The sequence below is a fragment of the Vibrio sp. Y42_MX_L11 genome, assembly GCF_024181785.1.
Classification (GTDB): Bacteria; Pseudomonadota; Gammaproteobacteria; order Enterobacterales; family Vibrionaceae; genus Vibrio; species Vibrio diabolicus.
In genome coordinates, this window is sequence record NZ_JAMZAP010000026.1 from 1 (window position 1) to 57,671 (window position 57,671).

The 57,671-nt window shown below is 44.6% G+C and carries 56 protein-coding genes (1 of these 56 running past the window's edge); 22 read left to right on the forward strand and 34 right to left on the reverse strand.

The annotated features are described in order from the left end of the window. Positions 1–442 precede the first annotated feature (442 nt). The 4 genes from NL643_RS20290 (at position 443) to NL643_RS20305 (ending at position 5,052) form a co-directional block, all read left to right on the forward strand. Positions 443–1,753, forward strand: coding sequence for a TolC family outer membrane protein (locus NL643_RS20290; protein WP_005395046.1), 1,311 nt, complete (start codon positions 443–445; stop codon positions 1,751–1,753). A gap of 2 nt (positions 1,754–1,755) precedes the next feature. Then, positions 1,756–2,370 (forward strand): OmpA family protein, encoded by a 615-nt coding sequence (locus tag NL643_RS20295; protein WP_065646447.1) that lies wholly within the window; start codon positions 1,756–1,758, stop codon positions 2,368–2,370. Positions 2,371–2,537: 167 nt separating this feature from the next. Continuing rightward, positions 2,538–2,891, forward strand: a complete 354-nt coding sequence (locus NL643_RS20300; protein ID WP_005395049.1) for a DUF2750 domain-containing protein — start codon at positions 2,538–2,540, stop codon at positions 2,889–2,891. A gap of 187 nt (positions 2,892–3,078) precedes the next feature. After that, positions 3,079–5,052, forward strand: a complete 1,974-nt coding sequence (locus NL643_RS20305) for a diguanylate cyclase (RefSeq protein ID WP_253645062.1) — start codon at positions 3,079–3,081, stop codon at positions 5,050–5,052. 12 nt (positions 5,053–5,064) lie between these two features. Here NL643_RS20305 and queC read toward each other — a convergent pair whose 3' ends face one another. Together queC and queE are read right to left on the reverse strand one after the other, a co-directional pair. Further along, the gene (queC, locus tag NL643_RS20310) at positions 5,065–5,760 is read right to left on the reverse strand and encodes a 7-cyano-7-deazaguanine synthase QueC (protein ID WP_253645063.1); all 696 of its coding nucleotides are present in this window, start codon (positions 5,758–5,760) and stop codon (positions 5,065–5,067) included. Between the two features lie 14 nt (positions 5,761–5,774). Next, positions 5,775–6,425: a 7-carboxy-7-deazaguanine synthase QueE gene (queE, locus tag NL643_RS20315; RefSeq protein WP_253645064.1), complete on the reverse strand. Its 651-nt coding sequence runs from the start codon at positions 6,423–6,425 to the stop codon at positions 5,775–5,777. Between the two features lie 216 nt (positions 6,426–6,641). On the opposite strand from queE, the gene NL643_RS20320 reads away from it, so the two are divergent. Further along, complete coding sequence (locus NL643_RS20320) at positions 6,642–7,451, forward strand: Cof-type HAD-IIB family hydrolase (RefSeq protein WP_046874945.1); 810 nt, start codon at positions 6,642–6,644, stop codon at positions 7,449–7,451. 160 nt (positions 7,452–7,611) lie between these two features. Here NL643_RS20320 and NL643_RS20325 read toward each other — a convergent pair whose 3' ends face one another. The 10 genes from NL643_RS20325 to NL643_RS20370 all read right to left on the reverse strand — a co-directional run bounded on the left by NL643_RS20325 (position 7,612) and on the right by NL643_RS20370 (position 21,087). After that, complete coding sequence (locus NL643_RS20325) at positions 7,612–9,057, reverse strand: bifunctional NUDIX hydrolase/phosphatase PAP2 family protein (RefSeq protein ID WP_048626431.1); 1,446 nt, start codon at positions 9,055–9,057, stop codon at positions 7,612–7,614. Positions 9,058–9,445: 388 nt separating this feature from the next. After that, positions 9,446–10,777, reverse strand: coding sequence for a trypsin-like serine protease (locus NL643_RS20330; protein ID WP_150918766.1), 1,332 nt, complete (start codon positions 10,775–10,777; stop codon positions 9,446–9,448). Between the two features lie 194 nt (positions 10,778–10,971). After that, the gene (locus tag NL643_RS20335; protein ID WP_253645065.1) at positions 10,972–11,448 is read right to left on the reverse strand and encodes a GNAT family N-acetyltransferase; all 477 of its coding nucleotides are present in this window, start codon (positions 11,446–11,448) and stop codon (positions 10,972–10,974) included. A 190-nt stretch (positions 11,449–11,638) separates the two neighbouring features. Continuing rightward, positions 11,639–13,516 carry a propionyl-CoA synthetase gene (locus tag NL643_RS20340; RefSeq protein WP_253645066.1) on the reverse strand — a complete coding sequence of 626 codons (1,878 nt, stop codon included), beginning with the start codon at positions 13,514–13,516 and terminating at the stop codon, positions 11,639–11,641. 57 nt (positions 13,517–13,573) lie between these two features. Next, positions 13,574–14,770, reverse strand: a complete 1,197-nt coding sequence (gene prpF, locus NL643_RS20345; RefSeq protein WP_253645067.1) for a 2-methylaconitate cis-trans isomerase PrpF — start codon at positions 14,768–14,770, stop codon at positions 13,574–13,576. Positions 14,771–14,779: 9 nt separating this feature from the next. Next, positions 14,780–17,371 carry a Fe/S-dependent 2-methylisocitrate dehydratase AcnD gene (acnD, locus tag NL643_RS20350; RefSeq protein WP_253645068.1) on the reverse strand — a complete coding sequence of 864 codons (2,592 nt, stop codon included), beginning with the start codon at positions 17,369–17,371 and terminating at the stop codon, positions 14,780–14,782. Between the two features lie 155 nt (positions 17,372–17,526). Next, positions 17,527–18,669: a 2-methylcitrate synthase gene (prpC, locus tag NL643_RS20355; protein WP_253645069.1), complete on the reverse strand. Its 1,143-nt coding sequence runs from the start codon at positions 18,667–18,669 to the stop codon at positions 17,527–17,529. 131 nt (positions 18,670–18,800) lie between these two features. Further along, entirely contained in the window at positions 18,801–19,697 is an 897-nt protein-coding gene (prpB, locus tag NL643_RS20360) for a methylisocitrate lyase (RefSeq protein WP_005395068.1), read from the reverse strand. A 12-nt stretch (positions 19,698–19,709) separates the two neighbouring features. Then, a complete protein-coding gene (locus NL643_RS20365) occupies positions 19,710–20,423 on the reverse strand; it encodes a GntR family transcriptional regulator (RefSeq protein WP_005395069.1) in 714 nt (237 codons plus the stop codon). A 265-nt stretch (positions 20,424–20,688) separates the two neighbouring features. Then, the gene (locus NL643_RS20370) at positions 20,689–21,087 is read right to left on the reverse strand and encodes a GFA family protein (protein WP_046874937.1); all 399 of its coding nucleotides are present in this window, start codon (positions 21,085–21,087) and stop codon (positions 20,689–20,691) included. A gap of 259 nt (positions 21,088–21,346) precedes the next feature. Between NL643_RS20370 and NL643_RS20375 the strand changes: the two genes are divergently transcribed. From NL643_RS20375 to NL643_RS20395, 5 genes are all read left to right on the forward strand, one after another. Then, the gene (locus tag NL643_RS20375; protein ID WP_253645070.1) at positions 21,347–22,318 is read left to right on the forward strand and encodes a tripartite tricarboxylate transporter substrate binding protein; all 972 of its coding nucleotides are present in this window, start codon (positions 21,347–21,349) and stop codon (positions 22,316–22,318) included. Between the two features lie 239 nt (positions 22,319–22,557). Further along, positions 22,558–23,052: a tripartite tricarboxylate transporter TctB family protein gene (locus tag NL643_RS20380; protein ID WP_048626438.1), complete on the forward strand. Its 495-nt coding sequence runs from the start codon at positions 22,558–22,560 to the stop codon at positions 23,050–23,052. 19 nt (positions 23,053–23,071) lie between these two features. Then, complete coding sequence (locus NL643_RS20385) at positions 23,072–24,598, forward strand: tripartite tricarboxylate transporter permease (protein ID WP_048626439.1); 1,527 nt, start codon at positions 23,072–23,074, stop codon at positions 24,596–24,598. A gap of 277 nt (positions 24,599–24,875) precedes the next feature. Further along, positions 24,876–25,391, forward strand: a complete 516-nt coding sequence (locus tag NL643_RS20390; RefSeq protein WP_104971761.1) for an adenylate kinase — start codon at positions 24,876–24,878, stop codon at positions 25,389–25,391. Positions 25,392–25,472: 81 nt separating this feature from the next. After that, positions 25,473–26,243 (forward strand): sulfite exporter TauE/SafE family protein, encoded by a 771-nt coding sequence (locus tag NL643_RS20395; protein WP_161444731.1) that lies wholly within the window; start codon positions 25,473–25,475, stop codon positions 26,241–26,243. Positions 26,244–26,547: 304 nt separating this feature from the next. On the opposite strand, the gene NL643_RS20400 is transcribed toward NL643_RS20395, so the two are convergent. The 13 genes from NL643_RS20400 to sctW form a co-directional block, all read right to left on the reverse strand. Continuing rightward, positions 26,548–27,519 carry a TAXI family TRAP transporter solute-binding subunit gene (locus tag NL643_RS20400; RefSeq protein ID WP_006741544.1) on the reverse strand — a complete coding sequence of 324 codons (972 nt, stop codon included), beginning with the start codon at positions 27,517–27,519 and terminating at the stop codon, positions 26,548–26,550. A 1,059-nt stretch (positions 27,520–28,578) separates the two neighbouring features. Next, a complete protein-coding gene (vopD, locus tag NL643_RS20405; protein ID WP_253645071.1) occupies positions 28,579–29,583 on the reverse strand; it encodes a type III secretion system translocon subunit VopD in 1,005 nt (334 codons plus the stop codon). A gap of 10 nt (positions 29,584–29,593) precedes the next feature. Beyond that, entirely contained in the window at positions 29,594–30,793 is a 1,200-nt protein-coding gene (gene vopB, locus NL643_RS20410) for a type III secretion system translocon subunit VopB (RefSeq protein ID WP_253645072.1), read from the reverse strand. A 7-nt stretch (positions 30,794–30,800) separates the two neighbouring features. Then, on the reverse strand, positions 30,801–31,286 hold the full coding sequence (gene vcrH, locus NL643_RS20415) for a SycD/LcrH family type III secretion system chaperone VcrH (RefSeq protein WP_253645073.1): 486 nt from the start codon (positions 31,284–31,286) through the stop codon (positions 30,801–30,803). 12 nt (positions 31,287–31,298) lie between these two features. Further along, on the reverse strand, positions 31,299–33,347 hold the full coding sequence (locus tag NL643_RS20420; protein WP_301339142.1) for a virulence-associated V antigen: 2,049 nt from the start codon (positions 33,345–33,347) through the stop codon (positions 31,299–31,301). Positions 33,348–33,366: 19 nt separating this feature from the next. Beyond that, positions 33,367–33,651 (reverse strand): LcrG family type III secretion system chaperone, encoded by a 285-nt coding sequence (locus tag NL643_RS20425; RefSeq protein WP_161445431.1) that lies wholly within the window; start codon positions 33,649–33,651, stop codon positions 33,367–33,369. A 60-nt stretch (positions 33,652–33,711) separates the two neighbouring features. Further along, positions 33,712–34,125, reverse strand: coding sequence for an LcrR family type III secretion system chaperone (locus NL643_RS20430; RefSeq protein WP_182034501.1), 414 nt, complete (start codon positions 34,123–34,125; stop codon positions 33,712–33,714). Beyond that, a complete protein-coding gene (gene vcrD / locus NL643_RS20435) occupies positions 34,125–36,251 on the reverse strand; it encodes a SctV family type III secretion system export apparatus subunit VcrD (protein ID WP_139060553.1) in 2,127 nt (708 codons plus the stop codon). Before vcrD ends, NL643_RS20430 begins: the two co-directional genes overlap by 1 nt. After that, complete coding sequence (gene vscY / locus NL643_RS20440) at positions 36,235–36,576, reverse strand: type III secretion system chaperone VscY (RefSeq protein WP_005395110.1); 342 nt, start codon at positions 36,574–36,576, stop codon at positions 36,235–36,237. Before vscY ends, vcrD begins: the two co-directional genes overlap by 17 nt. Before the next feature lie 5 nt (positions 36,577–36,581). Beyond that, entirely contained in the window at positions 36,582–36,959 is a 378-nt protein-coding gene (gene vscX, locus NL643_RS20445; RefSeq protein ID WP_253645075.1) for a type III secretion system protein VscX, read from the reverse strand. After that, entirely contained in the window at positions 36,956–37,330 is a 375-nt protein-coding gene (gene sycN / locus NL643_RS20450) for a type III secretion chaperone SycN (RefSeq protein ID WP_253645076.1), read from the reverse strand. The genes vscX and sycN overlap by 4 nt, the downstream gene beginning before the upstream one ends. Further along, entirely contained in the window at positions 37,317–37,601 is a 285-nt protein-coding gene (locus NL643_RS20455) for a TyeA family type III secretion system gatekeeper subunit (RefSeq protein ID WP_012841775.1), read from the reverse strand. The genes sycN and NL643_RS20455 overlap by 14 nt, the downstream gene beginning before the upstream one ends. After that, positions 37,582–38,475: a type III secretion system gatekeeper subunit SctW gene (gene sctW, locus NL643_RS20460; RefSeq protein ID WP_005395115.1), complete on the reverse strand. Its 894-nt coding sequence runs from the start codon at positions 38,473–38,475 to the stop codon at positions 37,582–37,584. Before sctW ends, NL643_RS20455 begins: the two co-directional genes overlap by 20 nt. A gap of 185 nt (positions 38,476–38,660) precedes the next feature. Between sctW and vscN the strand changes: the two genes are divergently transcribed. From vscN to NL643_RS20505, 9 genes are all read left to right on the forward strand, one after another. Beyond that, entirely contained in the window at positions 38,661–39,983 is a 1,323-nt protein-coding gene (vscN, locus tag NL643_RS20465; RefSeq protein ID WP_253645077.1) for a SctN family type III secretion system ATPase VscN, read from the forward strand. Continuing rightward, positions 39,980–40,441, forward strand: a complete 462-nt coding sequence (locus NL643_RS20470) for a type III secretion protein (RefSeq protein ID WP_048626446.1) — start codon at positions 39,980–39,982, stop codon at positions 40,439–40,441. The genes vscN and NL643_RS20470 overlap by 4 nt, the downstream gene beginning before the upstream one ends. 9 nt (positions 40,442–40,450) lie before the next feature. Then, entirely contained in the window at positions 40,451–41,596 is a 1,146-nt protein-coding gene (locus tag NL643_RS20475; RefSeq protein ID WP_253645078.1) for a type III secretion system needle length determinant, read from the forward strand. Beyond that, a complete protein-coding gene (gene sctQ / locus NL643_RS20480; RefSeq protein WP_253645079.1) occupies positions 41,593–42,561 on the forward strand; it encodes a type III secretion system cytoplasmic ring protein SctQ in 969 nt (322 codons plus the stop codon). Before NL643_RS20475 ends, sctQ begins: the two co-directional genes overlap by 4 nt. Continuing rightward, positions 42,558–43,208: a SctR family type III secretion system export apparatus subunit VscR gene (vscR, locus tag NL643_RS20485; RefSeq protein ID WP_005377232.1), complete on the forward strand. Its 651-nt coding sequence runs from the start codon at positions 42,558–42,560 to the stop codon at positions 43,206–43,208. The genes sctQ and vscR overlap by 4 nt, the downstream gene beginning before the upstream one ends. A 13-nt stretch (positions 43,209–43,221) precedes the next feature. Further along, positions 43,222–43,488 (forward strand): SctS family type III secretion system export apparatus subunit VscS, encoded by a 267-nt coding sequence (gene vscS / locus NL643_RS20490; RefSeq protein WP_005377227.1) that lies wholly within the window; start codon positions 43,222–43,224, stop codon positions 43,486–43,488. After that, positions 43,485–44,270 carry a type III secretion system export apparatus subunit SctT gene (gene sctT, locus NL643_RS20495; RefSeq protein WP_031780447.1) on the forward strand — a complete coding sequence of 262 codons (786 nt, stop codon included), beginning with the start codon at positions 43,485–43,487 and terminating at the stop codon, positions 44,268–44,270. The genes vscS and sctT overlap by 4 nt, the downstream gene beginning before the upstream one ends. Positions 44,271–44,285: 15 nt before the next feature. Further along, complete coding sequence (vscU, locus tag NL643_RS20500) at positions 44,286–45,341, forward strand: SctU family type III secretion system export apparatus subunit VscU (RefSeq protein WP_047009817.1); 1,056 nt, start codon at positions 44,286–44,288, stop codon at positions 45,339–45,341. Between the two features lie 284 nt (positions 45,342–45,625). Then, positions 45,626–46,228: a TetR/AcrR family transcriptional regulator gene (locus tag NL643_RS20505; protein ID WP_253645080.1), complete on the forward strand. Its 603-nt coding sequence runs from the start codon at positions 45,626–45,628 to the stop codon at positions 46,226–46,228. 63 nt (positions 46,229–46,291) lie between these two features. Here NL643_RS20505 and NL643_RS20510 read toward each other — a convergent pair whose 3' ends face one another. Continuing rightward, entirely contained in the window at positions 46,292–47,812 is a 1,521-nt protein-coding gene (locus NL643_RS20510) for an MFS transporter (protein ID WP_253645081.1), read from the reverse strand. Between the two features lie 5 nt (positions 47,813–47,817). Then, positions 47,818–48,831 carry an HlyD family secretion protein gene (locus NL643_RS20515; protein ID WP_253645082.1) on the reverse strand — a complete coding sequence of 338 codons (1,014 nt, stop codon included), beginning with the start codon at positions 48,829–48,831 and terminating at the stop codon, positions 47,818–47,820. Between the two features lie 447 nt (positions 48,832–49,278). Between NL643_RS20515 and NL643_RS20520 the strand changes: the two genes are divergently transcribed. From NL643_RS20520 to NL643_RS20530, 3 genes are all read left to right on the forward strand, one after another. Then, a complete protein-coding gene (locus NL643_RS20520; RefSeq protein WP_005395130.1) occupies positions 49,279–49,731 on the forward strand; it encodes a MarR family winged helix-turn-helix transcriptional regulator in 453 nt (150 codons plus the stop codon). Between the two features lie 63 nt (positions 49,732–49,794). Further along, positions 49,795–50,538, forward strand: coding sequence for an SDR family NAD(P)-dependent oxidoreductase (locus NL643_RS20525; protein WP_047009819.1), 744 nt, complete (start codon positions 49,795–49,797; stop codon positions 50,536–50,538). 596 nt (positions 50,539–51,134) lie between these two features. Then, positions 51,135–51,338 (forward strand): hypothetical protein, encoded by a 204-nt coding sequence (locus NL643_RS20530; RefSeq protein WP_005395134.1) that lies wholly within the window; start codon positions 51,135–51,137, stop codon positions 51,336–51,338. 75 nt (positions 51,339–51,413) lie between these two features. Here the strand turns inward: NL643_RS20530 and NL643_RS20535 are convergent, their stop codons facing one another. The 7 genes from NL643_RS20535 to NL643_RS20565 form a co-directional block, all read right to left on the reverse strand. Continuing rightward, on the reverse strand, positions 51,414–52,892 hold the full coding sequence (locus tag NL643_RS20535) for a cation transporter (protein WP_104971775.1): 1,479 nt from the start codon (positions 52,890–52,892) through the stop codon (positions 51,414–51,416). A 9-nt stretch (positions 52,893–52,901) separates the two neighbouring features. Then, complete coding sequence (locus tag NL643_RS20540) at positions 52,902–53,360, reverse strand: CesT family type III secretion system chaperone (RefSeq protein WP_048626457.1); 459 nt, start codon at positions 53,358–53,360, stop codon at positions 52,902–52,904. A gap of 230 nt (positions 53,361–53,590) precedes the next feature. Beyond that, a complete protein-coding gene (gene vopR, locus NL643_RS20545) occupies positions 53,591–54,568 on the reverse strand; it encodes a type III secretion system effector VopR (RefSeq protein ID WP_253645083.1) in 978 nt (325 codons plus the stop codon). 10 nt (positions 54,569–54,578) lie between these two features. Then, the gene (locus tag NL643_RS20550; RefSeq protein ID WP_253645084.1) at positions 54,579–55,025 is read right to left on the reverse strand and encodes a type III secretion system chaperone; all 447 of its coding nucleotides are present in this window, start codon (positions 55,023–55,025) and stop codon (positions 54,579–54,581) included. 264 nt (positions 55,026–55,289) lie between these two features. Beyond that, positions 55,290–56,453, reverse strand: coding sequence for a VopS family T3SS effector adenosine monophosphate-protein transferase (locus tag NL643_RS20555; protein WP_006741525.1), 1,164 nt, complete (start codon positions 56,451–56,453; stop codon positions 55,290–55,292). Positions 56,454–56,456: 3 nt separating this feature from the next. Next, a complete protein-coding gene (locus tag NL643_RS20560; RefSeq protein ID WP_230198177.1) occupies positions 56,457–56,942 on the reverse strand; it encodes a CesT family type III secretion system chaperone in 486 nt (161 codons plus the stop codon). Positions 56,943–57,074: 132 nt separating this feature from the next. Next, a protein-coding gene (locus NL643_RS20565; RefSeq protein ID WP_006741524.1) for an HrpE/YscL family type III secretion apparatus protein crosses the window boundary here: on the reverse strand, positions 57,075–57,671 show its 3' portion. 42 nt of this gene lie beyond the right edge of the window; only the last 597 of its 639 coding nucleotides appear in the window; the start codon falls outside the window, past its right edge; the stop codon is at positions 57,075–57,077.

Here is a 57,671-nt window from a genome sequence, read left to right on the forward strand (position 1 = left end):
GTTAAATAACAGTAATAGATCAAAACTGGGGATCGCGGTCAAGAGGTCTGTCGCACTAACATTTGTAAACGATCACTGGATCACATTGTTTTAATTCTGAAATTGGCTGCGGAATGACGGCAATAACAGCAATTTGATGCTCAATTAAGTAATTATGTGTCATACATCAATAGGAATCTATGCACATATTTATCTTGTTTTAATAAAAGCCACTCAACTCTTGTTAAACATCAATTTCACTTTAAAATCGGGATCCTTATTCAAAATTTAGACCCACCAAATGAATTGATTTATCAAGAATGAAACAAATGAACAATGAATCAACAGGTTACTTCATCGTGTATTAATGTTATTGTGCGCTAAATTATTGACGCCCTTATAGGTATCCCACTTATAAGCCCTCTCACCTCGAGAAATTTTATTATTATCTAGGAGAATCACAGTGAAGTGGACTCGTGCCAACGCCTTTTGCATTGGTGTGTTCGCAGCTAGTCATGCTTTTGGGCAAACACTAGAGCAAGCGGTTGAAAACACATTAAAAACCAATCCTGACATCAAAAGTGCGTTCAATGAATTCGTTAGCAAGCAGTATGTGAATGAAGCATCTGGCGGTGCTTACCTCCCATCCGTAGATTTAGACGCCGGTATCGGTTATGAAGGCATTAACCCAGCAGAAGCAGGGCGAGATTCAACGGATCTGACAAGAAAAGAAGCGACCGTGACACTAACCCAGTTGATATGGGACGGTTCTGCGACACTTAACGATATGGATCGAACAGCAGCTGACGCAGAATCAGTTCGTTATCAACTGCTCGCTGATGCTCAAGACACGGCACTCGAAGTGGCAAAGGTTTACTTAGATTCAGTAAAAGCTTATGAAATTCTTACACTTTCAGAAAACAACTTGAAGGTTCATAAGAAGATCTACGAAGACATTAAAAAGCGAGTTAACTCAGGACTTGGGTCTACCGCTGACCTAACTCAAGTAGAAGCTCGTTTAGCAAAAGCTCACGGTAACTTGGTGGCGGCTCAGAACAACTTATATGACAGCCACACCACGTTTACACGCCTTGTCGGACAGTCCCCACAAGGATTGATTTTTCCGCGAGCGGACCAGAACTTTATTCCCTACACCATAGATGAAGCAATTGACTTGGCATTTGAATCGCATCCAGTAATCAAAATTTCGATGGCAGATGTAGACTCAGCTAAGTTCCAATATAAGCAATCTAAGGGAACTTACTATCCAACGATATCTGTAGAAGCGGCTCAAACGTGGCGTGATGATGCAAGCGGTATCGAAGGAAGCAGTGATGAAACGACAGCGATGCTGCGTATGCGTTACAACCTCTTTAATGGTGGTAGTGATGTCGCCAATGCTGAAAACTTTGCCTATCAACTAAACAAAGCCAAAGATTTACGAGAACGCGCATACCGCAGCGTTGAAGAAGGGCTTCGTCTATCATGGAGCGCGCTAGATTTAACGCTTCAGCAAAAAGAGTTTCTGGCGGATCACGTAGATTCGGCATCTGAAACTGTTATCGCCTACGAGAAACAGTATCGCATCGGTAAACGAACCCTTCTGGATTTGTTAAATACTGAAAACGAGTTATTTGAAGCGAGAAAAAACTACTTGGATGCTCGATATTCAGAGCAATACGCGAAATACCGTGTAATGAATGCGACCGGCCAATTGTTAAATGCCTTGCGAGTCGATGTGCCTACGGAATGGAATGAAAAGGTGGAGTACTAATCATGAAACCAATGAAAATTCTATTTGTATTAAGTCTTCTCGCCGTTACTCAACAGGTTGTTGCTGAAGACGAGTATGACTATCGACCTGTACCAAGTGCAGAACAAATTGCTGACCTTCAAGATGAAGATAACGATGGCGTCATCAACGCTCGAGATATGTGCCCTGGCACACCTGAAGGCTCAGAAGTCGACAATGACGGTTGCGGCGAATACATTAAAGCATCAGATAACATGCAAGTGAGAATACTTTTTGCCAATGATTCTGATGAAATCAATCCCGTGTTCAGAAGACAAGTACGTGAACTGTCCGATTTTTTAAAAGAATACCCTACTACATCGATCGAACTGCACGGCTACGCGAGTAAAGTTGGTGGCTCTCAACACAACCAAGATCTATCAGAGAGACGAGCACGCAATGTCCGTGAGGCGCTATTGAGCTACAACATCGAACCGAGCAGAGTTCGTATTGTTGGCTTTGGAGATACTCACCTAGCGCAACAAGGTACCGATGAAGTCAGCCACGCTTTAAACCGCCGAGTAACTGCTTCTGTCGTTGGTTATAAAGGCGAGATTAAAAAAGAGTGGACAATATTCACTACCCTCCCTGAAAGGTAAAAATGTCTGTATTAATGATTGTTCAAACAAGCATTAATAAACCTAGAACGACATAAGAAAAGGAGCTTCGGCTCCTTTATTTTTACTCATTGCAATAACCGTATTATGCTTTAGGAATCGGCACTTTAGTGTTACCCTAGCGGCGTCATAACAACGAGAGTTTTGAAATGAGCAAACTTACATCAGATATCCAAGCAAACCTTGACCTTTTTGTTGCAGAAACAAAAGAAAACCAACTGGTTTGGGGTTTACGCAATGAAGAAGGTTGGCTATCTTGCGATTCAACTGAATTCGAAAACAGTGAAGTCATGCCTTTCTGGTCTTCAAAAGAAGATGCAGAAGCGCACAATGTTGAAGAATGGGCTGACTTCACTGTACTAGAAATCCCACTAGATATCTTTGTTGAAGATTGGCTTTTAACTCTTGCAGAAGATGGTGTTCTTGTTGGTACTAACTGGAACGATCAGCTAGAAGGCAAAGAAATGGAGCCTCAAGATCTAGCTAAGCTTTACATTGCATAACGACTTCTAGACCTCAACTTTATGTTGGGGTCTTTCTTTTGATGCTCTTTTTTTGATATATCGACCAAGTGCATAGTTTTCCTATTCTTTTTCTTCGTACACCCAACTCAATCACAACGCTGATCAATTAATAGCGCTATGATTCTCCAATTCCAAAGCAACAAAAGAACATAAGGCACGTTTAAATATGCGCACGCTCTATCCTTTGCTTGCGTCACTCTTACTCGCCCCGGTATATGCTAGTGACACTCAAGATATTGAGCCAGAACAAAATATCACGCAGTGGCACGCCGTTTATCAAACCACGTTGAGAAGTAATCCTGACTCAGCATTAAGCATGCTTCAAGATCGATACCACACCGCGAAATCGCACAGCGAAAAACTCTACGTCAGCGGGCTGATTTATGAATATATGTCGAACATAAAACAGCCGTACTATGGAAGCAGCCAAGTTCTCAACAATAACTTTGCTCAGTTAGAGTCAGAGTACATTCTTGCCTTAAATGAACGTAAGCATGGTAGTTATGACGCCTCAGTAAATAGCTTTTCTTCATTGCGACAAAAAATGAAGCAGACTTCAGATTCTGAAGGCAAAGCTTTGATGAACTATCAGCTCTGTTATACGTTGAATCAACAAGGTCGTTATCACAAAGCAAACTTTTATTGCTCGTCGTTAGAAAGCCATCTGAGTCAACAACATCAAGAAAACTTCCCTATTGATCTCGCGTTACGTGTGGTAGCGAACAATTATAACTATCGTGGCGACTATGAAAAAGCGCTGAGTCTTTATAGAAAGCTGCTGGCGAACATGTCTGCTCAAACCGATCCTTCTGGCATTTACAATGACGTCGGAAATTTACTTGCAGAGCTTGGGCAGTTTGAACAATCAGAACAATATCTCATCCAAGCCCTACTCGCTCGTCAAGATGAAGGGACACCACTCAAAGTCGCCCAAGTCGAACATAGCCTTGGGGCAATGTATAAGAAATCCAAAGAATTCGATAAAGCCATCAATCATTATCAAAATGCATTAACAATACTCAACCAGCTCCAATACCCATATGGTCAAGGGTTAAGCTACTTAGGGCTGTCTGCGGTTTTAGCCGAAAGTGGGCAACTGGATACCGCAGTAGATTACATTAGAAAAGCTTTAGACATTGCTGAAACGTATGAAAATACGCACCTCGAAACGGAAGGGCATTTAGCTGCTGGGTTCGCGTATTTGAAAAACCATGCTACTGAAAAATCGATTGCACATGGCAAAGTCGCGTTAACACTAGCGATCAATAACTCTAGACCATTATTACAGGCACAAGCTCAATTACTCCTTTCCGAAGCATACCAAGCCCAAGGTGATTATAAACTGGCATTAGAGCACCACGAAGCCTATTCAACCATTGAATTGGCCAACCGAGACGCTAGCAATATTAAAGCATTAGAGGCATTAGACCTCACAAAGAAAGAGTACGAATATGATCTTCAAGTCGCTCGGTTGAATAATGAAAAAAGCTTAAATCAGCATCAATTTAAGAAGCTTACCGATCAAAAGCGCACTTATAATTTTGTGGTTTCCTGTTTGTTGGTCTTGCTCATTCTGGCATTGATACTTCAGCGACAAACACGACAAAAAGCCAAAATAGATAGTCTAACATGTGCGTTGAATAGAGCGGCAATTATAGAGACCATCAAAGGTCAAACCTCCAAAGCGGACGAAGACTTCCGCTATGTTTTAGCATTAATCGACCTTGATGACTTTAAGACGATAAATGATCAATACGGTCATCCGACTGGCGACTTGGTGTTACAGCAAGTTTGCCAAGTGCTTAAAGCTAAGCTCAATAAGGGAGAGTATATCGGCCGTTTGGGTGGAGAAGAGTTTATCTTATTATTGAAAAACGTCGATGAAATTGACGTTCCTTTCCGGGTGCAAAGCCTACACAAAACGATTTCAGAGAAGTGCGTACGCACGGTAAATAATAGTGATTTGAGTGTAACTGCTAGCTTGGCCTATCTATCAACATCAATGCCGCTTACCAACTTTGATGAACTTTATTCGATACTAGACCAAGCTTTATACCAGGCTAAAAAGCAGGGAAAAAACATCATTATAGACGCATACGATGAGCCAATTAGCCTAAGTTCTGACTATGTTAGCCAGTAAAGCAAGGCACGACTAAACGTCAGCAGCCTGCTTGTTCACAAGAGACTGCATTACGGTCTCTTTATTGTTTAGGTAATCATCTAAGCCAGCTTTGCGCAAATCGCACGATGGGCACTCACCGCAACCATCACCAATGACCCCGTTGTAGCAGGTCAACGTATTTTCACGAACCAGTTTCAACGCGTCATATTGATCAGCTAACGCCCACGTTTCTGCTTTATTTAGCCACATTAACGGTGTTTTGATCGTCAGGTTACGGTCCATCCCTTGCACCAAAGCCGTGTTCATTGCTTTCACAAAATCGTCACGACAATCTGGATAACCGCTAAAGTCAGTTTCACACACGCCAGTAATTACGGTTTCAGCCCCAATTTGGTAGGCGTAGATTCCTGCGAGCGTTAAAAATAGAATGTTACGGCCAGGAACAAAAGAGTTTGGTAGGCCGTTTTCTTGCAATTCGTGTGAGACAGGGATGTCATCACGCGTGAGAGAGCTAATCGCAAGTTCGTTTAAAAGGCCAACATCCATCACTTTATGCGCTTTGACGCCAAGATCCTTTGCGATCTTTTGTGCCACTTCTATCTCTAACTTGTGGCGCTGACCATAATCAAAAGTAATGGCATGAACTTCATCAAACTCTTTAAGTGCTTGAACCAGACAAGTCGTGGAATCCTGACCACCACTAAAAACAACAACGGCTTTTTTCATTTCTCTCTCCGCTCTTAAGCAATACTTAGATATTTATGAGTTTGAACAGACAAGCGCCAATTGCGAGCAATGCACGTTTCAATACACAATTGCGTTGCACGAGGCTTTTGGCTAATAGGCTGCAATGCAATGACAGTCTCAACCGCGACATTCGCATTTGCCAATAGCTCATCAAGGTGGTCGATGTCTTTTTGTGTACCAACAGGGTGCTTAATCTCATTCGCACGCTCTAACGCGCTATTGAGAACTGGAAGTTTACCCTTCATCGCCACTTTTGGTGACACGGTCACCCATGTATTTTCTGACGTGATGACTTCTGATGTGCCACTCGTTTCAATTTGGCATTGGCAACCCATATCCTCAAACGCTTTTGTTAAAGGGCGGAGGTCATAAATACAAGGCTCCCCACCAGTAATCACGATATGTTTAGCATTAAAGCCTTGCAGTTGATATTGCTCTACGATGTTCTCGGCAGATGCGACGCACCATGTGGGAGAATCTTCCGCCTTCACCAAAATATCACCAATTTGACGTTGGTCATTCTCATCTGCATACCAAGTTTGTTTGGTATCGCACCATGAGCAACCAACCGGACACTCTTGAAGGCGAACAAAAACAGCAGGTACTCCAGTGAAAACCCCTTCCCCTTGGATGGTTTCAAACATCTCATTTAGCTTATACAACGTAGAACTCACTCAACTCATAATACTTCGAGGCGAAGACATTAATGGACACACGTGTCTAGGTCAATTTAAACCAAAAATTAATTGTTAAAATAGACCATTTTGTAGTTTCATAGTCGCGGTGAGCGTAGGTTTCTGGTTAGCGTTATACCAAACCTTATTCACTTACAGTTCCCAAAAACTTTAAGGTAAGAAATGATGTATAAACTGATCGCATTAGATATGGATGGCACACTGCTCAATAGTGATAAAGCAATCTCTGAAGAAAACAAACAAGCGATCGCAAAGGCTCGAGAAGCAGGCGTTACTGTCGTTCTCGCTTCTGGTCGCCCATTAGAAGGAATGCAAGGCAAGCTCGACGAACTGAATATCCATTCCGATAAAGATTTTGTCCTTTTCTACAATGGCTCTATGGTTAAGAACGTAGGAACAAATGAAATCATCCACCAGCAAATCATTGATGGTAAGGCAGCAAAATTAGTCGCTCGTAAAGCGAAAGAATTAGGCGCTTATGTGCACGCATTCAGCCAAGTACATGGCTTGATCACCAATGAGAAAAACCCATACACTGACATCGAAGCCAACATTAATGGCTTAAATGTAACAGAGATTAATTTTGAATCGCTAGAAGATGATCATCCAATCATCAAAGCAATGATGGTTGCCGAGCCAAGTAAGTTAACTGAGGTCATCGCTGCGCTGCCGTCTGAAATGCGTGAAGAGTTTACGGTGGTTCAAAGCGCTCCGTTCTTCCTGGAATTTCTTAACCCAGCGAGCAACAAAGGTATTGGTGTTGCTGCAATTGCTGAGTATCTAGGTATTCAACCGGAAGAAGTAATCTGTATGGGTGATGCTGAAAATGACCACCACATGCTGAAGTACGCTGGCCTTGGTATCGCGATGGCAAATGCAATGGAAGAGACCAAACAAATCGCTGATTACATTACGGCAAGTAATGATGAACACGGTGTAGCTAAAGCTATTGAAAAATTCGTCCTTAACGCTTAATTCTCTCCGCCGCTATGGCATCAACGTTATTACCTTTAACTCAGCCATGGCGTCAGATATGCGCAAAGCCACATTGTTGAGCTACTCAACGTACAAAAAAGCCTTGCTGTAAAGCAAGGCTTTTTTTACTCGTATGCCTGAGAAAGAAAGCATACAACCATCAATCTAGCACTGTTTCTCTCTGTTGTTTTTCATGAATCAGCTTTCTTGCAAGCAAGATAAACAGCAACATCAACAATGGATAATGCAACGTCGACAATACCAATGACCACAAACCACTAAACGAGACAACAGAGCTTGAGTACAAATAAAGTTGCTCAACGAATACCAACGCAAGTGTTACAAAAATCATCTGACGAGAATCCAAATGCACTTTTGACTCTCTAAACGTCATAACCAATGCTGATGCCGTAATTAAAATAGCCAACCAGCGGCCAAACACAGGTAATGGCCAGATAACAGAGATGACCGCCGTTACCGCAGTCATAATGAACCAGACGCCTTTTGAGCTCAGCACTTGATCAACATTCACGTCTTGATTTGTTTCCAATCGCAGAACATGCCAGGCCACCAAGCTTCCTAACAGCGCACCAAACAACATATCTAAGAAAAAGGCGCTACCAAGGAAAAACTTACATAACATAATAGTAAGCGTGATGAGCATCATAACAGCGGTCGTACCATTCAAACCGAAATAATGCGTTCTCTGAAATAAAAAGGTTAAAACACAAAACCAAACGGCAATAGGCAAACTTGGAAAACTAAATCCAAAGCTGTGTGTTAACTCCATCATTGGTATATAGACATGCGGGCGAGGAAGCGCAAAGCCCTGTTGAGCTACAAGTACCATCAGGGACGTCGCGCTAATAGCGAAAAAGAGTCGGAATACAAATCGACTGCCAAAACGCATCATTACTAACGGAAATAGAAAAAGCAGTATCGTAGGTTCTGTCAGTTCTATAACAAGATTTGAGATCTGATTCGCTACCTCGAAACTCGTTCCTGATAAAGCCCCTACCCAGCTTTGTAAGTCTTTCATCCACCTCAATTCAATCTGACGAAATGAAGGCGCGGATTCGATCAGCTGAGTCACATAAGATGCGGACTGCTGAGTAGCTTGTTCAAAAAACTGAATGGCTTGTGGCCATTGAGCGGGATAGCGGTACAAAAATGATGGCAGCTCGGATGGTCCAAGTAACATTGCAGATGCGATTTCTACTCCGTAGTGAGGAGCAAACCAAATAGGTAACTCATTCCCACCTAAGGAATTGTTCATCGAAAAAGCAATAATCTCAGAATCTGATATGCAATCGTAATAAACCGCGGTGTCAGTTCTGCCAAGTTCCTCCCCAACAGTGACCACTAAACCCGTTTCTTCCCACGTTTCTCTTTGCGCAGCAACTTTGGGGGATTCTCCATCAATAATTGTCCCACCAGGTAGAGAAATCTTATCCGTCAATATTTCATGAACTAGCACTAACTTGTCGTCAGCACGAACAACGCAGAGTGCCCCTTTTACTTCGCTCGCGGCAGCTTTAGCCGTAGAGATTGGTGAAACAGGTAACAAAATAAAACAAAGGATGAGTAATAACAGCTGTCTCAACACAAAATATGACCTTAAGTAAACATTATGATAACCAATGAATAATGGCAGTTAATCTTATCTTTTTCGATAAAAATTAAGTAACGAGTTATGCCAAACAACGTTGATCGAATAAAGCATGATCTTGAAGCTCATTGGAGAGTAATTTAATGCAAACCTGACAAAAATCAGACAAAACATGAAATGTTGATCGCAATTCTGCCAGTTATATGAAGGTAGCGTCAGGATAAAGTCATACACATTTTATGGGTTCTCAAAGTTGGAACAATAAAAAAGGGCTTATTATTCGAAAACAATAAACCCTGCTTATGATAACTATGCGCTGCTCGTTGAAACCAAGAATGAATTCTACCTCAAGTCACCAACGAATCAGCTTTTGAATGCTTGATGGTTAGTTAGACTTGCAATGTGCGTCGCGAACTTCTTGCCAAACACCCCAAGGTCCAGAGTCTGCTGGGTTATCGCCTTGAGTCCACCACTGCGCCTGCCACACTTTGCCATTCCAAGTAACGTTATCCCCTTTGAGATACACCGTACTCGCTTGCCATTCTGCTGCGCAGTTATCTGTTGGAGGCGTTGTCACTGTTTTCGCTTGAGCCGACACTAGCGCCTGATATTGTGTACTGGTCTTATCAACGTTGAAGTTCAAAGCAACTCTTGCTTCTCCCGCCTGAGCTGCTCCAAATTCGACATCGACACGACAGCTTGCATTCATTGCTAACGTCGCCTGAGAACACTGATCATTTGCAATAACGGCAGCATCAGCAACGCCAGAAGCAAACGCGCGAACGTTTTCTACAGTGAACGTCGTGTTACCTGAATTTTTGATAACAAAACTATGTTGCTGCAACTCGCCAACATTAAATGATGCCAATGTCTGTTCGGTGGTATACCCAACAGAAACATTCTCTTTCGGAGGTGTAGTCGTGCCAATGACACCATTAACAAAATTGCGCATGGCGGCGATATCGCTATAAACACCATACATACCCGGACGAGCACAACCTATCCCCCAACTGACCACACCAAGTTGAGTAATTACGCCACCACGATTAATAACGATTGGGCCACCGCTATCTCCCTGACAGGAATCTATCCCACCTTGAGGAATTCCCGCGCAGAAAGACACCTCTCCAACGGTTGTGTAATTACCACCAGCTTGACGACAAGTCGTGTCCGACACGAGCGGAACGTCAACCTCTTGCAATCGAGATGGAGAGCTTCCTCCTTCAGAGGTTCTCCCTAAACCTGCGACTGTAAGCCAATCTCCGATGCTGGCGTATTGCGTTAGACTGCCATCGGCAATTTCAACCGCAGCAACACCTTGAGGTACAGAGTCCAACTTTAATACTGCGAGATCATGAGAAAGCGTTGCTCGGCGATATGCCGGGTGCATGTGGATTTCACTCACGTTAGATCGAACACCGTCAGTGCCATTGTAAACGACGCCACCGATTTTAACCGCAATCTGATTCGGTGAATCACCCTCGACACAGTGGGCCGCAGTCAGGACATAGCCATTCCCAATATAGCTGGCACCACAATATGATCGGTTACCATAACGGCTAACAATTTGGGTGTAGAATCTCCACTCACTAGGATCAGCAGTGATGCCGCCTACGATCTGGGGTTGTATAGTGTGATTTTGTGTCTGTGACAAATCATCAGCACTTGCGAACATTGGCAAAACAGCCAACGCAAGTAACGATTTTGTTAGTTTCAAAATATTGTCCTCTTGTTTTTGTAAGCACGATCCTCGTGCTACTAATAAACAAGCAGACAAAAACGCCAATACCAATGTGGGCGCATATTAATTTACTAACATTGCGAGCAACTTATAGAGAAAAGTCTATTGACGAACTGAATGATTTCAATTCGCTAGAATGTGTATCACAATATTAAAGTTAAGCATGGCCATTAGCTCAACGGCTTTCTTAGATAGTGAATATGGTGTGCAAACCCTTGTTTTTCATACAAAGAGATTGCACCCTGGTTAAAGTGCCATACTTCAACAAACATCTGTTTTGCACCGTAATCAGAGAACGTTGACTCAATTTTGTTAATCAATGCCTGAGCTGTGCCTTGTTTCCGAAACTCAGGTAACACATAGAGCTCATCCACACTTCCCATCATAACCTGCTGACTGACGGTAGAAACAAGTTCACAGAAATGACCAGAGATAAAGCCAATAATTTCATCTCCTTGTTTTGCTACATAAACAAGACATTCAGGATCATCAATGTATCGAGCAATACTTTTTTCTTGCTCTATCTCCTCTGCAGTTTTGAACAGCTCCGGAGATTGAAGATGATGCTCATCATGCAGCTCAAACATAAGGTCGTTGAGCGACTCAAGGTCGCTAAAACACGCAGATTTAATTACAAACGTGGTCATACAAAGGGTCACTAAAAATTGAATGGCTGTAGTTTGTGAGGAAAATGCCGTATTGGCAAGTCACAAAATTGCCTGCACGAGACGTTTACGCTATCTACAAACAAAAAAGCCCCTGCACTTAATAAGCGTACAGAGGCAGAACCAACCTACAGAGTTCGAGGATCAGGGGTTAGTTAGAATTGAGTTTTAATTAACGTTTTAACACTCGTTCAATTTCGTTCAAGCTACTTGGGTCATCAATCGTTGACGGAACGGTGTATTTTTCACCATCGGCTATTTGACGTATGGTTCGGCGCAGAATTTTACCCGAGCGTGTTTTCGGTAAGCGATCCACAACCAATGCATGCTTAAAGCAGGCAACCGCACCGATCTCACTACGTACCTTGCCAACAAGCTCACCTTCAAGATCAAGCTCGTCCACTTTGACACCATCTTTAAGCACAACAAAACCAAGTGGTAACTGCCCTTTTAACTCATCGTGGATACCCACGACTGCACATTCCGCAATCGCTGGGTGGCCACCGACAATTTCTTCCATTTCGCCTGTCGATAAACGATGCCCCGCGACATTAATCACGTCATCAATACGTCCCATAATGAACAGGTAACCGTCTTCATCCAAATAGCCACCATCACCTGACACATAGTAGCCAGGGAATTGGCTGAGGTAACCGGTTTCAAAACGGTCATGGTTACGCCAAACCGTTGGCAGACAACTCGGTGGCAGCGGACGCTTTAATGCGACAAAGCCTTGTTGGTTAGGCCCGACCGACTCTCCAAGTTCATTCAGAATCTCGACCTGATAACCCGGAATTGGCTTCGTCGAAGAACCCGCTTTAACTGGCATCATTTCAACACCTGTTGGGTTGCCCGCGATAGCCCAACCCGTTTCCGTTTGCCACCAGTGGTCAATAACGGGTTTGTCTGCTTTGCTCTGAACCCATTCCAGTGTTGGAGGGTCAAGGCGTTCTCCTGCCATAAAGATGGTTTTCAATTTAGAGAGATCATACTGTTTTAAAAACTCACCTTCTGGGTCTTCTTTCTTGATCGCACGGAACGCTGTCGGGGCAGAGAACAACGCATCTACTTTGTATTCGTCACACACTCGCCAAAATGCACCAGGATCCGGTGTTCGGACGGGCTTGCCTTCGAATAGGATTGTTGTGCAACCGTGAATCAGTGGCGCGTAAACAATGTAAGAGTGCCCTACTACCCAGCCAACATCAGATGCCGCCCAAAATACGCCATCTTGAGGAATGTTGTAGATTGCGCTCATAGAGTACTTCATCGCGACGGCATGGCCACCGTTGTCACGCACAACGCCTTTTGGCTTACCTGTCGTACCCGAAGTATAAAGAATGTAGAGTGGATCGGTTGCCAACACCGGAACACAACCGTGTGGCAACGCTTGGTTGTACTCTTGCTGCCAATCCAGATCTCTTTCTTGGTTTAGATCGGCTTCGCACTCAGGACGCTGGAATATAAATACTTTTTCAGGCTTCCATCGGCTGTCCATAATGGCCTTGTCTACCATTGGCTTATATGGAATAACTTTGTTGATCTCAATCCCACACGACGCCGTCATGATGACTTTCGGCTCTGCATCTTCAATTCGTACAGCAAGTTCATTAGGTGCAAAACCACCGAATACAACGGAGTGAATCGCCCCCAAACGCGCACAGGCTAGCATCGCCATTGCGGCTTCTGGAATCATCGGCATGTAAATAACGACTCGGTCGCCTTTTTCAACGCCTTGGGCAGACAGCATGCCGGCAATTTTTGCCACTTGGTCACGCAGGTTACTATAGGTATACGTGGTTTTATTGCCAGTTACTGGCGAGTCATAAATGAGTGCCGTATTATCACCGCGTCCTTGCTCGCAATGGTAATCCAATGCTAACCAGCACGTATTCATTACACCATCTGGAAACCAACGTTCTATGCCGTTTTCATCAGATTTCAAGATAGTTTTAGGAGATTCGAACCAATCGATATTCTCCGCTTGAGCGCGCCAAAAACTCTCCGGTTCGTTTTTCGCCCATAAATATTCTTTTTCGTATGAAGACATATTGCTTCCTCCAGTATGTCCTGACATTGCTCTCGTTCTACTCAAAGACCGTTCTTTTCACTCAAAGACATCAGAGGGTACACGCACAAATCCCTCCATTAGTATTCTCGCACTTCGGCTCATGATGGCTTTTTGCACCACCCAGCCCTGCTCAGTTTGCTTCGCTTGTGCTCCAACTTTTAACGTTCCTGAGGGGTGGCCAAAAGTCACTGACTCTTTTTCACCGCCACCAGCAGCCAAGTTAACCAACGTACCCGGTACACACGCCGCTGAAGCGATAGCAACAGCTGCTGTTCCCATCATTGCATGGTGAAGTTTGCCCATCGACAACGCACGAACCAACACGTCTATGTCCGTATCATTTACCGCTTTGCCACTTGAAGACAGGTAACTTTTCGGTTTAGAAACAAACGCAATTTTCGGTGTGTGCTGGCGTGTTTGAGCTTCTTCTAAATCAGAAATCAGACCCATTTTTAATGCGCCATGTGCACGGATAGATTCGAACATCGCCAATGCCGCATCATCATTGTTGATATCATCTTGCAGTTCCGTGCCCTGATAGCCAATAGACTCAGCATCAATAAAAATGGTTGGAATGCCCGCATTTATAAATGTGGCGTTAAACGTACCTACGTCCGGTACCACTAAATCATCGACTAAGTTGCCTGTTGGGAACATGCTGCCTTCGCCATCAGAAGGGTCAACGAAATCGACTTGAATCTCGGCGGCCGGAAACGTCACGCCATCGAGCTCAAACTCTCCGGTCTCTTGCACGAATCCGTTCACAATCGGCACATGAACCAAGATAGTTTTGCTGATGTTCACCTGCCAAACACGCACCGTCACAATGCCATTTTCTGGAATGCGATCTTGTGGAATCAGCCCAGCATGAATGGCGAAAGGACCGACAGCGGCAGACAAGTTGCCGCAGTTACCACTCCAATCGACGAATGGTTTGTCGATCGACACTTGTCCAAACAAATAGTCAACGTCATGACCGTCTTGGCTACTGCGCGAAACAATCACTGTTTTACTAGTGCTGGAGGTTGCACCACCCATACCGTCGATTTGCTTTGCGTACGGATCTGGGCTGCCGATAACACGCAACAAGAGTTTGTCACGAGCTTCGCCTGCCACTTGTGCTTCTTGTGGCAAATCGTCGAGGTTAAAAAAGACCCCTTTACTTGTACCGCCACGCATGTACGTCGCCGGCACTTTGATTTGGCTCATTTGATTCGGAGTATTATTTGACATACGCACTCCTTATTGCGCCAAGAAATCTTGCGCAAAACGCTGCAGAACACCGCCCGCGTTGTACACATGAACTTCGTCAGCGGTATCTAGGCGACACGTAACAGGAACGTCGACTTTCTCACCGTTGCTACGTGTAATAACCAAGGCTAAATCTGCCCCCGGCTTGATTTCACCAACCACGTCATACAGTTCAGTACCATCCAGTTCTAACGTATTACGGTTTACACCTGGTTTGAATTGCAACGGCAGTACGCCCATGCCAACCAAGTTAGTACGGTGAATACGCTCAAAGCCTTCAGCAACAATGGCTTCTACGCCTGCCAAACGAACACCTTTTGCTGCCCAGTCACGAGATGAACCCTGACCGTAATCCGCGCCGGCGACAACAATCAATGGTTGTTTACGATTCATGTAGGTTTCAATCGCTTCCCACATGCGTACAACCTGGCCTTCTGGTTCGATTCGCGCTAGAGAACCCTGAACCACTTCACCGTTCTCTTTCACCATTTCGTTAAACAGTTTCGGGTTAGCAAAGGTCGCACGTTGCGCCGTTAAGTGATCGCCACGGTGAGTCGCATAAGAGTTGAAGTCCTCTTCCGGAACGCCCATTTTCGCTAAGTATTCACCTGCCGCGCTGCTCGCCATGATAGCGTTGGATGGTGACAGGTGGTCAGTCGTGATGTTGTCGCCCAGAATCGCTAATGGACGCATGCCAGACAGTGTTCTTTCACCCGCCAGCGCACCTTCCCAGTAAGGTGGACGGCGAATGTAGGTACTCATCGGACGCCAGTCGTAAAGCGGACTAGAGCTTTTCTCTGCGTCATCCAGCTTAAACATCTGAATGTAAACTTGCTTAAACTGCTCAGGTTTAACATGAGTACCGACAACTGCATCGATCTCTTCATCGCTTGGCCACAAATCATTGAGATAAATTGGTTTGCCGTTTTGGTCCGTGCCCAATGCATCGCGTTCGATATCGAAACGAATCGTACCCGCTAGCGCATAAGCGACAACCAATGGTGGTGATGCAAGGAAAGCTTGTTTTGCGTAAGGATGGATTCGGCCATCGAAGTTGCGGTTACCAGACAGAACGGCTGTCGCATATAAATCGCGATCAATGATCTCTTGCTGGATTTTTGGATCCAACGCGCCACTCATGCCGTTACAAGTGGTACATGCGTAACCGACGATACCAAAGCCAAGCTTTTCTAACTCTGGTAATAAGCCCGCTTCTTCCAGGTAAAGACGCGCTACCTTAGAACCCGGAGCAAAAGACGACTTCACCCAAGGTTTACGTACAAGGCCGAGCTCGTTGGCTTTCTTCGCGACAAGGCCTGCGGCAACCACGTTTCTAGGGTTACTGGTGTTAGTACAAGATGTTATCGCAGCGATGATAACTGCACCATCTGGTAACTCGCCTTCTTTCTCTTCCCACGCACCAGAAATGCCACGCTGCGCCAACTCAGATGTTGGTAAACGGCGGTGAGGGTTTGACGGGCCGGCCATGTTACGACTTACTGATGATAAATCGAATTCCAGTACACGCTCATAAACGGCAGTATCTAGATCGTCAGCCCAAAGTCCGGTTTGCTTTGCGTATTTCTCAACTAAGTTAACTTGCTGTTCATCACGACCAGTCAGTTTTAAGTAGTTGATGGTCTGCTCATCAATATAAAACATGCCAGCTGTCGCGCCGTATTCTGGTGTCATATTGGAGATGGTTGCACGGTCACCAATTGTTAGGTCGCGAGCACCTTCACCAAAGAATTCAAGATATGAAGAGACCACGCGCTCGTTACGTAGGAACTCAGTAATCGCGAGGACAATATCCGTTGCGGTAATGCCTGGTTGACGTTTACCCGTTAGTTTTACACCGACAATATCAGGTAGACGCATCATTGATGGTCGGCCTAGCATTACGGTTTCAGCTTCCAGACCACCAACACCGATCGCGATAACGCCCAATGCATCAACATGAGGCGTGTGACTGTCCGTACCCACACAGGTATCTGGGTAGGCAATACCCTGTTTCGCTTGCACCACAGGAGACATTTTCTCCAAGTTGATTTGGTGCATAATGCCGTTACCCGCAGGAATCACGCTTACGTTCTCAAACGCTGTTTTGCACCACTCGATAAAGTGGAATCGGTCTTCATTACGGCGCTCTTCAATCGCGCGGTTTTTGTCGAAGGCATCAGGTTCAAAGCCCGCATGCTCAACCGCTAAAGAGTGGTCGACGATCAGCTGAGTCTCAACCACAGGGTTCACTTTTGCAGGATCGCCACCCTGATCCGAAATAGCATCGCGCAGACCCGCTAAATCGACTAGAGCAGTCTGACCAAGAATGTCATGACAAACAACGCGTGCTGGATACCAAGGAAAATCAAGATCACGTTTACGTTCAATTAACTGTTTCAGGCTATCCGTCAATGTGTTCGGATCACAGCGACGGACCAGTTGCTCAGCTAGCACGCGGGAGGTGTAAGGGAGTTTTTCATAGGCTCCAGGAGAAATGGCATTGACGGCTTCGCGTGCATCAAAGTAATCCAGTTGAGTTCCCGGAAGCGGCTTACGATATTGGGTATTAATATTTGTGTTCATGGTTTGCTTCCATTCAGTCTGTACATCTTGCCTTCATCAACGTTTTCCATTGCTCCAGAAACATCGTGATGAGAGGGGCTCCTTCCTCTGTCAGAGAGAGGTACAAAGGAAGGAGGTGGTCAATCAAAGCGTATGTGCCCTAATTGACCTTCGCGCTAGCGATTCTCGATAGGTACCCATTCTTGATGGTCTGGGCCCGTGTAATCAGCACTTGGGCGAATGATGCGGTTATTGGCACGTTGCTCATAAACGTGTGCCGCCCAGCCCGTTAAACGACTCATCACAAAAATTGGTGTGAACAGCTTGGTTGGAATGTCCATGAAGTGGTAAGCCGATGCATGGAAGAAGTCCGCATTACAGAACAGACCTTTCTCTCGCTTCATCACTGATTCCACACGCTCAGAAACAGCATATAGATGCGTATCACCGACTTGCTGTGACAGCTCTTTCGACCAGCGCTTAATCAACGCGTTGCGAGGATCACTTTCGCGATAGATGGCATGGCCAAAGCCCATGATCTTGTCTTTGTTGGCCAGCATTTTCATGATGTTCGCTTCCGCCTCGTCTGGCGTTTGCCAATCTTCAATCATTTCCATCGCTGCTTCGTTTGCGCCGCCGTGAAGTGGGCCGCGAAGCGTACCGATTGCTGCCGTGATACAAGAATGAATGTCTGATAACGTTGATGCACAAACACGCGCTGCAAAAGTTGATGCGTTGAATTCATGCTCAGCGTAAAGGATTAAGGAACAGTGCATCACTTGCTTGTGCAGCGCTGATGGCTTTTTATCTGTAAGCAATCGCAAGAAGTAACCGCCGATGCAGTCTTCGGTTTGATCTTCTGTATCGATACGAACGCCATCGTGACTAAAACGATACCAGTAACAGATGATAGCTGGGAAAAGCGCCAGCATACGTTCCGTCGAATGCAATTGCTCATCGAAGCTCATTTCCTGCTCTAGGTTTCCTAACACAGAACAACCAGTACGCATCACATCCATTGGATGAGCAGTAGCAGGAATAAGCTCTAACGCTTGCTTAAGCTCAGCTGGTAAGCCGCGAAGGTTTAAGAGATGTGTCTTGTACGCATCCAGTTCTTTCTGAGTTGGTAAGTGACCGCGTAACAGAAGATGTGCAACTTCTTCAAATTGAGCATTATTGGCAAGGTCAGTAATATCGTAACCGCGATAAGTCAGACCGGTCCCCGTTTTTCCGACAGTACATAAAGCTGTGCTTCCGGCGCTTTGACCGCGTAGGCCTGCACCACCTAACTCTGCTTTCTTTTCTGCAGTTTGAGACATTGTTTGAACTCCTTTTCTGTCTGGCTTTGCCCTCTTTGGAGCGTTTTTTAGCCAGACGAATTTCACGTTATTGAATTAGATAAATTCCGATTATCTTTTCTTGGGCTTCCGTCTATCTTTTCTTTTCCCCGCTATTTCCCTTCAGAGAATAGCTGGTCAAGTTTGTCTTCGTAATCGTGGTAGTTCAGGTGCTGATACAACTCTTTGCGTGTTTGCATTGAATCAACCAAAGCTTCCTGATTGCCCACTTCTAGCAAATGCTTATAAACCGTTTCAGCGGCTTTGTTCATGGCTCGGAACGCACTTAACGGGTAAAGCACCATATCGACTTTCGCTTTTGCAAGCTCGTCGCAGCCATACAGTGGCGTTGCGCCGAACTCGGTAATGTTCGCCAGAATAGGAACGTGCTTTCCAGTTGCTTGCTCAAGTGCGTTTGAGAACTGAAGGTACTGATCCAGCTTGGTCATTGCTTCTGGGAAAATCATATCCGCGCCAGCTTCCACACAGGCAATCGCACGCTCAATTGCACTGTCCATACCTTCAACAGCTAGCGCGTCAGTACGAGCCATAATCACGAAGCTTTCATCATTGCGTGCGTCAACCGCGGCTTTTACGCGATCAACCATCTCTTGCTGGCTGACTATTGCTTTGTTCGGACGATGGCCACAACGTTTCTGTGCGACTTGGTCTTCCATATGAACCGCAGCAGCCCCCGCCTTTTCCATTGCTTTGATCGTGCGAGCAATATTAAATGCGCCTCCAAAACCAGTGTCGATATCAACCAATAGCGGTAAATCACACGCGTTAGTGATGCGGTCAACATCGACCAGTACGTCGTTCAATGTTGTAATACCGAGATCCGGCAATCCGTATGACGCGTTTGCAATACCGCCGCCAGACAAATAAATCGCTTGATGCCCCAAATTTTTCGCCATCATGGCGCAGTAAGGGTTAATGGTGCCAACAATTTGCAGCGGATTGTTTTGTTCAATGGCGAGTCTGAACTTCGCTCCCGGTGTTAAGCTCATGACGAATTCCTTCTAGTCTTTGTCTAAACTTTCTGTATGTATAATTTGCGATTGGATGAGCTTTCGACTTCCTGAGATGTGTCTTCTCATCAGCATTTCTGCAAGCTCTTCATCGCGATTGCGAATGGCTTCCAGAATGAATTTGTGTTCAGTCAGCGCTTCATTTGGACGAGATTGCGCGCGCGGTGACTGATAGCGATACATGCGTAACAAGTGGTAAAGCTCGTCGCACAGCAGAGAAATCAGCTTGCTGTTTCGGCTTGCTTGGATGATGCGATAGTGAAAATCAAAATCTCCATGCTGATGGAAGTAAGAGGCTCCCTCCACTTGATCGATGTGCTTAGAATGTGTCGACAATAGCATTTCCAAGCTCAAGAGCTCTTCTTGCGTAATATGTCGCGCTGCTAACCTTGCCGCCATACCTTCTAGCGCTTCACGAACTGCATAGAGTTCTATCAGCTTTTCTGGAGAAAAAGTGGTCACTCTAGCCCCGACATGAGGAATACGTTCAATGAGCCCTAGCCCCTCTAAACGCATTAATGCTTCACGCAAAGGGCCACGGCTGACTTGATATTTCTTCGCCAGTTCAGGCTCCGAGATTTTATGACCAGGCTTAACATCGCCATTCACAATGACTTCAATCAGTGTTTCTGTCAGTGTTTCTGACTTGGTGTGTTCTTTCTCAGAACCCAGTACTTTATAACGAGTTTTCAACTCAGAGTTCATACTCAGATACTCACGTTACCGACATCAAAATGTCTACAATTTCTTAACCTGAATATAAAGTAGTCGATCAAAGTGTCGACAATCAAGTGAATTGTCGACAATTTAGACTAAGGTCGTAATTTAAATCGATGAAAATCATCTATTACGAGCTAAATTGAGGGGTAATTGCGAAGGAAAAAGCAAATTGTCGACAACTAAACACCTCTTAACATTATGATATAAAAGAAAAACAATTAAGCTGTCGAACAATTAAGGATACAAAAGGCTATTCTTTAGATGAAAATTGCTCAAAAACTTGCTGCGATGTCATCTTTTGTGAGGTGGGATTGAGGTCATAATACGCGGGCTTTTCATCGGTAAAGATCTCTAATGAGAGTTTGAAATCTGGATTGTCGAACAAACCAGCGGAGAGAATGTACTCGCCTGTCGGTAACAAATGATAGAAAAGGTTTGTGCCGCATTCGCCACAAAAACCTCTCACCGCCCAGTCAGACGATTGATAACGCTTTGGCTCGGCCCCCTTAAACGTTACGTTAGGACCACAATGCACAGCATGGAGTGCTCCACTCGACCATTTTCGACACATCGAGCAGTGGCATAGACTCACTTCATTCTTAGCATCTGCGATCACTTCAATAGCGCCGCACAAACATGTCCCTTTCATTCTCTGTTTCCTTATTCGTTTGATGTCATTCCATTATGACGCAATTGTTAGCACGCACGCGTGATGTGCAACCAATTTTTCAGCGTGAACTTTATGAACAAAATATCCGTTATGCTCAATATTCTCTTTATCGACGTTTTAAAGACATCAATTTAACACTTGATTAACCTTTGACACATCAGCATCCAGTTCGAGTTAAAAGCTGAAACAAAAATAAGACTCATCTAAAAATAGAGTCACCAACATAAGGAACGTGAACATGTTAAAGGTAATCAAACCAACGCTCGCCGCATCGATCATCGCAGCTTCATTTTCATTTAACGCTTTTGCTGCTGATGTAGAAAAAATGCATTTCTTGATCCCTGGAGGTGCCGGTGGCGGCTGGGACATGACCGCACGAGGTACAGGTGATGTGCTACTCAAATCAGACATCGTTGAGACGGTATCTTTCCAAAACCTTTCTGGTGGCGGCGGCGGTAAAGCCATTGCGCACTTGATTGAAACGGCAGATCGCCAAGAAGATACGCTGATGGTGAATTCAACACCGATCGTCGTTCGCTCTCTAACAGGTATTTTCCCTCAATCCTTTAGAGATCTCACTCCCGTTGCAGCCACCATTGCGGATTACGGTGCCATCGTAGCCTCTGTTGATTCGCCATACAATTCTTGGGAAGACGTAGTAAAAGCATTTGAATCTAACCCTCGCAAAGTGAAAATTGCGGGTGGCTCTGCTCGTGGCTCGATGGACCACCTCGTCGTTGCCGCCGCATTTAAAGGCGAAGGATTTGATGCGCGTAAAGTTCGTTACATCGCTTACGATGCGGGCGGTAAAGCCATGGCAGCCCTTCTTTCAGGCGAAACTCAACTGCTCTCTACGGGCCTAGGTGAAGTACTGGAGATGTCAAAATCTGGTCAAGTCAAAGTGCTAGCGGTAACTGCACCAAAACGCCTAGAAGCCGCACCAAACATCCCTACGCTAACAGAATATGGTAACGAAACTGTCTTCGCTAACTGGCGTGGATTCTTTGCTGCACCAGGTACTAGCCAAGAAAAGCTGGATGAATGGAATGCAGCATTTACCAAAATGTACAACACTGACGAATGGCAAATCGTCCGTGACCGCAATGGTTGGATAGACAACTACAAAGCGGACAAAGCGTTCTTCGCGTTCCTTGAAGAGCAAGAGCAACAAATGGGTGACTTAATGCGCGAGTTAGGCTTCCTAAAGTAACAGTCGAACTGGGTCCCTCAGATACCAACCTCACCCAATAACGTGAGGTTGGTATTTCCCCAACTGTATTTGCACTCTAAGTTTCACCGTATATGGATATTGTCAACAATCGGCATGCACACTCCTTTGTTTATATACCCAAAGCAGCTCGACTAGCAGCGAAATGCTTAATTGTTAATGGTTTAGTTTATTCATTAACGTCCATATGCGGTCTTTTTTATTTTTGTTAGGAGTTGAATATGTCTCGTTCAACCAACTTTTTCACCAAAGAATATTTGCTCTGTCGTGACCGTGTCGGCGCAATGATCTTTCTACTCTTCTGTCTTTGCTACGGTTATCAAACCTCACAAATTCCATTGTTCCCTGGTGATGAATACGAACCGTTCACCGCACGTACTTTGCCAACCATCCTGACTTACGTTGGTGCAGGCCTTTCTTTGTTATTACTGGTAACAGGACAACCAGATAAACAAAGTGGCGCGGTGCTGACCTTTAATTGGAAGTTACTGATCGCTTTCTTGGTTTTGATGGCGCTTTACGGCGTGGGCCTGACTTACCTAGGTTTTGTTATAGCTACTGGCTTCTTTTTATTGGCTGGCTTTTATCTGCTGGGGGAAAGACGTAAACCCGTTCTGTTCGGCGCGTCGTTTCCATTCGTGATCGCGTTCTATTTATTACTCACTCAAGGTTTGGACATCTACCTCGAACCGGGTTTGATTTTCACCATCTGGTAGTCAAAGAAAGGACTGAATTATGTTAGATGGAATTCTACAAGGTTTATCCACTGCAGTAATGCCAATGAACATCATGATGGTGATCGTTGGTTGTTTCGTCGGTACATTTATCGGCATGTTACCTGGGCTTGGGCCGATCTCAGCCATTGCTTTGATGATCCCAATTACTTATGGCCTAGAGCCCTCTTCTGGCCTTATTTTGATGGCGGGTGTTTATTACGGTGCGGTATTTGGTGGTTCTACGTCGTCGATTTTAATTAACGCGCCGGGTTGTTCTTCAACCGTAGTGACAGCATTCGACGGATACCCAATGGCTCAAAAAGGCCAAGCAGGTAAAGCATTAGCTTTGGCAGCTTATTCTTCTTTCACTGGCGGTACACTATCTGCCATTATGTTGCTTGTTGCCGCACCAGCATTGGCTAGCGTTTCACTTAGCTTCCAATCGTCAGACTATTTTGCGTTGATGCTACTTGGGTTATCAGCAGTCGCGGCTTTTGCGGGGAAAGGTCAGGTCATCAAAGCATGGATGATGACCATTCTTGGTTTGATGCTATCTACAGTTGGTATCGATAAAGGCGTAGGCGTTGAACGCTTTACCTTCGGTTTAACGGATTTAATGGATGGCTTTAGCTTCTTGTTGCTAGCAATGGCGACATTCGCACTGGGTGAAACATTGATGGGCATTCTTAAACCATCAAAAGACACCAGCGATGAAGAACAGGAAAAGCTGAGTAACATTGGCTCAATGAAAGTGACAAAGGAAGAAATCAAAGACGTCGCGCCCGTTTCAATTCGCTCTTCAATATTAGGTTTCTTCACTGGCGTTCTTCCTGGCGCAGGAGCAACCATTGCGGCTTTTTTAAGCTATGGTATGGAGCGCAACCTCGCACCTAAAGAGAAAAAGGAAGAGTTCGGTAAAGGCAGTATCCGTGGTTTGGTCGCGCCAGAGTCTGCGAACAATGCAGCGTCTAGTGGTTCATTTGTTCCACTGCTAACGCTTGGTATTCCGGGTTCTGGTACAACAGCAATAATGCTCGGTGCGCTGATCGCTTATGGTATTCAACCTGGTCCTCGCCTGTTTGTTGAGCACCCAGATGTGTTCTGGTCGGTGATCATTTCTATGTACTTCGGCAACATCGTACTCGTGATCCTGAACTTACCGTTGATTCCGTACATCTCAAAGCTTTTGGCGGTGCCTAGAACGGTACTTCTGCCGATGATTTTATTCTTCTCAATCACCGGAGTTTATTTGGTCTCATTCAATACCATGGATGTGTTCGTGATGCTGATTGTCGCTATGGCTGCCATTGCACTTCGACTCGCTAACTTCCCACTTGCGCCTTTATTGCTGGGTTTCATCCTTGGGGGATTAATGGAAGAGAACTTACGCCGCGCATTAATGATTTCAGACGGCGAATTGAGTTTCCTATGGGAGCGCCCTATTACCCTTACCTTTACTGTTTTGGCCGTATTGGTACTGGCAAGTCCACTAATCGTAAAGCTGATTCAAAAGTTTAAAGCACAACCAGTGAGCGTTGAGCAGTAATAGCTGTCTCTTTCAACCTAGATAAAGCCATCCATCGTGATGGCTGTTCTTTCTCCTATCAAATCGTTCACTTATTAAGCAAAATAATATTGACAAGTCATCGCCTATATATAAGAGTAGTTGCATGAATACACACTTAGCGCAACTTAACCAACGAATTATCATCATTCCATAGGAATGGTGGGATATTTGATGCGCTCAATATTTATCGAACCCACCCATAGCGGTGGGTTTTCTGTCTCTACCGTATGGGAAATACTCTCTTGGAGGTGGTCACATGCAAAAAGTAGCGGTTTTTGGTAAGCCCGGCAGCGGAAAATCGACGATAAGTAAAGCAATCGCGTCTGCTACCGATCTCCCTCTTCATCAATTAGATTCCATAGTCTATAAACCAAACGGTGAGCCCGTTGAGCGTAACGTTTTTGATGAAGCACATAGCAATATACTTCACTCAGATCGTTGGATCATAGATGGTCTGGGGCCTATCAGCTCCTTTAATGCTCGTTTAGATGCAGCCGATACTCTCGTTTATATTGATCTACCATACTCCGTAAGCTATTGGTTTGTGACGAAACGTCTCCTTAAAGGACTATTCATTAAACCCGAAGGTTGGCCTGATGGCAGTTCGGTATTGAAAGGAACGTTACAAAGCTACAAAGTTCTTCAGCAATGCCCTGCATTCTGGAATGATGACTTCATGTCTCGTCTCGAAGGGTACTCTCAAAGTAAAACCGTTCATGTCATCAAAAACGTTACAGAACTGAACAATTTTGTTTTAGAGCGGGTAAAGTAAACTTCATATCAGGACACTAGAGCATATGGGATGGGCCATCTAAAGCTCTAACAATGAAAAAGAACATAACAAGGATTGTTTATGCTTTTAGAACTAGCGCTTTTATTCGTTGCCGGCGTAGTTGGTGGGATCATTAACTCCATTGCGGGAGGCGGAAGCTTTATTACTTTTCCGGCCCTATTGGCGGTTGGTGTACCTCCAATTATGGCCAATGCAACAAATACTTATGCTTCATGTGCGGGGTACATTAGCGGAGCCGTTGGCTTCAGAGAAGAGATCATGAAGAACAAACAAGAACTGTTGTTCACAGTCTCATTCAGTTTAGTAGGTGGCGCTGTCGGAGCATATCTGCTGCTCAACACACCAGAATCGCTATTTTTGGAAGCCATTCCTTGGCTGCTCTTGTTTGCCACCGTGCTTTTCCTGACTGGTTCTCGTTTAACAATGCTTATCAAAACTGTCGCGAAAGAGCACAAACACGCAGGAATACTCGGAGCAATCGCTTTGGGTCTATTACTTGTTGGTGTCTCTGCTTACGGTGGTTTTTTCAACGCAGGTTTAGGGGTTATTGTTCTGAGTTATCTGGTAGTAGCGGGTCACCAAGACATTAATTTAATGAACGGTTTGAAATTGCTGGTATCTACGTGTGTTTCACTCATTGCTATCGTGATATTTGTTGCGAATGGTTCCATTGACTGGCGCACAGGTAGCGTTGTTTTGGTCGGTACGTTGGTGGGTGGTTATCTTGCAGCTCGTGTATCTCGTCAACTTAATCCCAATCATGTTAAAGGGTTTGTTGCTCTTTCTTCTGTTCTCATCACTATCTACTTTTTCATTGATGTTTATGCTTAATAAAGCTTGCACAAGTAGATAACACCCCTACAAAAAACGCCATCGCGAGAGATTAATGCTGATCGCTTAACGAGGTTTTTGTGTCATTACAGCGAGCCTTGGCGTGACTAGGGATCTAATAGCAGTACGCTGAGCGGCTAATGAAACAATTTTGACCATAAAGGGCTCGGATAGAAGATCCTGTATCACGCTCCTCCGTCGCTGTACAGGATGACGAGAGATAGAAATATGCCACTCGCTGTTAAACGAGTGGCATTAATCGAGAAAGATGGCGTTTTACATCAATAAGAAGAGAAAGTAACGGTTACTTAATCAGCCCTACTTCTTTGTAGTATTTGAGCGCACCCGGGTGAAGAGGCGCAGATAAACCGTCTTTTACCATTTCCTCTTTCTTCAAATTCGCAAACGCTGGGTGGAGACGGCGGAAATCATCGAAGTTTTCAAATACCGCTTTAACCACGTTATAAACCACATCTTCTGGTACAGCAGTAGAGGAAACAAACGTCGCACCCACACCAAAGGTTTGAACATCACTATCTGTGCCACGATACATACCACCCGGTACATTTGCGACACGGTAGAAGCTATTGTCTGCAACCAATTTTTCTACATTAGGTCCAGCTACCGTTACGATATTACTATCACACGACGTAGTGGCTTCTTTAATCGCTCCACTTGGGTGACCAACGGTATAAATCATCGCATCAATTTTGTTATCACAAAGTGCTTTTGATTGCTCTGCTGCTTTTAACTCAGACACAAGCTTAAAGTCATCGTTACTCCAGCCATACTGGCTCATTAACACTTCCATGGTGCCTCGTTGACCTGAGCCAGGGTTACCAATGTTGACGCGCTTACCTTTCAAATCATCAAAAGTTTTGATGTTCGCGTCTTTACGTGCAACGACAGTGAACGGTTCTGGATGAACGGAGAATACGGCGCGTAGTTCTTTAAAAGGCCCGCTTTCCTTAAACTTACTGGTTCCTTTGTAAGCATGATACTGCCAGTCTGATTGAGCGATACCGAGATCCAATTCACCAGCACGAATAGTGTTGATGTTATAAATCGATCCCCCAGTACTTTCTACCGAACAACGGATACCGTGATCTTCTCGCGATTTGTTAACCAAGCGACAAATTGCTCCACCAGTCGGATAATAAACCCCTGTTACGCCACCAGTACCAATCGTGACAAACGTTTCTTCCGCAGACGCAGAAAAGCCAGTTGTGAGTGCCGCTAAAGAAGCAGCAAGTGCGATTTGCTTAAACTTAAACATTGAACATCCTTTTTACCTGTGTTGATGACCGTTTAAGTATAGCAACCGTTAACAATTTGATAACGTTTGAGTTCTCATCCTTGCAGATTGGCTTAGCAATCACCATTTTTATCAGCATATTCTGCCATCATACAAGGCTCTATATAAGATGTAAGCGCAACCCGTATCGCATAGAAAATTAAATCTTTTTAAAATTTTTCATTTATGAAATGTTTAGACAGACATATCTATTCGAAATTATCTATTAAATAGAAACAATCAGGTCAATTACAATAATCTTGTTAAACAACCTTTACTCTATATAAATATGATGAATTATAACTCCAGACAAAAGACATGAGGCACTTGAAATAAACAAGACGAAAGAGAGAACAAATAATCGTTTAATATGCTTTGGAACTTTATCTCTCTTCTCTAGCATTTTATACCGTTTCGCATGAAATTTGCTCAGAAAGACAGTGCCATATTGTAGGACACCTTGACCTGATAAGAATATATTCAGAGTGTAGTATCGGACTCCATTATCAAGAGTATCTTCAAGATACTTCAACCAGTTGGATTTCAAATAAATAACAAACAAAACCCAAGTGAATATACCTAAAATTCCAACCGTAGTCAGATAAATAACTAAATCTGATGCTAAACTGATATCTTCCATCTTCGACTACTTATTAAGTTGAGTTTTATATAATTCTGTTCCCAAATACTCACCAGTCGAACCGCCATATTTTCCTTTTAAGTACTCCCACTACAAAAAACACTTTTTGTGAGTAATAATGACACTCTAACTCAATTTTATGCAACAAAGCCACTATGGAGTGATAACTTTGAGCTGAGTTCAACAAAAACAACAACTTCTATGCAAGATAAATCTCTTTTAGCATGATGATCAGATTATTGATGATTACTAAGGAAGCGGGATAGAGTAAATGTTTAACTACGTTATATTGTGTTACAAACCAATTCCTCAGTAAGTATCAATATCTAGTTGTTAGCTTAGATAACTGAAACAAAAAAAGCGTTGTATAAACAACGCTTTGTAGTTAATGAGATGGACGGTTACACCGTTGGGACTGACGCTCGCCACGCTTGGTTCTGACTATCTGAGATAGAACGGAACAAGTCACGTAGCTCTTTCAATAAACCTTCTTGGAAACCAATGTTTTCATCGGCTTTCTGTTTGGCTGCTTGTGCGCGAGTCGCTTGTACTTCATCATCTTTGCTGCGCGCTTGCGCTTTGGTTTGCTCTACATTCGATGCTGAGTTTGCCATCTGGCCCAAAGCTTGAAGAATAGCGTTCTTCGCTTGGTTTGAGCTCATCAACTTATCGAACTTACGGCCACCACTTGTCAGCTGCGCTGTCGTGTCTGCGATATTGTCTTTCGCTAGTGAGTGCGCACGCTTAACCTGATCTTGCTGAGTTTTAGACAAGCTATTGTTATTCAATAACTCTTCTGCTTGATCGAAGCCAGCTTTTTGCGTTTTCAGTACATTATTGCTCGCCATTTCATTCTTGATTTCTTTCCCTGCTTTGAAAGAACCAAGGGCACCAATAATTGCGGTAGCACCCGCTAATACACCCGAAACGACTGCCATCGCGATCATCGCACTTGCCGAGTTGTTTAGTTCTGCCGCTTGGCTTTCTAAACTCGCGACGTTTGCTTCAACAGCAATTTCACGTTGTAGCACTTGCTGCTCACGGCTCAGCTTTGATACTTGATACAACAATGTTAATAGCGTCAACGATTGTGATACCGCATCTGATGGTGACTTGATCACCTCCTCACCGTTAAGCGCTTTCATCGTTGTGCTCATTAATGAGCTCACCGTCGGTGCAAGAGCGCTCATTAGGTTTGCAACAACTTGAGCTTGGTTACTCACTGTAGGAGCTTTAGGCGTCTCTAACTGGTAGCGTGCTGCACCATAAACACCTGACTCACTTTGGCTTTTAACGGCGCCTGCTTCAAGCTTTGTTTCCGGCGCTTTTTCTGCTTTGTTGGTTTTAATGGTATCGCCTAAACCATACAGTTCGCCGCGTCCCGTTCCGCCTACTTTATCTAGCATAATAAACTCCTTATACCGTTGCAGGACGGCTTAACACCGTTTGCATGGTTTCACTTTTCGCTTGGATCATTTGCATGATGACGCTCATCAGCTCTTGGAAATCTTCCATCAACTTGCCAATTTCTTCTTTAAGCTTGTCGATGACGGCCTGGCTTAAGGTCATTTTGGCGCGAAGGTCCGTGATATCTGCCTGAATCTCAGTTACGTGAGCATTGTTAGCGGCATGAACACTGTCCGTAGCGCCTTTACCTACGTTGACGGCAATATCGACAGTTTCTGCTCCGTAACGAATCGCTTTTGCGGTCGTTGTCGCGGCTTTTGAGCCCATGTCCGCCACTTTCGCCATATTTGCAGCTGTTTTCGTAGCGATTTCTGTGACCTTTTGAGCTATCTTGCCAGCACCTTTTGCTGCAAGTTTCGCTATACCGCCAGCTGCTGCACCACCAAACGTCACAACAGCTCCGATAACCGCGACTGCGATTTCTAATGCCATTACGACTTTGTTTAGCACATCGACATTTACGCCCGCTTCTTTTAGCGCATCTTGAACGGCTGGCTCTTGCAGCGCCATGCTCACTGCTCCCATGACGCCACCAGCGATCATAAGAGCACCAGCTGCTGCACCAACACCCGTTGCCACCATTACGGCACCAACAACAATAGAAACCACCGCACTGATCCAACCAAAGATCTTCGCTGCTAAGCCTGATTTTTGGGCTTCTTTTGCAGCGGCTTCCGATTCTTTGATTTTGTCTTGGTTTTCCACCATCTCTTTTTCGTGCTTAGCTTTTGCGACCTTCACTTCCTGAATTTTCAGCTCGTTTTGAGCACTTTTCAGTTTATCCGTGATAGCAGCAAGCTCTACTTCAAAATCATCAGCAGAACCTGCGATGATTTTGACTGCAATCGAACCTGTTTGATCTGCAACTGCATGGAGAGATTTTGCAATGGTATCGACGATCTTTTGCAGCTGTGCCATGGCTTTTAGCGTCAAATCATTCACTTTGTCGCTAACAGCTGCGTTAGGTGCATCTAACTGAACTTTTACTTTTCCGGTGTTCAGTACATCTGCATCTTTACTCTTCACGTTTTCTACCGTCACAGAAGGCGTCGCTGTAGACGCCGTTTTCTGCAAGTTATCTAACGTGGCTTGGCCAGATTCAGGGCTATAAACCTGTGTCTGGATGCGGTCAAGTGCAATAGAACTCATAGTCTAATTACTCCTTTTTATTTCTCACCGCTTCTAACATGATGCCTGCACGCTCATGCAAATCTGCATATTGTGATTTTCCGGCAGACATCTCCTTCGCGCTGTAAAACCCACTCTCTGCTTCTGTCAGTTGTTCCAGTTTCAGGTGACATTCAGCAGAGTGAAAAGGTGGACGTGGATCATTTACGTCCACTAGCGCTGCGTAGCTGTAGGCGTCTATTGCCTGCAGATACTCACCCAACTCCTGACGAGCCGCGCCAAGGCCAATGAAAAATCGCGCCTGATAATGATCAAGCATGCTGAGTAATTGAAATACTTTCGCTGCTTGCTCAATCTTTCCCGATTGGAAAAAGTTGTAACCTACGGCATAAATATGTTCGATGGTGTCCTGAGACACATCGTGCAACATTTTTAGCGTGCCTCCCTCTTCCAGAAAAGACAGCTGCTCTTCTGCTTGCATTTGGGATGGATCGGTCGCGTTTGTTTTAGTCATGGTTGGTTATCCTTAAATGGCTCGTAGGATTTCTTGTAAAATACTGTGGTACTTCTGAACAAACTTGTTCATTGCTTCAACGGTCGAGTTGTATTGGGAGCTTGTATCATTTAGCTCTGTCGTTTTGATTTGAACTTCGTCGTTGAGTAGTTTGGATTTGTCACTGACCGAACTGGAAAAGTTAGATAGTTTTTTAACCTTTTCACCATCTTGATAGCTCTGATCTTTTACATCGACACCTTCATACTTTAAAAACATAAGGTGAGTGACCCTTACATCTTCAGGAGCGGGATTTACTCCACCATCAAGAGCTTGGTATTCGGGCTTAATATATTTCTCAATGTTTTCTTTGGTAAAAACAAACTCTACCCCATAAGTGTCGGCACTCTTGTAGACACTATCGGTATCAACGTTGTCTCTGCGTATTGCATCAAAATCGATGTAACTGTTGTTCAGTCTTAGAGTCTTACCTGGTCCAGGGTATCCCCACCCTTTATCACTACGGAAAACTTCCGCTAGATGTTTTAACTCAGGTGATTTGTAGAACTCTTCTCTTGAACTGTAGTTAAAACTGCTATAGTCAAAGGTATAATCTTTAGGGTTATAACTTTCACCATATGTACCGCCTCCGCTTTGTTTGCTATGAACCAAAGACTGCACTTCACCAAAGATTTTTAGCCTCGCTGTAAAAGATTGAAGCTCCTCTTTTTGCTGATTACGTTTCTCTAAACGGTTAACACGACGCTCATTTAGTGCAAGCAGCACTTGCTCATCAAAACGATCACCAATGCTAGATTCAACAACGGCCAACAAATCACGAGCCGTTAGAGAGTGCTCTGCTCTCACCTCACGATCCGCTTTCTCTTTGTCGGTGATATTGAGTAGACGCTCTTTCAATGCCCCTAAGTTCTTGCGCAATGCCTCATACCGCTCGGTAAACGAAGCCCCGGTAGATTCACTTTTTACTATTTTTTCAAACTGTAATCGGATATCTCGTTCAGTGTTTTCTTTGATCAAAGTAACTTGAGCTGGCGTTATTTGTGTCTTTTGGACATCGGCTATCGCGCTGTCCTGGTAAAAGTCGTCGATTTCTATATTTGTTAAACTCACCGCGAAGTTGGCGAACAGACTAGAAAGGGTCAAAGGCTCAGTTCTACCAATGACAGTGTTAAGTGCTGCTTTTAGATTGTTCGTTCCAGTCGCCTCACCATAAGCTGCGCTATATTGGCCTTTCACTTGAGCGGCCATTTCATCTAACGCTTCTTTAAGCTGCTGTTTAGAAATACCAGGAGTCCAGGTAATTCTGTTAGCTAGCGCACTTGCGTCATCGGTGCTTAAAGTAATACCGATACCTTGAAAACTACTTTTTAATTGAGCTGAGACTTGAAGAGCGAAACTCTCTTTAGTCAACAGGAAATCCGAGCTCTTCAGTTGCGCGAGATTAAGGGAACCTAAGCTACTAAAGGCATTGCGAAGAAAAGAAATAGAAGCATCTCTCACTTCACGGGAGCTCATTTGATTAGCAAGCTCTGCAACAAAAAGAGAAATTTCTTTGGTGGCATTAGCCAGACCTGTCTCGGAGAGGTTGGCGATCTGCTCCGCTTGGTTACTCTGAGTGCCCAAATTAAATTGACTAACAAACTCCGTAGATAACGAGCTATCTACGTTTTCCGTCAGTAACTTACTAAACCAAGACTGAAACTGATTTGATAGTGTCTGGTTTGTTTGAACATTTAACTCGGCTGCGGTTAATTCGCCATCTGAGTTAGCACTTTGTAGCGACTTTATCCAAACAGATGCGGTGTCGGTCAATGATATACCAGCAAACGCGTTATTTTTCGCTTTTAGGTTTTCAAGTGTATCAACATAAAGCGCGATGCTTTGTGATTCCGTTTGTCCCGAGATAGTTGGCAATGAAGAGATTAGAGAGGCAAGTTGCTGAGTCTCTGCTTCACCCAGTACAGGGGTAAATGCCTCTATCAAGTTTTGTTGGAAAGTGGGTAATGGTGCACTACTCGCAGCTGTGTCTGTTGCTCCTGTCGTAGAGCCAGTCGTTTTCATATTCGTCATTTCCAAACCTCTAAATCATCATGCCGCGCATCACTGTGGGACGCTTTCTGCGTTTACCTGACGTACCTTGTAGCTGATTTTGTTGTTGCCGGCGGCGCTGGACTTCGTCTATTAGCTCTTGCTCTGCACGTTTCATGGTATCTACTGGCGCTTTTATGCCGCCAAGTAAAACATCACCCACAACAGGACCAACACCTAAGCCTTCCAATAGCTCGTTAAAAATATCGGTTCTGTCTTCAGCTTTTCTAATGGCAAGCTCAGCGTTCTCAATCGCATCGGTAAACGGTTGCTTCATCTTGATTCCTATCTTAAAGCGGGTCATCTCATCGGTGCTGTCAGTAACAGTCGTGAGTTTTTACTTTTTCAACTTTTTCAAAGGTCTATAATCTGCCAGACGTAAACAGTACCAGTCTTCTAGCTCATCATGGCTTGCACCGCATGCTTTTAGATAGAACTGTGCCAATCGCTGGCTGCTCATGTTGCTACCACGTAACACATCGACGTTGCCGCGAATGACCCAATCGGAGGGATAAAGTTGAATGGCATGTTCAGCCAAGAGAAATAAGCCGGCAAAGGGGTTACTCAACCCCAATTTTGGACGAACGCGTTTCAGAAGAACGATGATGATTTCTCCGTCCTCCACCCGAAAAACGAGCTCTAAACCCTCAACTTCAATTCGATAACCAAGTTGAATTTCACTTTGTTGCCAAAAGTATGGCGTCACTTCGATCCCCGCTTGCGCAAGCGAGAGCATTAGTTTTGTTTTCATTACATCCCCACCCTTCCAAGTGGCTGAATATTGATTTGCTGAGTTAATTCTTGAAATGACAAAACGGGCAGATCGTAGTATTCCGATTCAATAAGCTTTCGCACATATCGGCGTACATCCATAGACACAACTAACACAGGCTTATTCGGCATGCGGCTTAAATCACCAATGGTCTGTTTCACATCACTCACAAATTGTTGAGTTACTGACGGGTCTAACGCCAAGTAACTCCCTGCAGAGGTTTGACGAATACCGCTACGTATTGTGTCTTCGAGACTTTGATCTAATAAGTAAGCGGGCAACATGTTTTGTCCGCTCGCGTATTTGTAGCAAATGTAACGTTTTAAGCTGGAACGAATGTACTCCGTCAGCTGTACAACATCTTTCTCTTTTTGGCCCCACTCAACCATGGCTTCTAAGATCACGCGAAGGTTTCGGATGGAAATGTCTTCAGAAACCAAACGTTGCAAGATTTCCGTCATTTTTTGTAACGGGACAATGCGTTGAGCCTCTTTAACAAGCTCCGAATAACTGCCTTCCATCTGCTCCAATAGATAACGCGTCTCCTGAATACCAATAAAGTCTTGTGCGTACTCCTTGAGAACATGAGACAAGTGGTACGTTAAAATTCTGTCGGGTGTGAGAAAGCCGACATGACTGGCTACGAGTTTTTGCTCGTAACTTTGTGCCACCCAAATGCTAGAAATACCAGGTAGAAAATCTTCATCTTGCTCATAAGGCACGCCTAATAAATCGATCTGTTCATTCCCTTCTGTCACCAAGAGTTGATCTTTTACAATTCGTCCTCGTGCAACCGGAACTTCTTGTAACTGAATTAAATATTCGCCATTTTGCATCCCCTCGTTAAAACGCAGGTGGATACCCGGGAAAGGCACGCCGAGGTCGAGATATAGTGCGCGCCTAACCCTTGCTAGCTCTTCATTCAATGCGACCGCTTCCAAGCTTTCCTGAAGGCTCGCGTCAAGATCAATTAAGAGTGGGACCGTCATGGCAAACTCTTCTTGCTCACCTAACTTGCCTTTACTGTTTCTAGATGGGGTTGGTTTGCTTGGCTTCGCTGCTGGTGAACCCGCCCCTTGCGAAACAAAGCTTGATAAGTCGGTACTATCTGATTCCGCCTGTTTTTTCTGTTGATAGAAAAGGAAGAAACCACCACCACCAACCACTGTGGCCAAAACCAGAAAAGTAATTTTTGGAAAACCAGGAATCAGTGCGAACAGCACCAAAAGCACACCGCCAATAAGGAGTGCACGCGGCTGAGCAATGACCTGACCGCCAATGTCCGAGCCGAGATCAGAAGAATCTTCATGAGATACACGCGTCACGATAATACCGGCCGTAATCGCGATAAACAGAGCCGGAATTTGCGACACCAAACCATCGCCAACGGTCAAAATCGCAAACAGCTCAAGCGCTTCTGAAGCACTCATGCCTTTTTGCGTTACCCCGATCGTGACGCCACCTAAGATGTTGACCACAATGATGACCAAACCAGCAATGGAGTCGCCTTTAACGAACTTCATCGCGCCATCCATCGAGCCATACATTTGGCTTTCTTTTTCAATCAGTGATCGTCGGTGCCGTGCTTCGTGTACGTCAATCACCCCAGCGCGCATGTCACCGTCAATACTCATCTGCTTACCAGGCATCGCATCAAGTGAGAATCGCGCACTAACTTCTGCAACCCTCTCCGAGCCTTTGGTGATCACCATAAACTGGACAATAGTAATGATCAGGAAAACAACAATACCGACCACTAAGTTACCGCCCACGACAAAGTTACCGAAGGTATAAACGATTTGACCAGCATCGCCTTGCAGCAAGATCAAACGGGTTGTCGTGATGGATAAAGACAAACGAAACAATGTCGTGATCAGTAGCACTGCGGGAAATGCAGAGAACTCAAGCGGCGTAGTGATGTAAATCGCTAACATAAGCAGCACCACCGCAATGCTCATGTTGGTGCCAATCAGCACATCCACCAGTGCGGTAGGCAGTGGCAATATCATCATAAAGACGATCGCGAGCAACATCACCGCAAGCATAATGTCTTTACGTTGCCCTACCTTGTTTAAAATATCGATCAACTTATTCATGTGATTCACTATTTAAAGATTGCAGATAGCGTCGGTGCGCTTGGCGTGCCCCATCGACGTCATTTTGTTTCCAACGAGCTTGGCTTAAGCAAAACCAGAGTCCTGCCGAATCAGGTTTAAGGTCGGATTTTAATAAGTGCTCACATACCTCAACAGCACGGGCATATCGACCACTTTGTAAACACGCCACGGCGAGCGTTTGCATCGCCTCTTTGTGTTGCGGGTCTATCTCTAAAACCGCATCGAGAATAGAGATAGCATGCTCTGGCTTTTGGTATTGAACTTGTAGTGCAGCGTGAACAAGCAACAGTTCAATGTCTTTGGATCTCAACATGTTGGTTAGACCTGGATAAGGAGATTGAGCGCCATAGTGAGATAACGCTGATCAAGTTGCGTACTTTGTAACGTTTCGGATGCTTTGATAAAAGACGCGGAGCCTGAACCCTGTGCAAGAACTTGCAACTGAGCCAACGTTTCATCGAACTGTTGGCGGTACTTTTCTGGACGCAACAATTCTGAGTGCAACAATTTTGGCTTGGTTAACGCGATTAGGTATTGGTCTGAAGGCCTGAGGTCATAGAGCTTCTCTAAATGCGTAGCGACCGCCTGTCCATCAGGAAGTAATTGAAACCGTTCAGGGAAATCGGCCTTAACCTCACTATGAGTAACATGCGTGAAGGCTTCTATTCCTACGTTTAAAGTGCTTACTCGAGTCATGAGGTTGCCACATCGTTATGTAGACGAACCAAAAGCGTAAACGCTTGTTCTAAAGTCGGAAGCGTGACCTCTTCTCCGTTTAACCGCGCGGAAAAAACCAAAGTTTGCTCATCTAACAAACCAGTTTTAATTTCGAAAGGCCAGCCTTGATCGGCATGACACAAACTGAGGGCGCTTTGAAAGATGTCACTGGTTTGATGCCAAGATAACGCTTGAGACAACATCAAGAATAGCTGTTCTCCGTGTCGCTCAATATGTAGTGTACCGCTTTGCTCAAAATCCAGCTGCACCCGTCCAGCTGATGAGAAATCGACGGCATCAAGCCCCATTCCTCGGCAAAATTCATTGACGGATGCATCAATCCAACTCATCTTCCCACGCTTCCTCTTCTTCTATATCAATGGCTTCGTCTAGCGCCTTTTGTACCGCTTGTATTAAATTCTGTCGTTGTTCTTCATCGGCGAATACATCAATAGGGATCGCGCGAACTAACTTGTGGAACTCTCGAAAAAAATCGATTTTTTGTTGTACCGCCGTCAATTCCATTGCGTTGGCGACTTTCCAAATCTCATCACTGCTTACCCATCGCTGCTCTACCAACGCAATCACATCAGCCATCAAATTAGAAACTTGATAAGCCATAACTCGTCCTTTCCGGTTTAAACATTTGGAACAACTGACTCACGCGATCTTGCAACGTATTCAGAGTTTTGAGTTTTTGCATATCGGACATCAACCACTGCAACTTAACCGAGTCGATACTGCTGCCTTGAACACTAAGATCTGCACTCATGCCTTGCAGCATAAACTCAACAGCGGTCGATACCTCCTGTTCACCAAAGCGCGCCACTACGTCTTGATAAGCAGCGCCGAGCCCTTGATAGCTATGAACGGTATCGCGATAGAAACCGCGCAGCTGATGTAATGAGCTAAACTCTTGTTCTTGGCTGTACTCATCAGCAAAGTTTGAGACGCGAATTTCCGTATCAATTTGAGCCCAAGAATCTGGGTTTTGCTCAATTCTCAGAATCGCTTGGTCAATTAGTGCGAGTAGATGTTTACTTTCTGGGCTCGCACTCAAAAACTTTTTAACGGCTTTTAACGCAAGGTATTGATGGCTTTTCTCCTCTGAAAATCCATTCAAATAAGCTTGCAATTGAGCGATGGTCGAGATATTTCCTCCCGCCATTTTTGCAGCCAGATCTTTGATCTTTTGGTTCTTTTCAAGATCAGGGACTTTTCGCAGATAGTCAGAAACGAGTTCGTGCGCTTCATTAACTCGAACGCCACTGTCTTTCACTTTACGCTTGGTCAAATCTTTTTCTGCTTTTTCGGAACCGAGTGAAGTGAGCTCTTCCATCGCATCAAAAAGTGATTGTGTGGCATTGTGAACACGGACCGTTTCACCGCGGTAATTGCCTTTTCGTGAAGCGTCGGTACGAGACGATTCCAACCCGTTTTGGATAGACGCATCAAACTTTGGGTTTGTTGCGATATGATTGTTGATAATACTCATTCACTTGCACTCCTTCCGTACAATACAGGCGAATTATAGGAAGTGCGCTTTCTCGAAGCTGTCAAAATCAGACGTGTTTTTTTAGTGCGCTTTCAGTTTTCTAAAAACTCCCGACTGATATTCACTATAAATACCCCCTCATCCTTTCTATCCTCCCAACATCAATCATTGCGCATATTTTTACCTTGAACGATTTCTCATACATCACTGATATCCAACAATCTGCGATCAGGCAAACTCGTCTGATCCAAATTCGCGGGCGCGTTACGCAAGTAACCGGCACCATCATCAAGGCCGTTGTCCCCGGCGTTCGTGTTGGTGAGCTGTGTGAGTTGCGTAATCCTGATCAAACTCTGTCTTTATTAGCGGAAGTCGTTGGCTTTCAACAGCATCACGCTCTGCTCACACCGTTAGGAAACATGTTTGGGATTTCCTCAAATACAGAAGTTAGCCCAATGGGAAAAATGCATGAAGTCGGTGTTGGCGATCACCTGTTAGGTACAACGCTTGATGGGCTTGGGCGTCCTTTCGATGGTACGCAAAGCCAGGAACCAAGTGCTTGGTATCCGGTTTATCGCGATGCGCCACCACCAATGCAACGTAAACTGATTGAAAAGCCAATCTCTCTTGGGGTTCGATCCATTGATGGACTACTGACCTGTGGTGAAGGTCAGCGCATGGGCATTTTTGCAGCGGCTGGCGGTGGTAAAAGTACCCTCCTCGCAAAACTGATTCGATCCGCAGACGTTGACGTGACAGTTCTCGCCTTGATTGGTGAACGCGGACGCGAAGTGCGCGAGTTTATTGAGCATGACCTGGGCGAAGAAGGAATGGCCAAATCGGTTTTAGTGGTCGCGACATCCGATCGCCCGGCCATGGAACGTGCCAAAGCCGCTTTTGTTGCCACTTCTATTGCGGAATATTTTCGTGACCAAGGTAAACGCGTTTTACTGCTGATGGATTCTGTAACGCGTTTCGCCCGCGCGCAGAGAGAAATTGGACTAGCCGCAGGCGAGCCACCAACACGACGCGGCTATCCGCCTTCCGTTTTTGCCGCTTTGCCAAAGCTGATGGAACGAGCCGGTCAATCTGACAAAGGGTCAATTACAGCGCTGTACACCGTGTTGGTTGAAGGCGACGACATGACAGAGCCTGTCGCCGATGAAACTCGCTCCATTTTAGATGGGCACATCATTCTCTCGCGCAAACTTGCGGCAATGAACCATTATCCTGCCATTGATGTACTCCGGTCAGCAAGCCGCGTGATGAATCAAATCGTTAAACCTGATCATCAGGCGTCTGCTGCTCACCTTCGCGAAATGTTAGCCAAGTACGAAGAAGTTGAGCTACTGATCAAAATTGGCGAGTACCAGCATGGGGCAGATAGCCGAGCAGATATGGCGATTGCGCAAAGTGATGATATACGCGCCTTTTTACGCCAAGGAACGCATGAGCCAAGTGATCTTGATGGTGCTATCGCTCAACTAAAAGGGATGGCGAACCAATGATCGAACGGTTATTAGAAATCAAACAAATTCGAGCTGAACGTGCGGATAAAGCCGTTAAGCGCCAAGAATACCGAGTATCAAATTCAGCAGCACAGGTTCAAAAGGCCGAACGTTCCGTAGCGGACTATCACGTTTGGCGTCAGGAAGAAGAAGAACGACGTTTTGCCAAAGCAAAGCAACACACACTCGTTCTCAAAGAGTTGGAAACATTGAGACAAGAAATCGCGTTGTTGAGAGAGCGAGAAGCCGAGCTTAAACAGCGCGTTGCCGAAGCAAAAAAAGCGCTTGAGTACGAACGTTCGGTACTTAAAGAAAAACAAAAAGAGGCACGGCAAGCCCATAAAACCAAAGAAAAATTCGTTCAGTTGCAACAACAAGAACTCGCGGAACAGTCGCGAGAAAGACAATACCAAGAAGAACTCGAACAAGAAGAGTTTCGCACTGTCGATATTATCTAAAGGTTCATTATGCGCATTACTCCAACAGAAGAAACACCGAATACGCTGTACAAATCAACGCCAGAAAAAAAGCCCCTGGAGCGAGAGGCTGAGCTTCAGTCACAGTTCGAGCGTGCAATGACGGAGAAACCTAGCAAGGAAGAAGAATCTACCGTTGCGAGCAAAAAAGACACTCAGAGCAGAGACGAGAGCCTTCCGTTAAGACATGAAGCATCTCAAACCCTAGACAAACAATCGAAACTTTCTAACCAAGAAGCCAGCACTTATAGAAATACCGCTACATTAAAAGGCAAAAGTGACGCCGTCACAAAGAAAGGCGTAGAGAAACCACAAGACGACGCAACAAATAGCGAAGAACGCCTGATTGAAAACAGTAAATTGCATGAGAAAGATAAAAAACTTGAGAGCGATCAGCCTCCAAGCTCATCCTCGCTTGAGCGCGTTGGCCCCCATTCTCAAGCACAAGCTTCTCTCGACGGTTCTCTCCCTAAAAAGGCCGCAGGGAAAGCGCTCACTCAAGATGCAATTAACAATGCCAACTTCACGACGAAACAAACCGAAACGACACACAATAAGCGTGCAACGCAGCGACTACAAGACACAGGCAAACTAACAGATAAAACCGATAGTCGTTCTGAAACTAAATCGCTTGAGAAAGTCGAGACGAAAAGCGCACTAGTGGCCGTTAAAGCGGATGACGAAAAAGCAGAACCTCAACACCTTGCGAGCGCGGCAACGCAAGGCGATGTCATTTTAAAGAGTGTCGCTTCACAGGCTCAGCCGGCCCCTGCTCGAGACGTAAACACGTTACTCCAACAATTGGTGGACAAAATCTATGTTTCGCTGCCAACCGCATCGGACAACAAAGAGGTTCGGCTGTTTCTGAGTGAAGGACAATTAAAAGGTGGCGAAATCCACATCAAGTTGGACGCGCAAGGTTATAGCGTGACGATTCGACAAGAGCATGCCCTTTCCATTATTAGCCAACAAGCTAGACAAGATCTTGCCGAACGCCTAAATCGATTTGGCGGTGATCAGCCACTTCGTCTAGCGATCAGCGAACAAACTCAACAGCTCGATCAACAACATGAACAACAACACTCACGCCAGAAACGTAGCGTGTATGAAGAATGGCAAGCGGAGAATGACCTATGACGCCGTTAACGATACCCAAAGTCGATTCAGACAGTATTGCGCTCAGTAATCAACTTTGTGCAAAGCAATGCCATTTCCAAGGGGTTGATGGTCAGAGCGTATCGATTACTGTTTCTCAAATCCCTTCATTTGAAGGATTCCGTTTAACCACGTTGATTGGAGGGCAAACGATCCAAGTGGATTTTTGTCGTGCGCAACTCCAGAAATGGCTTGAGTCTACTCTGAATGCCACTGCATTCGAGTCACTGCCCAACTCGCTCCAGTTAGCACTTTTGAGTTCTCAGATTGAACCGCATAGTGAGGCATTCAAAGCACTATTTGGTCAGTTGCCCATTCTTAGCCAGTTACAACCGTTAGAGTCGAGCCAAGTTCAAGAGCATACCTTGATGTTAACCCTCAATAAACCTAACGGCTCTCTTTGTTTGTGGGTTAGCGAAGGAGCAAACGTGCTGTTGGATGCACTACCAAACAGCGCTTCTCTTCAGGCACGACATCTCGCTTTACCTGTGTGGTTAAGCCTTGGAAAGACCCATTTAATGTTAAGCGAATTTAATTCGCTCGAACTGGGAGATGTGATCTTTTTTGACGATTGTTATATCGCCCAACAACAAGCCATTTTTCAAGTATCTAACCAGAATCTCTGGCGCTGCCAACTGGATGACCAAATTCTTCACATTATTGAAAAAGAAACCAATATGAATGACCTAAACACTTCAGAAATGTTAACCGACCACCAGCAACTGCCCGTGGAACTCACGTTTGATATCGGCCATCAAACCATCACTCTAGAACAGCTTAACCAGCTTCAGCCTGGGTACGTATTCGAGCTAAACCAACCTGTATCTAAGCCGGTAACATTGCGTGCCAACGGCAAAATCGTCGGTGAGTGTGAACTGGTTAATGTTAATGAGCATTTAGGTTTGCGCGTACTGGAACTGTTTGGTGGCACGCAGGAGCCAGCATGATCCAGTTACCTGACGAGCTCAATCTCATTGTCAGCTTAGCACTGCTGGCACTGATCCCATTTATCGCGATGATGGCGACGTCGTTTGTAAAACTCGCCGTTGTATTCTCACTGCTGCGTAACGCTCTCGGTGTACAGCAAATTCCACCGAATATGGCACTGTATGGCTTGGCGATAATTTTGTCGATTTTCATCATGGCTCCCGTCGGGTTTGAAACCTATGACTACGTGAAGCAGCATGATATTTCTCTTGAAGACTCTGCAAGTGTGGAAGGCCTCATTGAAAGCGGTTTACAGCCTTATCGAGAGTTTTTGAAAAAGCATATTCGGGAAACCGAAGCCATATTCTTTACCGATGCTGCGCGCACATTATGGCCTCAAAAGTACGTGGACCGTTTAGAGTCAGATAGCTTGTTGCTGTTGCTGCCAGCGTTTACGGTCAGTGAGCTTACCCGTGCTTTTGAGATTGGCTTTCTATTGTACTTGCCGTTCATCGCTATCGACTTAATTGTTTCTAATATCTTGCTCGCCATGGGCATGATGATGGTATCACCAATGACCATCTCTCTCCCTTTCAAATTGTTGCTTTTTGTCTTGCTTGACGGCTGGACAAAACTCACTCACGGCTTAGTACTGAGTTACGGTTAATCACGGAGAAAGTATGCATTCTGCTGAAATCATTCATTTCACGACTCAAGCATTAACCCTAGTTTTGTACTTGTCGTTACCGCCGATTTTAGTCGCAGCGTTGGTTGGTACATTGGTATCGCTTATTCAGGCGCTCACTCAGGTCCAAGAGCAAACGTTGGGGTTTGTCGTCAAGCTTATCGCGGTCATTATTACGCTGTTTGTCACAACGCAGTGGCTAGGGGCAGAGCTCCACGCCTTCGCCTCGCTTGCCATGGATAAAATTCCTCAAATACGATGAGTTATCACGACTTACACCAGGCTTTATTTTTGTATAGCCTGACGTTACCTCGGTTAATGGCATGCTTCATCTTTTTGCCTATTTTGAGCAAGCAAATGCTAGGCGGCACCATGGTGAGAAATGGTGTGCTTTGCTCACTCGCACTGTTTATATTTCCGATGATTAATCAGCAAAGCTTGCCCGCGGAAACCGACGGTATTTGGCTGATAGTGATTTTGGGTAAAGAGGTATTAATTGGGCTATTGATCGGGTTTGTTGCTGCTATCCCCTTTTGGGCAATAGAAGCGGCTGGCTTTCTGGTCGACAACCAACGTGGTGCTGCCATGGCAAGTATGTTTAACCCAACGCTAGGCTCGCAATCGACGCCAACCGCAGTGTTGCTGACCCAAACGTTGATTACCCTGTTCTTCTCTGGCGGGGGCTTTGTCACTTTTATCTACGCGTTATTCAAAAGCTACACATCTTGGCCGATCGTGGACTTTTTCCCAACCGTTAGCGATGCATGGGTAAGCTTCTTCTACGCGCAATTTGAACAGCTTATGTGGCTTGGTGTGTTGATGTCCGCTCCATTAGTGTTGGCAATGTTTCTTGCTGAGTTTGGTCTGGCGCTTATCAGTCGTTTTGCACCGCAATTGAATGTTTTTTTCCTTGCCATGCCAATAAAAAGTGCCATCGCGAGTGTTTTACTGATCGTGTATCTCGGGCTAATGATGGATCACTTTGAAGTGCAGTTTTACGGAATTACCCGATTCGCAGAACAACTCAATACCATTTGGCAATAACGCTTAGGATTCTTTATGAGCGCAGAAAAAACAGAGCAACCCACCGCAAAAAAGTTACGCGATGCCAGGCAGAAAGGTCAGGTAGCCAAAAGCCAAGAAATCGTATCGTCTGCATTAATTTTGGCGCTCATAATTGTACTATTTGCGTTCGCCGATTATTACATGTCGCACATCTCAGCGCTTATTCTCCTACCAAGTAAGCTTGCTTATCAGGGTTTCCAAGATGCGCTAGTCGATGTCGCTATCGCCATCGCAAAAGAAATTGCCTATCTACTCGCTCCGATTATTCTGGTTGCTGCACTCGTCGCCATCTTTTCCAATATGGGGCAGTTCGGCTTCCTATTTAGTGGTGAATCCGTTAAACCCGACATCAAAAAGATCAATCCCGTCGAAGGTGCCAAACGCATTTTTTCGCTTAAGAGTGTGATTGAGTTTATCAAGTCGATCCTTAAAGTCTCTCTTCTTTCCTGCATTATCTGGGTGACCTTACGCGGTAACATCAACGCTTTGATGCAAATTCCAACTTGCGGGCTAGAATGTGTCCCGACCATTACTGGTGTCATGATTAAACAATTAATGATTATCTCTTCGGTAGGTTTCATCGTCATCGCTGCAGCTGATTTTGCGTACCAAAAGTTTGACCACACGAAGAAACTCAAAATGAGCAAGGACGAAGTGAAACGCGAATACAAAGAGATGGAAGGCAGCCCTGAAATCAAAAGTAAACGTCGTCAGTTGCACCAAGAGCTACAGGCCTCCAATCAACGTGAAAACGTTAAACGTTCTAATGTATTGGTTACAAACCCAACACATATAGCAGTTGGTCTTTATTACAAGAAAGGCGAAACGCCCCTGCCCGTCATTACCTTGATGGAAACCGATGCGGTAGCCAAACGTATGATCGCAATCGCCAAAGAGGAAGGTGTGCCTGTGATGCAAAAAGTCCCTCTTGCTCGCGCACTATATGCGGACGGCAACGTCGACCAGTACATCCCAAGTGATCTTATTGAAGCAACCGCCGAAGTGCTTCGTTGGTTGGCATCATTGGAGTCGGATAAGGCGCTGAATTAACATGATTTCGAGAGTAAAGGCTATCGTACGAAGAACGGTTATCACTTTTCTATACGTAATGAGATTTTTAAATGAGTCATCCTTCGCTATAGGTTTCAGCATATCGAATTTGCCTACTTTTGCTTGTCTCAATGAAGCACTTGGTTCATGAAAAGTCGTGTTTACTAACGTCAATAGTGGTACTGTACTGGACAGTTTTACTTTCATCTCTAAACCACCTAGAGCTCGGTAAGAAACCACGCCAGCCACAACAAAGGTGGATTTTTGCTTAGGTTGATTTATTTATGCGCATATCTACCGAAAAGAAACGAACTCGAATCATCAAAGTTGCCACTGACCTTTTTATACAACAAGGTTACAAAGACACATCACTCGATCAAATCGTCGCGATTTGTGGAGGCTCAAAGCAGACGTTATATCGCTATTTTTCGAACAAAGAAGGGTTATTTGTTGAAGTTTTAGCATACAATACCAAAACCAGCTTAGAGTCCGTCTTCCAGCTTGCCGACAAGCAATCGGAGCCTTTACAAGAAACATTGAATGACTTCGCCAAGAAGTACCTAAAAGGTGTATGCTCCAATCCTATGCTATCACTTTATCGGATCGTTTCGGCTGACTTCAACAAACATGATTCCGTACCAAATCAATTCTGGCAGACAGGGCCGCATCGCATTCATCAATACCTCATCGACTTTTTAAAGAGTGAAACTGTCAGCTCACAACTCGATGTTGAAAATGCCGACCTCGCTTGTGAGCAACTACTTGCATTAATTAAACTTGATTACCAGAACATGGCACTAATTGGCTTCGATTTTCCGACAGATGAAGAGTTAGATGCACATACAAAAAAAGCGGTCACCGCCTTCCTAAATCTATACCAAAGATAAACTCACTGAATATAAAAGGGAGCATCATCGCTCCCTTCTTGTTTCTATGGCTTAGTGAATCTCTCACTTCGCCGCCAGTTTTTTACCGATTATTAAGATTGGCGCGAGAGCAAAGACCGAGATAATAAACATCAATAATGAATTACTCAGTGCGAGAGTGGTCGCCTGCTCTTTGACAACAGAACTAATTTGGCTCATTCCTAATGCCGAATTTGGCAAGTGTCCATGAGTCAGAATCGTACTGCTCAACGCATTTTTATAAACACCAAAAGCATGATTCACATCATCTAGCGTTCGGCCAATCTCTCCAGCAGCTTGTGCACTATGGCTTTGCATTACCCGTGAGAACACGGCACCAGCGATCACACCACCAATGGTACGAAAGAGGTAGAAATTGGCGATGCCTTCCAAACGCTGCCCGACCTGGAAGTACATCAATACTGCAATGGTCACAGACACATTCAATAAGCCGACACCAAACCCTCGCAACATCATCGGAACGGACAAAGATTCCGTACCAGCAAAGCTAGGTAACTGACTAAACTTATGTACCGAAAGTATAATCATCACCACACCAAACGGGACGACTGCATCCGCTAATGGCCGGCGGAAGTAATACACCAGCACACTGACTAGCATACCACCTAGCATGGCATAAAATGCCGGTAATTGGGCATATCCAGCATTAAGGTTGTTGTACTGCAACGCCATTTTCAAAAAGCTAGTAAACAACACATTGCTCGCCATAACAGCAAAACCTGCCAAAAAAGCGTTGTACATAAAAACATTAGTTTTCAACTTACTATGCAGCTGTATTGATGCTGTATTTAAAGGACTGGTTTTCACAAAGTAATACACCACTAATAAAGTCAGAGCTGCGGCAATCGAAGAGGCTTTAACAAACCATTCCGAGTCAAACCAGTTGTAATAACTGCCTCTCATCAATAGAAATACAACGATACTTATTGTCAGGGCAAAAACTAAATAAAACCAACAGCCCGACTTAGCTTCGGCCTCGATTTGAATCGACTTAGGATTGTAGATGCATGCAATTACCAAGGCAGAGAAGTACAGCCAAGCCGACACGACACACAACAGTGACCAATCAAAGATTTCGACAATATTGGCCACTACCCAAGGGTAAGCGCCGATCGGTAGCAAGGTTGAAAATACTAGCGTTAAAGCAATAATGGCAGGTAGCCAACGCTGTTCAAAGAAGTGGAGCAAGTAAAGGTTTAATACCACCATTAACATGCTCATAAAAAAGCCACTCGAGAGCCAAGTCAGAGTGAACACCAGTTCTTGCTGTCCGCCCCAGTAAAGTACAAGATTGCTCGCTAGACCTACCAATAAAATGGCATGTAAGAGAATTAACGTACCCAATCTACGCACCAATATTGGTGTGAATATAAAACCTAATACCTGGGTAATCATAAAGCCGACTTTAACCAGAGCAACTTCATCGACAGATAAGCCTGACGTTGCCGCCATCTCATACGATAACTCGGTAAACATCACGGAGTTAATACCAAAAGCAGCAATCGCAAAAAGCGTCAAAATCAGCAGCGGTGAACGTTTTTCCATTGCAGTTAACCTTGTGCCGCGGTCTCGATCGTTACTTCTGCAGACAACCCCGGATAGACTCGTTGACTCAACTCTTGAGGGATCTCTAGCTCAATACGTACTGGTACACGTTGTACTACTTTTACGAAATTGCCTGTCGCATTTTGAGGTGGCAATAAACTAAACTGTGCACCAGTCGCCGGGGTTATCGAAGAAACACGGCCATGCAATGGATGGTTTGGAAACATATCCAATACTACTTCAACCTCTTGCCCAGGCACAACGTTCTCAAGTTGTGTTTCTTTAAAGTTTGCCTCTATCCAAACATAATCTGGCACCATCACGATGAGCCCCATTCCTGGTTGTACAAACTTGCCGACTTGCACTTGTCTATCTGCCACATAGCCATCGAATGGTGCACGCACCGTGGTTCTTTCCAGTGAAATATTAGCTAGTCGTAAGTTTGCTTCTGCTTTTTTACGCTGTGCTGTCAGTTGCAACTTCTCAGTCATCAATGTGTCGAGCTGTTTTTGCTCAGCAGCTAAGCCCAATTTAGCGGTTTCAAGATTACTGCTTGCTTCAATAGATAGCGTTTTTTGTGCTTCAAACTGATTTTTGCTCACAGATTGCTTTTGTACCAAACGAGAAAGACGTTGAAACTCCGCCGCTTGGTGTTCGGCATTTGCACTCGCGCGGCGAATACCTTGCTTCGCCTGCTCAATTTTCATTAACTGCATATCCGTTTTGATTTGATTTGCAGTAAGCTCAGATTTCGCAACATCTAGTGCTGCTCGAGCAATTTCTTGGTTGGCAATAAAGTCTTCATCATCAATGACAAACAAAGGAGTTCCTTCTCTTACCCACTGGTTATCTTTGACAAAGATTTCGCTTACCTGCCCCCCAACCTCAGGTGAAATGGCCGTAACGTCTGAATGAACATATGCGTTATCCGTCATTACAGTATTCGGCTGGTATAAGGCACAGCCAGCGGCAAATAACGAACCAACAACAAGCGACAAGGCGATAACTTTCTTCTTCATGTTTGAAATCCATTTTATGACTTCCACAAACTGTACTGTACCGTACAGTTTTAGTAAAGGTGCATTTGATCATTGCCAATCAAAAAGATCAATCTCATTGATTTATCATGAACTTCTTGAGAAGAGTGTTTCGAATGAAAAGAATGAAAATCTAACCATTTGTAATATAAATAAAAAAATACATTTAAACTGAATAAATAAAGAGAGGATTGCAACTCCCCTACCTTTATTGAAGCTTGCTCCCCAACTCGGTGCATCAGGCGCAAACATTTGACTGGCCGAAGTTTTCGAAGCTACCTCACCAATTTTCATTAGCACCTCAATCTGACACATCAACCCAACGATAAGCACAAGCTAGTAGCATTTTCTTCAAACGAATTTGACATCGCCCAACATAGTTGTGTATACAACCATATTGTTCGTTCATGTTATTTGGTGAAATTTTCCATGTCCCAATACAACCATCATCAGTCTCTCGGTCACCTTACGGGGCTTGCTAGTCGCCTGTTTAACCGATTACTCACTACCCGTTTCAAAGATGCTGGTATTGATATGACAGCAGAACAATGGGGTGTCGTGTTGCTGTTGCGAAACAACGGTGCCCTTTCTCAAAGTCAGATTTGTGAACTGTTGTACTTAGAAAAATCGAGCGTCAGTCGCTCAATTGATGGGCTTGAAAAGCGCGGTTGGACAGAGAGGAAACCTTCGCCAACGGATAGTCGAAGCAAGTTAGTCGTGCTAACAGAAAAATCTTTAGACACCGTTGATACATGTGCAAATATCGCTTCGCTAGTACTGCAAGAAGCCCAACAGAACCTTGCTGATGCCGACCTAGATAACAGCAAACAGCAACTTTCTAGCGTGGTAGCGAACTTACGCAAGCTTAACGGACAAATTTAACTTATCAGCGTACGTTGCGACAGAAGCTGGTTTAACAGTCAGGCCTAACCTTGGAGAAATACGATGACAAAACGCAATGCTTTAATTACAGGTGGCGCTCGTGGAATTGGTGCAGCAACAGCAAAAGCACTCGCTGCAGATGGTTACCGAGTTTTTATCAACTACGTAAATAGTACTGCGGTCGCGGAAGCGTTAGCTCAAGAAATTCAAAACGCCGGTGGTGAGGCGTACACTTTAAAAGCTGACGTTCGAGATGACGCACAAATACAAGGAATGTTCGACAGCATCGCAAATGAACATGGTGGCGTTGATGTTCTTGTCTCAAACGCAAACATGAGCTTTACCGCTAAACCTTTCACTGAGCAGTCGTGGGAAGAGTTTTCACAAAAGCTAAATGACGAAATGCACGCTGCATATCAAACGGCAAAATTGGCGGTAGAAAATATGAAAGCCAGCCAGTTTGGTCGCTTAATTTTTATCTCTAGCACCTTATCAGAAGCCCCTGCACCAAGCTTTATTGCTCATGGTAGTGCAAAAGGTGCACTTGATAGCTTTAGTAAATACCTCGCCCAAGAACTTGGTCCCTTCGGGATTACGTCTAATGTCGTTGCTCCGGGTCTTGTAGAAACAGACGCAACAAAAGGTGCTCCTGAAGAGTTTAAAGAAACCATTCGAATGTTCACACCAACGCAGAAAATTGCCACACCTGAAGACGTAGCAAACACCGTGAGCTACTTGGCAAGTGAAAAAAGCGGACATATCACGGGCACATACAATCCAGTATGTGGAGGCGCCTACCTACCATAGCACCAAGTGTGCTAGGCACAAATACAAAGGCATGTACGCATGCCTTTGTATCTTTAGGTATTGCTTTGCAACGCGCAAGCTTCCTTCATGGGCGGTTTTGTCTGAAGAAAAATAGAAAGTCCTATCTATTTCTTATAATCGGTGTATAGTGAGCTCAGCTCCTAACCGTGAGCTATTGATGAAATATTTAGTTCGAGTCTCTTCTTAGTTTTCTTTCGAGTCATTTCGTTACTCAACTCCTGTAGCAACTTATTCTTTATCTTCCATTAAATAGCCTCAGTTTTGATTTAAATACGAGCGAGAGTTAGCTCTCTTAGCATGGTTATCACAACGCGCTGTCTTTACATCGATAGGTTTATAAGGAATTTAACCTTATAAAAACAATCAGTAAGCGTCAAAATAAGACATAACGCGCATAGCCTCTTCGTGTATATATCATCACTATTTAGGAATAGTCATTAGCGGTGAAATATATTAATCAGCGCGATGACAATGGAATATTTAGACTTAATTTAAACCATTTTGACTTCGTTATTCCTATAAAAGTAGAGGTTAATTAGATTGACCTTTAATAAACACGCTCTAGAGGAATAAAAATGAGAAAAAAACGAGATAGCTTTCAAAAAAAGAATAAAAAAAGCAATTATGAAGATAAATTTGAGTTGATGGTAAAAGAATACCACAGCGCAAAAGAAGTATTAGACGCAATGCCAGAAGGTTCGGCTGACTACGACAAGCAGAAAAAGCACTGTGAATCTCTATTTGCTAATGCCGAGCGCTTTTTTAAGCGAAATCAGTAGGCCAGTTTAACGCCTAGATAAACATCCGGCAAAACACCATATACGGTAAGGGAGCATCTGCTCCCTTACTTTCAATTAAACCCAACCTTCCGCTAAGTACATCAGTCGCAATTGACTTGGTGAGCCCAGTTTATCTAATGCATCCAACTGAGCGTCACTCAGGTTTGGGCATTTATCAAGGTATACTCGTCCATTTTCGGCATCAAGTGGCAGTTTGTAAGTCAGCTTTTCATTGATTTGACTCGCCTCACCTTTATCGATCGCTCGAACCGCAGGCATGAGCCAATCCCAATCTTCGCCCAGCAGCTTTTTAAACGCACTATGAGCAGTTGCCTCAGTTTTGCTTGGCGCATCTTCTGGACTTAGCTTCAAGATAGAATCAACGTCAGGGACTAAGTGTTCACTTGGCTCTGAGCCCAACATCTTTTTCAACGTTAATCGAGCCGCTTCCATCTCTTGTGCTTCTTTAGGCGCTTGAGGTGATGTCATCGCCGTGTTCTCTTTAGGGCCAAGGTACGCCATTAATGCGCGTACAGAAGCTGGATCTTGCATGCTGAAGGTAAAATCTCCTTTGGCATTAGAAACTTCAAGCCTTGGTAAGACACCAGACATCTCACCTTGCATGAGTTGCTCTTTGACTTCTGTATTTAGTCCGTATGCTCCAGCTTGGTTCGCAACAAAACCACCACCACTGATGATGCCAGTCGTGGCAGCCGAACCAATGGCTTCTTTTGCTATCGGCGTAACACCCGCTGTCGCTACGGAGCTCACACCAAAAGTACCCAAGCTCCCTGTCGCCATACCCAATGTTGCCCCAACTGCACCTTCAGCTGATAACATTGCATGACCTTGAGCCAATGTTTGTTGCATCGGCATAGAGAGACGTTGGTCTCGCCCTGGAAGCTGCGAAATTTGCTCCAGCTGATGGTGGTAAGCTTCAGCATCGCCATTGACTGCCGCTTTGTGCAGCTCGCGTCCTGTTGAAATTAATAGCCCTACGCCAGGCAAGGCTAGGTTGATGACTGCATTAACGCCAGAACCTTTCAGTTTTTCTTTGCCCATCTGTAACAGTTCGGCACCAAAACCATCCATTTTCCCCGGGTACTGAGCCTCTAAACTCACCTGCATACGCGGATCTTTGCTGATCGCGTCAAACGTATTTTTAAGCTGCTGGTACGTATCGCTGCTCACCTTGACTTCATCCAACAAGCTGACAACTTCTAAGATTTTGCGCTCAGTAAGCGGCTCACCGCGATAACCAGAAGGGCTAACTAATGAGTAAGCTAGCAAGGCAACCTCAGGCTTTTCTTGTTTAAGTAGCGCCTGTTTCAAATCAAGGTGAGTTTTGATGTTTTCTTGGAAAAACTTAGTGTATTTGCTTCTCAACACGCCTTCGTGGATAGAAGCAAACTTGTGACCTTTGTGGAACGTTGAAGGTTCTTTTACCTCACCTCTTTTACTGATCACTCGGTCATCTTTTTGCGCAGCGACTGCACGAAACTGTTCTAGATCAGGTACTGGGCTTTGACTGATTTTTTGCGTTGTATTGACCATTTTTCTCTCCTACACACGAAGTGATTGAACATGAGCTTGTTCATGATTAGGGGTGGTTGGAATCGCTTGATCCAACATTGCAAAACGCGCTTGCCACAATTCAGTCTGTTCAATAACCTCATGAAACCAAGCAGTAAGATTCGTCGTGTTTAGGTGCTCAACTGGTTTACGTCCCGCTAAGACAAGCTGTCGACCATTTGGGGCTAAAGCAAGTGCAAGGCTGCCACTACCGATGCCCTGATAATTAGCATGAGCAAGAAGCTCTAAACCTTTTAGTCTTTGTTCGCCCGACTTGTCTAATCTTCCGAACGTCACGGACAACATTAAGTCATCCGTATCTGTCGCGATGAAATACAGCATGTAGCGATCATCGACCAGTAGCTGACAACGTTCATTGTCTTCAAAATTCAGTTCGGGTAACTCATTGAGTTGGCAAAACTCCAAGAGCAGTTGTTGAATCGTGTTCATAACTTTTTCCTTTTGTTTCAATAACTCTATTGAACAACGATTGCAGATTGAACGATGTCGGTAATGGCTTTATTTTTGTCACTTTTTCGCCTTCATTGTGAGGTTTTCCGCAGAAATCTCGCTGTAAAAATGAGTTGCCAGAGTAATCAAAAAGAGCAGCTCAGGGCTGCTCTTTCAATAAAGGTTAGAAGCTTAGCATTATGTATTTGCTCACTTCTTTTGCAGAGTGACTAACCCAGTTTATGGCTATCAAAAATGACTTCTGTTGGCGGGAACATATTCGAAACAGGTGGTCGTTGCGCATCTCCAAACATTGGTGCACCGAATGCGGATGTTGCCCAAGGATCAACAATTTTCACATCCTTACTCCATGTTGAGGGATCTTTGATATCACTCCCCTCTTGTCGACCAACCAGTACATAAAGGTGTGTACCTGAATGACCCTTTTTAAACGCAACCACTTCTACTTTAGGCTCACCTTCAGGTGTGCCTGACATGCCTTGAATCATCTCAGCAGCGGCAGCAAAGGCAAATGTAGTACAGCAGCCGGCTTTCGCGTTTTGTACTACCTTAGCAATGTTTTGTAGGGTGCTTAATTGCGGTGCGGTTCCTCTTTGTGCTGCAGCTTGAACTCCGTTTGCGGACATAGTCGCTCGTTGATCTTGCATGATTCGCGCTTGATTCGCGTGAAGCGCTTCTAGTCTAGGCTTTCCTTTGGTTTCATAAAACTGCGAACCTTTTACACCAAATGTATTTAAGTCTGTACAGGCAAAATCACCAAGCTTTTGAAGGTTAGCTTTATGTTCGTTGATCAGCGCTACACTCGATGAGGTTTTATTCGCTTTAGAAGAAGAGACCGCCGTTTGTGCGGCTGGCCAATGTGAACTAGGACCAGACGACAATCTCTCAAGATTTTTCAGACTACCAAGCGTTAACTTGTTTTCACCGTTCAACACATTTTGCAGCATCAGCTTCGCAACGTCTTTAGGAATGCCCTGCTTCGTGAGCAGATTCACCACAATGTCTTTCGCTTTATTCTGGTGGCTAATACGCGCGCTGACGCTTTTGTTTTTAGGCGCCCCTTCTTTAACAAAAATATCTTTGCCATTATGCGCTCGAACCTCTTTATCGTCAGCTTGATTTTGTGTCGCCAAATGGGACGTTAACTGACTCAACGAATGCATGTGTGATGTATTAATATTGACCATGTTTGATGCCTTAAACCTGAATAAATGCGTGTACGTCTGTTTGGCTAAAATCTACAACCGTATTGTTCTGAAATAGCTGAGCCCAAGTATCCACTAGCTCATTCAGTTGAATCATTAAGTTAGCAATATTGGTGAGTTCACTCTCGGCCGCGATGGCAACCTGAAGAACCACATCTTTAGTGGTTGGATTAACGCAAAACTGTACACCGCCGGTTTCTCGATATAAGAAGTTGTATTCAAGTAAAACTTGAAGTTTGTCTAACGTAATATCCTCTTGTTCTATGCGCAGGTTTTTAGAAATCAACAACTCGCCTTTTTCCTCCACAAGCAGAACATCGACACTGTTATTTTCAGCAAAATGCAGTGACCACATTTGATCGTCATACGCTGTCACGCGCTCAAGGTTCAGCACTTCTCCCAGTTCAGAGAGAAGCATATTAATCTTTCCTGTATCCATGTTGTGTCCTGTCTAATTTAATATACCTAAGTAGCCTCGAAATATCTGATGCAGCGAGACGACTTGGGTATAACGGCTTATTTAAATAAGCTCATAAGGATAAGAGCGATTTTATGGCGTGATAGACACAAGAGCTTTATTTAAACGTCTCAATTTTATTGCTATTAGCCGTTTTAGCGAGGTAGAAAAATGAAGAATAAGTTGGATAAAGAAATAAGAAAAGAGCGGCAATCGCCGCTCTAAAATTGGAATAGAAGAGAAAAATTACTTGATACCGTGAAGGCTGTTCTCTGCGTTCATAGCCAAAGGATTGAATGAGTCGTTACGAAGTTCTGCTATCGCGTATAGCATGCGTCCCATGCGACCGTTTCCATCGGTGAACCCGTGATACCCAATGACTCCTGCAAACAAGTGTTTACCCAGATCTTTATCCGCCACTGGGTTTTCTTTCAAAAATCCTTCAATGTGCTGCTTTAGCATCCCCTCACCGCCAATACTTGAAGGCAAAGTACCACCCGAAATATTTGGCCCTCGGTAGTCACGTTCAACATCAGGTACCAATCGAGCGTGTAGCTCTTTTAAGTTGTCCATATTCAATAAGTCTTTACCATTAGACGCGTACTCTTTAAGTAAAGACGTAATGTTTTCGGCATCGTTTCCTTTAGAGTTAGAAGCATTAATGATCCACGCCGCAGCTCGTTCGACATTATCGGTGACGCCACTTTTGTTAAACGCGTCCTCTGCCAGTCCTTCAGCGTATACACCTTGGCTTAGATCGGTGCTTGCTAGACCTTCGATATGGCGTTGCGCCGATTTAAGATGCATCACCTCCATATCAAACACCGCTTGCATTTGATTGATGCTACCTGCTGGATTTTTTTGCGCTGCAGACACACCACCGCCGTAGTCTTTTACTACACGTCCAGCAAGCGACTTCGCTGCACTTTCTCCAATCAGTGATGTGAGGTTTTTACCAGAATCGGTTTCTAGCATTGATTCTGTCATTGCTCGCTCCGCTAACTGGTTTAGCTCAGCAGAGTGCGATTGGACCGTTTTGCTATCCAATTTTGCGAATGCATTTAATACATCTGATGCGGTTTTTATGTTTCCATCTTTGAAGAACATTTGTCCATGCTCAACAGAAGAAGCAGCTCGTAAACGCTGAGCTTGGCCTTGCTCATTATCAAATACGGCTTTTGTAAGGGCTTTCGCAACCGATTGTGAGCTGCCTTCGCGAAACAATTTTCCTGTCGCTTCAAAAAATCGCGCTACCGCACCATTAGTAGGATTGGTACGAGTAAATTCTTGGGTCGCTGCGTTGATTTGATATTCTTTGCCACCAATACTCAGCTTGCCTTCGTTTAGTATCTCGTTGCGAGCTTGCGGCATGGCAGCCTGCAATGCGCTAACACTTCCAAAACTGATCATGTTTTAAACCCTTAATGTGGAAAAATGAGTAGTACTCGTTACCGGGACTTCGGTTGTTTTATTGATTACTTTTTGCGTGTTCGCACTTTTTAGCCATTCGATGAAATTCGCTAATGATTCATCAAGAAAAGAAGCAGTTAACAGTTGCTGGTGCAGGTGTGTGAAACCGATGTATCCCGTTTCTGCCTCCCAGAATACCGCTGGAGAGCCTTGCGTTAAGGCATCTTTCATATGTTGATGCAAAACATCATCACTCGGCTTATCGCCTGAAATCAGCCCAATAAGTGTCAGGCGATCTTCTTGTGCGCGAATTGTGATTGCTGTGTTTTGGTCAATGAGTAGATGACAACAATCATCCTCATCAAAAACCAGCGACTCCAGTTGGCAGCGGCTGGCAAAATCTGTCAGTAAAGAAGTTATAAATCCATTAGCCATTCGACTAAATAATCCTATTTTTGTTGTTTTAGAGGCGCTGCTTGGTTGCAACACTTATCACCTAAGCAGCTTTCTTAGGTGTATTCTTAAGGATTTATGGCAGTGAATATTTTAGAAATGGTCGGATTTTTTTTGTTTAAAGGCATTAAAATGAAAAAACTCAGCAAGTACTGAGTTTTTTAAGATTTATTCATGAATCGTAATTTTACGCTCACTGAGTTGCTTCACCATCGCTTGCTTTAATGCATGCAGCTGTCCATCAATACTGGCGTCGATGATCCCGACTTCAGTTTCCAGAATGCAGCCTCCATTTTTCAAGCGAGCGTCTGCTACCACGTCAACGTAACCGACTTCAGGGTAATCACTCAATACACCAGCCACCTTTTCCCTCACATCAACAACCTGCTCTGGATGGACATGTAAAATGACCTGCTTTTGGTTGCTCACCAATTGCAACGCTTCTCGCACGACGCTCACCGTGGTATCGACATCATCAAAGGTATCGATGATCTTACGTACCGCTTCTAACACCACGCCTGTCATTTTTTCTTCGACTTGCTGATAGTAATCATTACAACGCGCTAGGGTTTCAACCATCGTTTGCGCATTTTCAATCTTGGCTTGTGCGAGACCATCTTGATAACCACGTTGTTTTTCAGTTTCGTAGGCTTGTTGGGCATTAGCAATTATGCTTTCAGCTTTGGAGTTCGCGGCTTCAACTAAGTGTTGCGAATCAAGATAACTGGCATAATCTTTCGCTTTCAGCACCTTTAAGCCAGGTGC

What these genes read in the sequence shown, in the direction of transcription:
- NL643_RS20295 (WP_065646447.1), top strand. Translation starts at nt 1,756, where the DNA reads ATGAAACCAATGAAAATTCTATTTGTATTAAGTCTTCTCGCCGTTACT.
- NL643_RS20300 (WP_005395049.1), top strand. Translation starts at nt 2,538, where the DNA reads ATGAGCAAACTTACATCAGATATCCAAGCAAACCTTGACCTTTTTGTT.
- NL643_RS20305 (WP_253645062.1), top strand. Translation starts at nt 3,079, where the DNA reads ATGCGCACGCTCTATCCTTTGCTTGCGTCACTCTTACTCGCCCCGGTA.
- queC (WP_253645063.1), bottom strand. Translation starts at nt 5,760, where the DNA reads ATGAAAAAAGCCGTTGTTGTTTTTAGTGGTGGTCAGGATTCCACGACT.
- queE (WP_253645064.1), bottom strand. Translation starts at nt 6,425, where the DNA reads ATGTTTGAAACCATCCAAGGGGAAGGGGTTTTCACTGGAGTACCTGCT.
- NL643_RS20320 (WP_046874945.1), top strand. Translation starts at nt 6,642, where the DNA reads ATGTATAAACTGATCGCATTAGATATGGATGGCACACTGCTCAATAGT.
- NL643_RS20335 (WP_253645065.1), bottom strand. Translation starts at nt 11,448, where the DNA reads ATGACCACGTTTGTAATTAAATCTGCGTGTTTTAGCGACCTTGAGTCG.
- NL643_RS20340 (WP_253645066.1), bottom strand. Translation starts at nt 13,516, where the DNA reads ATGTCTTCATACGAAAAAGAATATTTATGGGCGAAAAACGAACCGGAG.
- prpF (WP_253645067.1), bottom strand. Translation starts at nt 14,770, where the DNA reads ATGTCAAATAATACTCCGAATCAAATGAGCCAAATCAAAGTGCCGGCG.
- acnD (WP_253645068.1), bottom strand. Translation starts at nt 17,371, where the DNA reads ATGAACACAAATATTAATACCCAATATCGTAAGCCGCTTCCGGGAACT.
- prpC (WP_253645069.1), bottom strand. Translation starts at nt 18,669, where the DNA reads ATGTCTCAAACTGCAGAAAAGAAAGCAGAGTTAGGTGGTGCAGGCCTA.
- prpB (WP_005395068.1), bottom strand. Translation starts at nt 19,697, where the DNA reads ATGAGCTTAACACCGGGAGCGAAGTTCAGACTCGCCATTGAACAAAAC.
- NL643_RS20365 (WP_005395069.1), bottom strand. Translation starts at nt 20,423, where the DNA reads ATGAACTCTGAGTTGAAAACTCGTTATAAAGTACTGGGTTCTGAGAAA.
- NL643_RS20370 (WP_046874937.1), bottom strand. Translation starts at nt 21,087, where the DNA reads ATGAAAGGGACATGTTTGTGCGGCGCTATTGAAGTGATCGCAGATGCT.
- NL643_RS20375 (WP_253645070.1), top strand. Translation starts at nt 21,347, where the DNA reads ATGTTAAAGGTAATCAAACCAACGCTCGCCGCATCGATCATCGCAGCT.
- NL643_RS20380 (WP_048626438.1), top strand. Translation starts at nt 22,558, where the DNA reads ATGTCTCGTTCAACCAACTTTTTCACCAAAGAATATTTGCTCTGTCGT.
- NL643_RS20385 (WP_048626439.1), top strand. Translation starts at nt 23,072, where the DNA reads ATGTTAGATGGAATTCTACAAGGTTTATCCACTGCAGTAATGCCAATG.
- NL643_RS20390 (WP_104971761.1), top strand. Translation starts at nt 24,876, where the DNA reads ATGCAAAAAGTAGCGGTTTTTGGTAAGCCCGGCAGCGGAAAATCGACG.
- NL643_RS20395 (WP_161444731.1), top strand. Translation starts at nt 25,473, where the DNA reads ATGCTTTTAGAACTAGCGCTTTTATTCGTTGCCGGCGTAGTTGGTGGG.
- NL643_RS20400 (WP_006741544.1), bottom strand. Translation starts at nt 27,519, where the DNA reads ATGTTTAAGTTTAAGCAAATCGCACTTGCTGCTTCTTTAGCGGCACTC.
- vopD (WP_253645071.1), bottom strand. Translation starts at nt 29,583, where the DNA reads ATGCTAGATAAAGTAGGCGGAACGGGACGCGGCGAACTGTATGGTTTA.
- vopB (WP_253645072.1), bottom strand. Translation starts at nt 30,793, where the DNA reads ATGAGTTCTATTGCACTTGACCGCATCCAGACACAGGTTTATAGCCCT.
- vcrH (WP_253645073.1), bottom strand. Translation starts at nt 31,286, where the DNA reads ATGACTAAAACAAACGCGACCGATCCATCCCAAATGCAAGCAGAAGAG.
- NL643_RS20420 (WP_301339142.1), bottom strand. Translation starts at nt 33,347, where the DNA reads ATGAAAACGACTGGCTCTACGACAGGAGCAACAGACACAGCTGCGAGT.
- NL643_RS20425 (WP_161445431.1), bottom strand. Translation starts at nt 33,651, where the DNA reads ATGAAGCAACCGTTTACCGATGCGATTGAGAACGCTGAGCTTGCCATT.
- NL643_RS20430 (WP_182034501.1), bottom strand. Translation starts at nt 34,125, where the DNA reads ATGAAAACAAAACTAATGCTCTCGCTTGCGCAAGCGGGGATCGAAGTG.
- vscY (WP_005395110.1), bottom strand. Translation starts at nt 36,576, where the DNA reads ATGTTGAGATCCAAAGACATTGAACTGTTGCTTGTTCACGCTGCACTA.
- vscX (WP_253645075.1), bottom strand. Translation starts at nt 36,959, where the DNA reads ATGACTCGAGTAAGCACTTTAAACGTAGGAATAGAAGCCTTCACGCAT.
- sycN (WP_253645076.1), bottom strand. Translation starts at nt 37,330, where the DNA reads ATGAGTTGGATTGATGCATCCGTCAATGAATTTTGCCGAGGAATGGGG.
- NL643_RS20455 (WP_012841775.1), bottom strand. Translation starts at nt 37,601, where the DNA reads ATGGCTTATCAAGTTTCTAATTTGATGGCTGATGTGATTGCGTTGGTA.
- sctW (WP_005395115.1), bottom strand. Translation starts at nt 38,475, where the DNA reads ATGAGTATTATCAACAATCATATCGCAACAAACCCAAAGTTTGATGCG.
- NL643_RS20470 (WP_048626446.1), top strand. Translation starts at nt 39,980, where the DNA reads ATGATCGAACGGTTATTAGAAATCAAACAAATTCGAGCTGAACGTGCG.
- NL643_RS20475 (WP_253645078.1), top strand. Translation starts at nt 40,451, where the DNA reads ATGCGCATTACTCCAACAGAAGAAACACCGAATACGCTGTACAAATCA.
- sctQ (WP_253645079.1), top strand. Translation starts at nt 41,593, where the DNA reads ATGACGCCGTTAACGATACCCAAAGTCGATTCAGACAGTATTGCGCTC.
- vscR (WP_005377232.1), top strand. Translation starts at nt 42,558, where the DNA reads ATGATCCAGTTACCTGACGAGCTCAATCTCATTGTCAGCTTAGCACTG.
- vscS (WP_005377227.1), top strand. Translation starts at nt 43,222, where the DNA reads ATGCATTCTGCTGAAATCATTCATTTCACGACTCAAGCATTAACCCTA.
- sctT (WP_031780447.1), top strand. Translation starts at nt 43,485, where the DNA reads ATGAGTTATCACGACTTACACCAGGCTTTATTTTTGTATAGCCTGACG.
- vscU (WP_047009817.1), top strand. Translation starts at nt 44,286, where the DNA reads ATGAGCGCAGAAAAAACAGAGCAACCCACCGCAAAAAAGTTACGCGAT.
- NL643_RS20505 (WP_253645080.1), top strand. Translation starts at nt 45,626, where the DNA reads ATGCGCATATCTACCGAAAAGAAACGAACTCGAATCATCAAAGTTGCC.
- NL643_RS20510 (WP_253645081.1), bottom strand. Translation starts at nt 47,812, where the DNA reads ATGGAAAAACGTTCACCGCTGCTGATTTTGACGCTTTTTGCGATTGCT.
- NL643_RS20515 (WP_253645082.1), bottom strand. Translation starts at nt 48,831, where the DNA reads ATGAAGAAGAAAGTTATCGCCTTGTCGCTTGTTGTTGGTTCGTTATTT.
- NL643_RS20520 (WP_005395130.1), top strand. Translation starts at nt 49,279, where the DNA reads ATGTCCCAATACAACCATCATCAGTCTCTCGGTCACCTTACGGGGCTT.
- NL643_RS20525 (WP_047009819.1), top strand. Translation starts at nt 49,795, where the DNA reads ATGACAAAACGCAATGCTTTAATTACAGGTGGCGCTCGTGGAATTGGT.
- NL643_RS20530 (WP_005395134.1), top strand. Translation starts at nt 51,135, where the DNA reads ATGAGAAAAAAACGAGATAGCTTTCAAAAAAAGAATAAAAAAAGCAAT.
- NL643_RS20535 (WP_104971775.1), bottom strand. Translation starts at nt 52,892, where the DNA reads ATGGTCAATACAACGCAAAAAATCAGTCAAAGCCCAGTACCTGATCTA.
- NL643_RS20540 (WP_048626457.1), bottom strand. Translation starts at nt 53,360, where the DNA reads ATGAACACGATTCAACAACTGCTCTTGGAGTTTTGCCAACTCAATGAG.
- vopR (WP_253645083.1), bottom strand. Translation starts at nt 54,568, where the DNA reads ATGGTCAATATTAATACATCACACATGCATTCGTTGAGTCAGTTAACG.
- NL643_RS20550 (WP_253645084.1), bottom strand. Translation starts at nt 55,025, where the DNA reads ATGGATACAGGAAAGATTAATATGCTTCTCTCTGAACTGGGAGAAGTG.
- NL643_RS20555 (WP_006741525.1), bottom strand. Translation starts at nt 56,453, where the DNA reads ATGATCAGTTTTGGAAGTGTTAGCGCATTGCAGGCTGCCATGCCGCAA.